48 protein-coding genes, 4 tRNA genes, 3 rRNA genes and 1 pseudogene (1 of these 56 running past the window's edge) are annotated in these 57,671 nt (G+C 42.7%); 8 read left to right on the top strand and 48 right to left on the bottom strand.

Features of this window, described 5'->3' with window-relative positions:
• Positions 1-276: the start of a UDP-glucose--hexose-1-phosphate uridylyltransferase gene (galT, locus tag GPW69_RS01810; RefSeq protein ID WP_044683836.1), read on the bottom strand. The gene continues 1,206 nt to the left of window position 1, outside the view; 276 of the gene's 1,482 nt are visible here — the first part of the coding sequence; the start codon lies at positions 274-276; its stop codon lies beyond the left edge, outside the window.
• A gap of 138 nt (positions 277-414) precedes the next feature.
• Positions 415-1,578 (bottom strand): galactokinase, encoded by a 1,164-nt coding sequence (locus tag GPW69_RS01805; protein ID WP_044683837.1) that lies wholly within the window; start codon positions 1,576-1,578, stop codon positions 415-417.
• Between the two features lie 132 nt (positions 1,579-1,710).
• Here GPW69_RS01805 and GPW69_RS01800 point away from each other — a divergent pair, with 132 nt between their 5' ends.
• The gene (locus GPW69_RS01800; protein ID WP_044683838.1) at positions 1,711-2,709 is read left to right on the top strand and encodes a LacI family DNA-binding transcriptional regulator; all 999 of its coding nucleotides are present in this window, start codon (positions 1,711-1,713) and stop codon (positions 2,707-2,709) included.
• Between the two features lie 244 nt (positions 2,710-2,953).
• On the opposite strand, the gene gatB is transcribed toward GPW69_RS01800, so the two are convergent.
• The 8 genes from gatB to GPW69_RS01760 all read right to left on the bottom strand — a co-directional run bounded on the left by gatB (position 2,954) and on the right by GPW69_RS01760 (position 10,710).
• Positions 2,954-4,393, bottom strand: coding sequence for an Asp-tRNA(Asn)/Glu-tRNA(Gln) amidotransferase subunit GatB (gene gatB / locus GPW69_RS01795; protein ID WP_024407240.1), 1,440 nt, complete (start codon positions 4,391-4,393; stop codon positions 2,954-2,956).
• Positions 4,393-5,859 carry an Asp-tRNA(Asn)/Glu-tRNA(Gln) amidotransferase subunit GatA gene (gene gatA / locus GPW69_RS01790; RefSeq protein WP_044683839.1) on the bottom strand — a complete coding sequence of 489 codons (1,467 nt, stop codon included), beginning with the start codon at positions 5,857-5,859 and terminating at the stop codon, positions 4,393-4,395. The genes gatB and gatA overlap by 1 nt, the downstream gene beginning before the upstream one ends.
• Positions 5,859-6,161: an Asp-tRNA(Asn)/Glu-tRNA(Gln) amidotransferase subunit GatC gene (gatC, locus tag GPW69_RS01785; protein ID WP_024408528.1), complete on the bottom strand. Its 303-nt coding sequence runs from the start codon at positions 6,159-6,161 to the stop codon at positions 5,859-5,861. The genes gatA and gatC overlap by 1 nt, the downstream gene beginning before the upstream one ends.
• Before the next feature lie 217 nt (positions 6,162-6,378).
• Complete coding sequence (locus GPW69_RS01780) at positions 6,379-7,053, bottom strand: hydrolase (RefSeq protein ID WP_012774968.1); 675 nt, start codon at positions 7,051-7,053, stop codon at positions 6,379-6,381.
• Positions 7,054-7,239: 186 nt separating this feature from the next.
• Positions 7,240-7,587 carry a 50S ribosomal protein L19 gene (gene rplS / locus GPW69_RS01775; protein ID WP_027971744.1) on the bottom strand — a complete coding sequence of 116 codons (348 nt, stop codon included), beginning with the start codon at positions 7,585-7,587 and terminating at the stop codon, positions 7,240-7,242.
• Between the two features lie 415 nt (positions 7,588-8,002).
• Positions 8,003-8,554, bottom strand: a complete 552-nt coding sequence (locus tag GPW69_RS01770; RefSeq protein ID WP_074391011.1) for a cysteine hydrolase family protein — start codon at positions 8,552-8,554, stop codon at positions 8,003-8,005.
• A 1-nt stretch (position 8,555) separates the two neighbouring features.
• The gene (codY, locus tag GPW69_RS01765; RefSeq protein WP_023369388.1) at positions 8,556-9,344 is read right to left on the bottom strand and encodes a GTP-sensing pleiotropic transcriptional regulator CodY; all 789 of its coding nucleotides are present in this window, start codon (positions 9,342-9,344) and stop codon (positions 8,556-8,558) included.
• A 151-nt stretch (positions 9,345-9,495) separates the two neighbouring features.
• Positions 9,496-10,710 carry a pyridoxal phosphate-dependent aminotransferase gene (locus GPW69_RS01760; protein WP_014735452.1) on the bottom strand — a complete coding sequence of 405 codons (1,215 nt, stop codon included), beginning with the start codon at positions 10,708-10,710 and terminating at the stop codon, positions 9,496-9,498.
• Between the two features lie 154 nt (positions 10,711-10,864).
• Between GPW69_RS01760 and GPW69_RS01755 the strand changes: the two genes are divergently transcribed.
• Entirely contained in the window at positions 10,865-11,317 is a 453-nt protein-coding gene (locus tag GPW69_RS01755; protein WP_004195772.1) for a universal stress protein, read from the top strand.
• A gap of 15 nt (positions 11,318-11,332) precedes the next feature.
• Here GPW69_RS01755 and GPW69_RS10675 read toward each other — a convergent pair.
• Positions 11,333-12,698, bottom strand: a pseudogene (locus GPW69_RS10675) (Cof-type HAD-IIB family hydrolase).
• Between the two features lie 69 nt (positions 12,699-12,767).
• On the opposite strand from GPW69_RS10675, the gene GPW69_RS01740 reads away from it, so the two are divergent.
• Entirely contained in the window at positions 12,768-13,727 is a 960-nt protein-coding gene (locus GPW69_RS01740) for an asparaginase (RefSeq protein ID WP_044683840.1), read from the top strand.
• Positions 13,728-13,790: 63 nt separating this feature from the next.
• Here GPW69_RS01740 and recG read toward each other — a convergent pair whose 3' ends face one another.
• From recG to GPW69_RS01595, 29 genes are all read right to left on the bottom strand, one after another.
• Positions 13,791-15,809, bottom strand: a complete 2,019-nt coding sequence (recG, locus tag GPW69_RS01735) for an ATP-dependent DNA helicase RecG (RefSeq protein ID WP_074390980.1) — start codon at positions 15,807-15,809, stop codon at positions 13,791-13,793.
• A gap of 117 nt (positions 15,810-15,926) precedes the next feature.
• Positions 15,927-15,998: transfer RNA gene (locus tag GPW69_RS01730), tRNA-Glu, on the bottom strand.
• Positions 15,999-16,020: 22 nt separating this feature from the next.
• Positions 16,021-16,093, bottom strand: a tRNA-Asn gene (locus GPW69_RS01725).
• Positions 16,094-16,097: 4 nt separating this feature from the next.
• A 5S ribosomal RNA gene (gene rrf, locus GPW69_RS01720) occupies positions 16,098-16,213 on the bottom strand.
• Positions 16,214-16,298: 85 nt separating this feature from the next.
• Positions 16,299-19,202 (bottom strand): 23S ribosomal RNA (locus GPW69_RS01715).
• A 165-nt stretch (positions 19,203-19,367) separates the two neighbouring features.
• Positions 19,368-19,440 (bottom strand) — tRNA-Ala (locus GPW69_RS01710).
• Positions 19,441-19,493: 53 nt separating this feature from the next.
• A 16S ribosomal RNA gene (locus tag GPW69_RS01705) occupies positions 19,494-21,042 on the bottom strand.
• The 16S, 23S and 5S rRNA genes sit together here with 3 tRNA genes alongside, the layout of an rRNA operon.
• A gap of 707 nt (positions 21,043-21,749) precedes the next feature.
• Positions 21,750-21,938, bottom strand: a complete 189-nt coding sequence (rpmB, locus tag GPW69_RS01700; protein ID WP_001140948.1) for a 50S ribosomal protein L28 — start codon at positions 21,936-21,938, stop codon at positions 21,750-21,752.
• A gap of 391 nt (positions 21,939-22,329) precedes the next feature.
• Positions 22,330-23,211 (bottom strand): class II fructose-bisphosphate aldolase, encoded by an 882-nt coding sequence (locus GPW69_RS01695; RefSeq protein ID WP_004195761.1) that lies wholly within the window; start codon positions 23,209-23,211, stop codon positions 22,330-22,332.
• A gap of 234 nt (positions 23,212-23,445) precedes the next feature.
• Positions 23,446-23,531: transfer RNA gene (locus tag GPW69_RS01690), tRNA-Leu, on the bottom strand.
• Between the two features lie 291 nt (positions 23,532-23,822).
• Positions 23,823-25,427 carry a CTP synthase gene (locus tag GPW69_RS01685; RefSeq protein ID WP_074391426.1) on the bottom strand — a complete coding sequence of 535 codons (1,605 nt, stop codon included), beginning with the start codon at positions 25,425-25,427 and terminating at the stop codon, positions 23,823-23,825.
• A 192-nt stretch (positions 25,428-25,619) separates the two neighbouring features.
• Entirely contained in the window at positions 25,620-26,201 is a 582-nt protein-coding gene (rpoE, locus tag GPW69_RS01680) for a DNA-directed RNA polymerase subunit delta (RefSeq protein ID WP_014637475.1), read from the bottom strand.
• Between the two features lie 126 nt (positions 26,202-26,327).
• On the bottom strand, positions 26,328-29,483 hold the full coding sequence (locus GPW69_RS01675) for a pneumococcal-type histidine triad protein (protein WP_074391425.1): 3,156 nt from the start codon (positions 29,481-29,483) through the stop codon (positions 26,328-26,330).
• Between the two features lie 33 nt (positions 29,484-29,516).
• The gene (locus tag GPW69_RS01670) at positions 29,517-30,437 is read right to left on the bottom strand and encodes a metal ABC transporter solute-binding protein, Zn/Mn family (RefSeq protein WP_074391424.1); all 921 of its coding nucleotides are present in this window, start codon (positions 30,435-30,437) and stop codon (positions 29,517-29,519) included.
• A gap of 107 nt (positions 30,438-30,544) precedes the next feature.
• Positions 30,545-31,942 carry a glycosyltransferase family 2 protein gene (locus GPW69_RS01665; RefSeq protein ID WP_232051778.1) on the bottom strand — a complete coding sequence of 466 codons (1,398 nt, stop codon included), beginning with the start codon at positions 31,940-31,942 and terminating at the stop codon, positions 30,545-30,547.
• Between the two features lie 138 nt (positions 31,943-32,080).
• Positions 32,081-34,225 (bottom strand): hypothetical protein, encoded by a 2,145-nt coding sequence (locus tag GPW69_RS01660; RefSeq protein ID WP_074391423.1) that lies wholly within the window; start codon positions 34,223-34,225, stop codon positions 32,081-32,083.
• A gap of 8 nt (positions 34,226-34,233) precedes the next feature.
• A complete protein-coding gene (locus tag GPW69_RS01655) occupies positions 34,234-35,676 on the bottom strand; it encodes a CotH kinase family protein (RefSeq protein WP_074391422.1) in 1,443 nt (480 codons plus the stop codon).
• A 5-nt stretch (positions 35,677-35,681) separates the two neighbouring features.
• Positions 35,682-36,359 (bottom strand): DUF4956 domain-containing protein, encoded by a 678-nt coding sequence (locus GPW69_RS01650; RefSeq protein ID WP_074391421.1) that lies wholly within the window; start codon positions 36,357-36,359, stop codon positions 35,682-35,684.
• 12 nt (positions 36,360-36,371) lie between these two features.
• Positions 36,372-37,067, bottom strand: coding sequence for a polyphosphate polymerase domain-containing protein (locus GPW69_RS01645; RefSeq protein WP_044683756.1), 696 nt, complete (start codon positions 37,065-37,067; stop codon positions 36,372-36,374).
• 286 nt (positions 37,068-37,353) lie between these two features.
• Entirely contained in the window at positions 37,354-38,046 is a 693-nt protein-coding gene (locus tag GPW69_RS01640) for a helix-turn-helix transcriptional regulator (protein ID WP_228380697.1), read from the bottom strand.
• A 54-nt stretch (positions 38,047-38,100) separates the two neighbouring features.
• Positions 38,101-39,498, bottom strand: coding sequence for a dipeptidase PepV (gene pepV, locus GPW69_RS01635; protein ID WP_074391420.1), 1,398 nt, complete (start codon positions 39,496-39,498; stop codon positions 38,101-38,103).
• A gap of 64 nt (positions 39,499-39,562) precedes the next feature.
• Complete coding sequence (locus GPW69_RS01630; RefSeq protein ID WP_074391419.1) at positions 39,563-40,699, bottom strand: trans-sulfuration enzyme family protein; 1,137 nt, start codon at positions 40,697-40,699, stop codon at positions 39,563-39,565.
• Between the two features lie 3 nt (positions 40,700-40,702).
• Positions 40,703-41,083, bottom strand: a complete 381-nt coding sequence (locus tag GPW69_RS01625; RefSeq protein WP_024384683.1) for a Rid family detoxifying hydrolase — start codon at positions 41,081-41,083, stop codon at positions 40,703-40,705.
• A gap of 27 nt (positions 41,084-41,110) precedes the next feature.
• Positions 41,111-42,508 carry an APC family permease gene (locus GPW69_RS01620; RefSeq protein ID WP_044691397.1) on the bottom strand — a complete coding sequence of 466 codons (1,398 nt, stop codon included), beginning with the start codon at positions 42,506-42,508 and terminating at the stop codon, positions 41,111-41,113.
• Positions 42,509-42,526: 18 nt separating this feature from the next.
• A complete protein-coding gene (locus tag GPW69_RS01615; protein WP_024384685.1) occupies positions 42,527-43,303 on the bottom strand; it encodes a gamma-glutamyl-gamma-aminobutyrate hydrolase family protein in 777 nt (258 codons plus the stop codon).
• A gap of 178 nt (positions 43,304-43,481) precedes the next feature.
• Positions 43,482-44,765 (bottom strand): trigger factor, encoded by a 1,284-nt coding sequence (tig, locus tag GPW69_RS01610; RefSeq protein WP_074391418.1) that lies wholly within the window; start codon positions 44,763-44,765, stop codon positions 43,482-43,484.
• 106 nt (positions 44,766-44,871) lie between these two features.
• Positions 44,872-45,471 carry a DUF1349 domain-containing protein gene (locus GPW69_RS01605; protein WP_074391417.1) on the bottom strand — a complete coding sequence of 200 codons (600 nt, stop codon included), beginning with the start codon at positions 45,469-45,471 and terminating at the stop codon, positions 44,872-44,874.
• Positions 45,472-45,482: 11 nt separating this feature from the next.
• Positions 45,483-46,370 carry an alpha/beta hydrolase gene (locus tag GPW69_RS01600; RefSeq protein ID WP_024414399.1) on the bottom strand — a complete coding sequence of 296 codons (888 nt, stop codon included), beginning with the start codon at positions 46,368-46,370 and terminating at the stop codon, positions 45,483-45,485.
• A 144-nt stretch (positions 46,371-46,514) separates the two neighbouring features.
• A complete protein-coding gene (locus GPW69_RS01595) occupies positions 46,515-47,534 on the bottom strand; it encodes an alpha/beta hydrolase (protein WP_024406464.1) in 1,020 nt (339 codons plus the stop codon).
• Positions 47,535-47,617: 83 nt separating this feature from the next.
• Between GPW69_RS01595 and GPW69_RS01590 the strand changes: the two genes are divergently transcribed.
• Positions 47,618-48,181: a TetR/AcrR family transcriptional regulator gene (locus tag GPW69_RS01590; protein ID WP_024406463.1), complete on the top strand. Its 564-nt coding sequence runs from the start codon at positions 47,618-47,620 to the stop codon at positions 48,179-48,181.
• A 6-nt stretch (positions 48,182-48,187) separates the two neighbouring features.
• Here GPW69_RS01590 and GPW69_RS01585 read toward each other — a convergent pair whose 3' ends face one another.
• The 7 genes from GPW69_RS01585 to truA form a co-directional block, all read right to left on the bottom strand.
• Entirely contained in the window at positions 48,188-49,024 is an 837-nt protein-coding gene (locus tag GPW69_RS01585) for an alpha/beta fold hydrolase (protein ID WP_024406462.1), read from the bottom strand.
• Between the two features lie 11 nt (positions 49,025-49,035).
• The gene (locus GPW69_RS01580) at positions 49,036-50,037 is read right to left on the bottom strand and encodes an NADP-dependent oxidoreductase (protein WP_024406461.1); all 1,002 of its coding nucleotides are present in this window, start codon (positions 50,035-50,037) and stop codon (positions 49,036-49,038) included.
• 76 nt (positions 50,038-50,113) lie between these two features.
• Positions 50,114-50,542 carry an Rrf2 family transcriptional regulator gene (locus GPW69_RS01575; protein WP_024406460.1) on the bottom strand — a complete coding sequence of 143 codons (429 nt, stop codon included), beginning with the start codon at positions 50,540-50,542 and terminating at the stop codon, positions 50,114-50,116.
• A gap of 108 nt (positions 50,543-50,650) precedes the next feature.
• Positions 50,651-51,214: a TIGR01440 family protein gene (locus GPW69_RS01570; RefSeq protein WP_024406459.1), complete on the bottom strand. Its 564-nt coding sequence runs from the start codon at positions 51,212-51,214 to the stop codon at positions 50,651-50,653.
• Entirely contained in the window at positions 51,195-51,680 is a 486-nt protein-coding gene (locus GPW69_RS01565; protein ID WP_074391416.1) for an ECF transporter S component, read from the bottom strand. Before GPW69_RS01565 ends, GPW69_RS01570 begins: the two co-directional genes overlap by 20 nt.
• Entirely contained in the window at positions 51,670-52,431 is a 762-nt protein-coding gene (locus GPW69_RS01560) for a bifunctional hydroxymethylpyrimidine kinase/phosphomethylpyrimidine kinase (RefSeq protein WP_024414395.1), read from the bottom strand. The genes GPW69_RS01565 and GPW69_RS01560 overlap by 11 nt, the downstream gene beginning before the upstream one ends.
• Positions 52,421-53,170 (bottom strand): tRNA pseudouridine(38-40) synthase TruA, encoded by a 750-nt coding sequence (truA, locus tag GPW69_RS01555; protein WP_024414394.1) that lies wholly within the window; start codon positions 53,168-53,170, stop codon positions 52,421-52,423. The genes GPW69_RS01560 and truA overlap by 11 nt, the downstream gene beginning before the upstream one ends.
• A 166-nt stretch (positions 53,171-53,336) precedes the next feature.
• On the opposite strand from truA, the gene GPW69_RS01550 reads away from it, so the two are divergent.
• The 4 genes from GPW69_RS01550 to GPW69_RS01535 all read left to right on the top strand — a co-directional run bounded on the left by GPW69_RS01550 (position 53,337) and on the right by GPW69_RS01535 (position 56,691).
• Positions 53,337-53,792, top strand: a complete 456-nt coding sequence (locus tag GPW69_RS01550) for a Fur family transcriptional regulator (protein WP_014636557.1) — start codon at positions 53,337-53,339, stop codon at positions 53,790-53,792.
• Positions 53,793-53,955: 163 nt separating this feature from the next.
• The gene (locus tag GPW69_RS01545) at positions 53,956-55,824 is read left to right on the top strand and encodes a heavy metal translocating P-type ATPase (protein ID WP_074391415.1); all 1,869 of its coding nucleotides are present in this window, start codon (positions 53,956-53,958) and stop codon (positions 55,822-55,824) included.
• Between the two features lie 128 nt (positions 55,825-55,952).
• Positions 55,953-56,477, top strand: coding sequence for a hypothetical protein (locus GPW69_RS01540; RefSeq protein WP_024414392.1), 525 nt, complete (start codon positions 55,953-55,955; stop codon positions 56,475-56,477).
• A gap of 1 nt (position 56,478) precedes the next feature.
• Complete coding sequence (locus GPW69_RS01535) at positions 56,479-56,691, top strand: helix-turn-helix domain-containing protein (RefSeq protein WP_024414391.1); 213 nt, start codon at positions 56,479-56,481, stop codon at positions 56,689-56,691.
• 144 nt (positions 56,692-56,835) lie between these two features.
• Here GPW69_RS01535 and GPW69_RS01530 read toward each other — a convergent pair whose 3' ends face one another.
• Positions 56,836-57,507 carry an amino acid ABC transporter permease gene (locus tag GPW69_RS01530; RefSeq protein WP_024414390.1) on the bottom strand — a complete coding sequence of 224 codons (672 nt, stop codon included), beginning with the start codon at positions 57,505-57,507 and terminating at the stop codon, positions 56,836-56,838.
• Positions 57,508-57,671: the final 164 nt, after the last annotated feature.

The raw sequence follows: 57,671 nt of genomic DNA, 5'->3' as shown, positions 1-57,671 counted from the left end.
ATTGACCTGACTCGGACTCGGTGTCATCAAATCCATCAAACAAGCCCCAACCATGTCCTGCTCTTCCAGCAATTCACCCACAAAACCAGTTCGAACTCCATAAGCCAATAGTTCATCTTTTAATTCAATCAAGTCCTCTAAATCTGTTTGAACAGTCAAAACCTGGTCTCCCACCAAAGCCAAGACTCGATTGCGCAGGTAAAGAGCATCCATTTCCTCAAAATCACTGTTGGCAATGACCTGCTCAACAAAACGATCCACCAATCCTGTCATCATTTCTCCAATCTATTATTTACAATAGTCTCTCAGTTTAAGAAAAGGCTAGGAAACAAGCCAATACCACTTCTCAACGTTCGTCGCATCCAGTCGAGCAACTGACATGTAAGTCACTTCTGTCAACCTAATAATGAAAGACTATAAGACGCGAGAGCCTCCAGCAATTTCCGCTACATAGAAGCTTGGTTCATAGCCAACAACCTCTGTATAGGTCTTACCAACATTTTCAGTAAAGGCATCAACCTTATCCTTATGGACAATAGCAATACCACAGCCACCGAAACCAGCTCCCGTCATCCGAGCACCAAGAACACCTTCTTGCTCCCAAGCTGTGTGAGCCAAGGTATCCAATTCCAAACCTGTCACTTCATAATCATGTTCCAAGGAAACATGAGAAGCATTGACCAAACGACCAAAGGTTGCCAAATCTCCTTCTTCCAAGGCCTTACGAGCCTGCAAGGTCCGTTGATTTTCCAAAACAGCATGGCGGGCACGCTTGATACGGTTTTCATCCTTAATCAAATAACTATATTGATCAAAGGTCCACTCATCCAATTCTCCCAGAGTTTGAATATTCAAGACTGCATTCAATTCTTCCACTGCTTTTTCACATTCCGCACGGCGCTCATTGTACTTAGAATCTGCCAGTTCACGACGTTTGTTGGTGTTCATGATGACAATCACATGGTCACCCAAATCCAGTGGCACCAATTCATACTCCAAGCTATTGGTATCCAGATAAATGGCACGCTGGTCTGCTCCCATACCGATAGCAAACTGGTCCATGATACCAGAATTGACACCGATAAAGTGATTTTCCGTTTGTTTCCCAATTTTTACCAAATCAAGGCGAGTCAATTCTAGACCATACAATTCTTCTGCGATGATGCCAATCAAGAGTTCCAGAGAAGCTGATGATGACAAGCCTGAACCATTTGGAATGTTACCGTAAACAAAGACTTCCATACCTGTATCAATGCTATGTCCTGCTTCTTTCAAGAACTTAAGAACACCTTTGGCATAGTTGGTCCAGTTGTCCGCCTTATCAAAGACCAGATTGTTCAAATCAACCTCAATAATACCTACTTCCTCGAAGTTAGCAGAATAGAAACGCAAAAGTTGATCTTCACGTTTGCGAGCAGCCCCGTATGTTCCCAAGGTAATGGCCGCAGGAAAAACATGACCACCGTTATAGTCAGTATGCTCACCAATCAAATTAATACGCCCTGGTGAGAAAAAAGTCGCATCCGCCTCTTGACCAAACACATCGAGAAAGGCTTGCTTGAGTTGTTCTTTATTCATAAGAACCTCCTTGATTTTGTAATCGTTTTCTTTTATTGTACAACTCAACAATTTAAAAGTCAATATTTTTACTAAATTTTTACTAATTTCGTTTTTTATGCTATACTAGAGACAAATAAACAGGAGAAAAACATGGTTACTATCAAAGAAATCGCCGAAAAAGCTCACCTTTCCTCTGCCACCATTTCTCGCGTTCTCAAGGGCGACCTGACCCTATCCGTCAGCCAAGAAACCCGCGACCGCATTTTCAACTTGGCACAGGACCTGGGCTACACCAAACACCTCAAAAAACAAGCACCCCAACAAAAAGGCACCATCGGTATTGTCCAATGGTACACCGAAAGCGAAGAGCTGGCTGACCTCTACTACTATTCCATCCGTGCCAGCATTGAGCAGACCGCCAGCCTTCTGGGCTATCAAATCATCCGCTCCTTCAACGACTTGACCAATCCCCTCCTTCAAGGATTGGACGGCATCATCGCAGTTGGTAAATTTTCTTCTGGGCAAATAGCAGAGCTGACTAACTTGTCTTCCAAGCTGATCTTTGTGGACTCTGATACGCTGACCGAGGGATTCTCCTGCGTCACAACTGACTTTGAACACTCTGTTCAGACAGTTATCGACCACTTCCGTTCACAAGGTCTGACTGATATTGGACTCCTAGTAGGACAGGAAGAAACCACAGACGGACACCAACTGCCAACAGACCCCCGCCTGACTGCCTTCCGGACCTATCTAGACACCTTGGGCATGCTCCAAGAAGACTACATCTACCAAGGAAAGTTCTCCACCCAGTCGGGCTATGAGCTGATGAGCCAGGCTATTGCCGACCTGGGTGACCAGCTGCCCCCAGCCTTCTTCATGGCAAACGACACTCTAGCTGTCGGCGCCCTTCGAGCCCTTCAAGAGCGTCAAATCGCCGTGCCAGAACGGGTCCAGCTCATCACCTTTAACGATACAGCCATCACGCGCCAAGTCTATCCAGCCCTGTCTTCTATCAGTGTCTACACCGAAGAAATGGGCCAAGAAGCCATGCAACTGCTGGACCGTGTCATAACAAGTCCAACGCCCCACCACCCCCGTAAAATCAAACTGGGTACCCAGCTGGTTATACGGGAAAGTTCTTATTAAAAGTGCAAAAGAAAAACCGAGAGTTCTGACGAATTCTCGGTTTTCTTCTATTTTATCCAATACTCAATGAAAATCAAAATCAAACTAGCTCCAAAGGTTCGGAGATAGAGCGAACGTCTTCGGTTCTTACCTGAACAGATAGCCCCCACTTTATTATTTGATGATGACAAGCTGTACAGCTCCACTGGAGCTTTACACTCATCAAATCAAGTCAACAAGGTTTGAGTTTGATTTTCGAAGAGTATTAGTCTAACAACTTAGCCAATTCCTGAGCCAAGAGTTGTTGTGCAACTTGTGGATTAGCTTGTCCCTTGGTTGCTTTCATCAAGAAGCCTGTAAAGGCCTTGTCAGCATTGCGTTTGCCAGACTTGAAGTCAGCTACGGCTGCTTCATTATCCGCAAAGACTTGGTGGATAATCGGAATCAAGACCGCAGGGTCTGAAATCTGTACCAAACCAGCTTTCTCAACGTAAGCCTTAGCAGAGCCACCTTCTTTGGCCAGGTGAACAAAGACTTTCTTGGCAATCTTAGATGAAATAGTTCCATCCGCAATCAAGGCAATCATCTCCACCAAGTTTTCTGGTGTTAAGGCGATTTGCTCAATAGTCTTACCTTCAGCATTGAGGAACTGAGCCACCTCACCCTGCAACCAGTTAGATACTTGTTTAGCATCGCCACCTACTGCCACTGCTGCTTCAAAGAAGTCAGACAGAGCCTTGGTAGACGTCAACTGACCCGCATCATAGGCGGTCAAGCCCAAGTTTTCCACATAGTGAGCGCGGCGAGCCTTTGGAAAGACTGGCAATTCTGCACGCACTTCCTCAATCCAGCTATCATCAATCTCATAAAGTGGTAGATCTGGCTCTGGGAAGTAACGGTAGTCAGCTGACCCTTCTTTGACACGCATGAGAATGGTTTCACCAGTAGATTCATCATAACGACGAGTTTCCTGCTGGATTTGACCACCTGAACGCAAGATTTTCGCCTGACGTTCTACCTCGTGCTGCAAGCCCTTGCGAACATAGTTGAAGGAGTTGAGGTTTTTCAACTCAGTCTTGGTACCAAATTTCTCCTGACCATAGGGACGAAGAGAGATATTAGCATCCACGCGCATAGAACCTTCTTCCATCTTCACATCTGAAATACCAGTGTATTGGATGATTTCCTTGAGGGCTGTCAAGTAGGCATAGGCCTCTTCAGGCGAACGCATATCCGCTTCTGACACAATCTCAATCAAGGGCACGCCCTGGCGGTTGAGGTCCACATAAGAATAACCATCTGTCCCGTGGGTATTCTTACCTGCATCCTCTTCCAAATGCGCACGCTCGATACGAATTTTCTTGGTTGAGCCGTCTTCTAGCTCAATCTCAATCCAACCATTGTAGCCAATCGGCTCGTCAAACTGAGAGATCTGATAGGCTTTAGGGTTATCAGGATAGAAATAGTTCTTGCGGTCAAAGTGCATATCCTTGTGAATGTCCATGTTCAAGGCCAAGGCAGCCTTGATACCAGCATCCACAACGCCCTTATTAAGGACAGGAAGGACACCTGGGAAAGACCAATCAATCACGTTGGTATTAGCATTTGGATCCTCACCAAAATGAGCAGATGAAGGTGAGAAAATTTTCGAGTTGGTATTCAACTCCACATGGACTTCTAGACCAATAATCGTTTCAAAGTTCATTAGTTAGCACCTCCAAAAATCACTGGTTGTTGCTTGTGGTAGTCTGTCGTCGCTTCAAAAGCAGCAGCCACTTGGTAAATGGTTTCTTCTGAATACTTTGGACCAATCAACTGCAAACCGACTGGCAAGCCTTCCACAAAACCAGCAGGAATAGAAAGACCAGGAAGACCAGCCAAGTTTACAGGAATTGTTAACAAGTCCGCCAAGTACATAGCCACAGGGTCATGGTTGAGCGTGTCCAAACCAAAGGCAACTGTCGGAGCTGTTGGACCCAAAATCAAGTCATAGTTGGCAAAGACTTTTTCAAAATCCTGGATAATCAAGGTCCGCACCTGACCAGCCTTCTTGAAGTAGGCATCGTAGTAACCAGATGACAAGCTAAATGTACCTAACATAATACGACGTTTGACTTCCTCACCAAAACCTTGGCTACGGGTCTTCACGTAAATCTCATCCAAATTGGTTGCATCTTCTGCACGGAAACCATAACGGATACCGTCAAAACGTTGCAAGTTAGAAGAAGCCTCTGATGATGCGATAATGTAGTAAACAGCAACCCCATACTTAGAATATGGCAGGCTGACTTCCTCGATAATCGCCCCCAAACTTTCCAAGTGCTTAGCAGCCTTGAGAATGGTTTCCTTGACCTGCGGATCAATCCCTTCGCCCATGTATTCTTTAGGAAGAGCAATTTTCATACCCTTGATGTCCTGACCAATCTTGCTAGTGAAGTCAGCAATTTCATTGATCGTTGATGTTGCATCCTTGACATCATGACCAGAGATGACATTGAGCAACTGGGCATTTTCCTTGACTGTCTGTGAAAACGGACCAATCTGGTCAAGAGATGAACCAAAGGCAATCAAACCAAAACGGGACACCGTTCCATAGGTCGGTTTCATACCAACGATACCATTAAAGGCCGCAGGCTGGCGGATGGAACCACCTGTGTCAGAACCGAGTGACAAACGGACCTGACCAGCAGCAACCGCAGCTGCCGAACCACCTGAAGAACCACCAGGAACTTTTGTCTGGTCCCAAGCATTTTTTGTCGGTTTGAAGGCAGAGTTCTCATTCGAACCACCCATTGCAAACTCATCCATGTTGGTCTTACCAACAACAATCATATCCTTTGCATAGGCCTGAGCAACCGATGTCGCATCGAAAATCGGCTCGTAGTTATAGAGCATTTTTGAAGCAGCAGTTGTCAAAATACCTTTGGTAGAGATATTGTCCTTGACTGCCAAAGGAATCCCTGCCATAACATTGTCCGCATCAATCCCTTTTTCATCAAGGGCCGCAGCCTGCGCCAAGGCCGCATCTTCTGTGATAGTCAAGAAAGCATCCACAGCTCCCTCACGGCTCTTAATGTCTTCCAAAGTTGCCTTGGTCAACTCAACCGCAGAAATCTCCTTTTTGACAAGGAGGTCATGCAATTCATCAATAGTTTTATTGTTAAAAGTCATTAGGCATCTCCTCCCCCGTCTAGAATAGCTGGTACCTTGATAAAGTTATCTTGTGATTCAGGCACATTTTTAAAGAGCTCCTCACGGCTCTCACCTTTTTGGGCAACATCTGCTCGCAAGACATTCTTACGGTCAGCCATAGTGGTCGTTACCGCAACACCTGTCGTATCTACTTCATTGAGCAATTCAACCATATCGACAATCTTGCTCAAACTTGTCGCAAATTCCGCTGTTTCTTGATCCGAAAATTCCAGCTTAGACAGCTTGGCAACGTGACGGACTTCAGCTTCAGAAATCTTCATTCTTACTTTCCTCCTAATGGAAATCTATCTTCTCATTATACCATATTTCCAGCCCCAGACAAAGGTAGAAATGACCTAATATGTTACCTATTTCCCCCTAAAAATCCGCTCTTTAAATTGCGAAGTATTCCTAACCTCACACCGTAAAACGATAAAAAACAGCAAGTTTCATCTAGCAATAAAACTTACTGTTTACTTCACCTATCTTTTTTATGAGCTAATCCTTTGCATGTTTGCGGTATTTTTCCATTTTCCCCTTAAAAAGCTCCCCATTACTTGGAGCTGTATAGGAGACAGCATTGGCTCCAGCTTCGATAACCCGACGAATAGAGTCCTCAGTCGGACCACCAGTCGCAATAATTGGAAAGTCAGGGAAAGCTTCTCGAATCTTCTTCACAACCCTTGGCGTTTCCATACCGCAAGAAACATTTAAAATATCTACTCCTGCTTTAATCCGTGAGGTTAAATCAGACTTTTCAGAAACAACGGTATAAATGATAGGAATATCTACTACCTTATTGATTGCTTCAATTGTTTTTACATCCGTTGGTCCATTTACCACAACAGCGTATGCTCCCTCCGACTCAGACAATAGACTCATATTAGCTGAACGCATACCTGTCGTCAAGCCTCCACCAACACCAGCCAAGACTGGAACTGACGCAACCAACATAATACTTTTGATAATAGCTGGACTGGGCGTAAATGGATAAACAGCCAAAATAGCATCTGCATTGTGATTGGCAATAATCGACACATCCGTTGTAAATAAGACTGAACGAATGCGACGACCATAAATACGAATTCCACTACATTCCTTGATAACTTCTGGCATCTGAACAATATCCTGCCGTAAATCTGACAAAACAGATGGAATAAACTGTTCGCTCATCCGCAACCTCCTCTATACTAGCTACAATAATATATAGTATAACATATTATTTCATGGAAGAGACACAAAAACAATCCATTTTACCACTGCTTTCACAATAAAGTACTTTTCAACAGATTTTTTTAAAAAAAGAGACAGCTTTCGCTGCCTCCCATTTCTCCGACCAAAATAGTCTGTAGGACTATCTTAACGACGGATTTCTTTGATACGTGCTGCTTTACCTTGCAATGCACGTAGGTAGTACAATTTAGCACGACGTACTTTACCGTAACGTACTACTTCAATCTTATCAACACGTGGAGTGTGGATTGGGAATGTACGTTCAACACCTATACCACCAGAGATTTTACGTACAGTGTACATTTCTGAGATGCCTTGACCTTTACGAGAGATAACAACACCCTCGAAAATCTGGATACGTTCGCGGTTACCTTCGACAACCTTAGCGTGAACACGCACAGTGTCACCAGGACGGAATGAAGGGATGTCAGTACGAAGTTGACCTTCTGTCAAACTTTGGATCAATGGATTCATTTTATTCTCCTATCTTTGTCAATCTTAGGTGCTTTTAAACCCAGCGGATAAACTGTATTTTTGTGCGTCCATTACACACAAACTATATTATACACCAAGTAATCACCTATGTAAAGCATTTTGATAAATTTATCATGGTCAATCACACCGCTTCTTTTATAGTCTTTTAGTTTACTTTTAGTACTAGGCAACGAGCTGCAGACAGTACTGGAGTACGGCAAAGCGAGTTAACGAAGTAATAAAAGAAAAACTAAATGACTATATCAGAATCAGACTGACGACGTAGTTGTAGATGGAACTGAAGTTCATCAAGCTAAGTCAACAAGGTCTGAGTTTGATTTTCGAAGAGTGTTGATGATACAGATTCCTGTTGGAGAAAAACGAAAAACCAGTCCACAGACTGGCCACTATACTATTAGTCAATGATTGTCGCACCAAGTACATGACGCAAATGGTTGAGAGCAAACTGATGATTCTCCTCCGTCAATGCAGCAATGGCTGATGAGATCACCTCAATACGATACCCCTTATTATAAGCATCAATAGCTGTATGAAGAACACAAATATCAGACAAAACACCCGTCAAGACAACCGTATCTACACCACGTTCTCTTAGTCGAACATCCAAATCCGTACCAGAAAAAGTAGAATAATGACGTTTATCCATCCAACGAACACGCGCATGCCCTTTATGTTTTTGATAAAAATCTGCTAAAGGACCATACAAGTCACGCCCTTGCGTCCCAATGATATTATGACTTGGGAAAAGCTGAGCTTCAGGATGAAATTCATCCTCCTCCTCATGACCATCAATCGCAAAGAAAATATAGTCTCCATTTTCAAAAGCTTCTTGCGTAACCTGAGCAATTCGTTCAGAAATAGCCTGAGCTGATTTTCCAGCAGTCAACTTTCCTTCGTCTGCCACAAAATCTATTGTATAATCAATCGAAATCAATGCTTTTGTCATTTTAGTAGTCACGTTTCTTAATTTCATCAAAAATAGCTGGGATGAGAACTTTCAAATAAGTCCCCTTCATTCCCAAAGAACGACTTTCAATAATCCCTGCACTCTCCAACTTACGCAGTGCATTCACAATCACCGAGCGTGTAATGCCGATACGATCTGCAATCACAGAAGCAGTCAATTGCCCCTCATTGCCATCCAATTCACCCAAAATAGCTGCAACTGCCTTCATTTCTGAGTAAGATAGCGTATTTACCGCCATATTAACTGCCGCACGACGACGGATATTCTTCTCGTCTTCTTCCCGTTGGAAATTAAGTAACTGAATACCAACTACTGTTGCCGCAATCTCCACCAAAATCAAATCATCATCGTGAAACTGCTCATCATTCCGCCAAATAATAAGCGAACCAAAACGAATCCCCGTCACATGGATAGGCGCTATCGTTGTCAGACCATTTGGATAGGTCGAACGTGATTCGACAGGGATGGCAGTCAACTCGCTCTCGACAGGCAAATTAACCTGCGTATCGTAAACCTGCGCAACTGCTTTTACATATCCTTCTGGGAATTGTTTATTTTGGAAAAATTCTTCCACACGATCATTGTTCGTCTCATAGTTCATGTGGTATCCCAAAACCTCACCTTCACTATTAATGATGCACGAGTTGCAGTCAATAATAGCTGATAAATGCTCAGCAATGGCATTGTAAGGCAATTCTTCTGCCAATTGCTCTTCGGAACGCTTCAAAATAGAAGTAATATTCCGTGTCTTCTCTAATAATGTTGTCATATTTTCCTCTTTACTCTGTAATTGCTTTCAGTATAGCAAAAAATACATAAAATTTCAACAATTATCAGAATATTTACCGTTGTTAGAAAAATACAAACAATTTCATTCAAGTAAAAAGAAAAGGCTGATTAACATTCAGCCCTAAATTCCATTATCTACGATATTGCCGCAAGAATCGTGACATTTTTTCTTGAATTTCTGCCAACTCATCCACACGTGGTAAATACACAATACGGAAATGATCTGGATCCTTCCAGTTAAAACCTCGACCATGGACCAAAAGTACTTTTTCTTGCTTGAGGAAATCCAATACAAATTGTTCATCATCATCAACTCTGTACATCTCACGATCAATTTTTGGGAAGACATACAGACCAGCCTTAGGTTTTACAGCAGAAAGTCCTGGAATATCATTAATCGCCTTAGTAATAAACTCCCTTTGTTCATATAAGCGTCCGCCAGGCATCAAGAGTTCATCAACCGATTGGTAACCTCCCAAAGAAGTTTGAACAACCTGTTGAGCCAAAACGTTTGAACACAAACGCATATTGGACAACATATTCAAGCCTTCAATGTAACCTTTTACATGCTTTTTCGGACCAGATAAGACCATCCAACCGACTCGGAAACCACAAATACGATGCGATTTAGACAGTCCATTCATCGTCACAACAAATAAATCTGGAGCCAGTGTCGCAATAGGGATATGAACAGCTCCATCAAAGACCATACGATCATAAATCTCATCAGAGAAAATAATCAATTCGTGTCTACGAGCAATATCAATGATTCCTTCTAAAATTTCTTTCGGATAGAGAGCACCAGTTGGATTATTTGGATTGATAAGGACAATTGCCTTGGTTCGAGAAGTCACCTTGGACTCCATGTCTGCCAAATCTGGATACCATTCAGCTGCTTCATCACAAACATAGTGAACAGCTTTACCACCAGCCAAACTAACTGCAGCAGTCCAGAGAGGATAGTCTGGCATTGGCACCAACACCTCATCACCATTATCTAGCAAACCTTGCATAGACATAACAATCAGCTCACTCACGCCGTTTCCAAGATAAATATCTTCAATATCAACATTTGGAAATTTCTTTAGCTGACAATACTGCATGATAGCCTTACGTGCAGAAAAAATTCCCTTACTGTTCGAATATCCCTCAGATTTACGGGCGTTATGAATCAAGTCACGAATAACTTCATCTGGAGCAGTAAAACCAAATTCTGCAGGATTCCCCGTATTCAAACGTAAAATCTGCTCTCCATTGGCACGCATGCGCATGGCCTCTTCCAAAACAGGCCCACGAATATCATATGCTACATCATCCAATTTTGTTGACTTGTTAAATTGCTTCATGTCGTCACCTCGACTTTCTATCTTTTCTATTGTACTGTAAAAGCTAAAAAAGTACAAGAATCCTTTACATTTTCTCTCAAAAGGCTTATAATAAAAATGTAAGGAACTACTCTACCTATTTCGGGACAAAGCTCTTCTGAAAGGAGTGATTATTATGACACAATCTTACAAAACAATACTCGTCGCTGTAGACGGCTCTAAAGGAGCAGAATTAGCTCTTCATAAAGCCATTCATGTCGCACTACGCAACCAAGCACGTCTGATTATCGCCCATGTGATTGATACACGTGCTCTCCACAATGTTGTTGCATTTGACGCCTCTGTCTATGAATCTTTAGAAAGAGAGGCGGAGCTCCTCCTCGAAGAATACAAACAAGAAGCCCTCAACGCTGGTCTGACCGATGTACAGATTCGCATTGAATTCGGTAACCCAAAAACCCTACTGGCTATCGATATTCCAAAGGAAACCGGTGCGGATCTTATGTTACTTGGAGCAACTGGTCTAAATGCCTTTGAACGTCTCCTAATCGGATCCTCATCCGAATATATCATGCGCCACGCAACTATCGATTTACTCATTGTTCGCGATGGAGAAAAAAGTTTATAAACCAAAAGACTTGATTTACGAATCAAGTCTTTTCATCTGTCTTTTCAGCTCTTCCTGAATCTTTTCCTCCGGCGCAAACCGTTCTTCCCAATCATCAGGTTTTAAAATTTTATGGGTAATTGGATCAAAATGAGCCTTCCCATCTGGAAATGTTTTCCCCATATTTGCAGTATGGACTATCTGAAAAATTGGTTCTGGATCAACCCCCATCAAAACAAACGAACCATATGTAAAATAAAGAATATCCAGCAAAGCATCTACCTGATCCTGCATCGAAACCCCGAAACTTCTCTTGCCAGATACCTTAGCAGCAGCAGTATCTAAATCCTGATGAAGTTGTTGAATAAAATCATGAAACTCAACTTCAGATTCTGAAGCTGCATGTAGAAATTCTACCAACTCCTCCACTTTAAAACCAGCACGATGCAAAGCCGTCTGTCCATCATACACACTGGGAAGTTCTTGGGTTTCACCATCCATTAAAAAATGAAAATCCTTTACCCTATTAAAATTATCGTCCTTGCTCTGAAACATCTTATCCCTCAATCACACCAAAATGAATTAATGCCTTATAAATCCCATCACGATTATTTGTATCTGTAACAAAGGAAGCTGCTTGTTTAACCTTTTTCGTCCCATTTCCCATCGCTACCGAGTGCTGAATTTCATTCAACATTTCAAAATCATTATTAGAATCTCCGAATACCATAACTTCATCTAACTCAAAACCATATCGTTCTGCAACCTTTACAATACCCGATAATTTTGAATTTCCCTTACTGATAATATCAGTCGCATAGGGACTCGAACGCGTAAAAGACAAGTTCGGAAAGAGCACCTCCAATGATTGCGTCTCCCTTTCCGTCGTCAGCAACATCAGCTGATAGATTGGTTGAAAGAGAAAACCTTTCAAATTCGTTTCCTGTTGAGGACTAATCCAACGTACCAAGCGATTGAAAACAAAGTTTATGATTCCAGCCCAGGACTCCGGAATCATACGCGTCACACGATATGCAAAATTTCCTGTTCCAGCACTCATAATCTTACTACCAAATATGCCTTTAGCAGTTCCAAAAGACAAATCCTTATGGTGAGTTTGCGCATACTCCATAATTTGTTCAATTTGCTTTGGCTCTAAACTCTGACTATAAATAACTTCTTCTCTTGAAAAAATATATTGACCGTTATAAGCAATGGCCAAATCTAGCCCTAAACTAGCCATATACTGCAAAACAAAACGAGGGTCACGTCCTGTAGCTAGACCAACTAAAATCCCCTTCTCTTTCAAAGCATTAATGGCGAGAATAGTTGAACTACTAACCATACGATTGTCGGTCAATAAGGTACCATCAATATCGAAAAATACAGCCTTTATCGTCAACCAACTCACCTACTTTCTAAGAATTATGTTACAATTAGTATATCACACTTTGAAAGAAACTGAAAATTTATGAAAAAAATTCTAGTATTGCATACAGGTGGAACCATTTCTATGCAAGCCAATCATCAGGGTGAAGTTACATCGAGTAAAATCAATCCAATGACCCAAATTGATAGCCCACTAGAAGAAATTCAAGTGACATCCTTGGATTTTCTCAATGTTCCAAGTCCACACATTCGCTTAGAACACATGATGGCTCTATACCAAAAAATCAAAGAAGAACAAATGAACTTCGATGGTTTTGTCATTACACATGGCACAGATACTTTAGAAGAAACTGCCTATTTCCTTGATACAATGGCTATTCCAGAAAAACCAATTGTATTGACCGGAGCTATGCGTTCCTCAAATGAACTAGGTAGCGACGGAATTTATAACTACCGAACAGCCCTACGTGTGGCTGCTGATGATAAATCCGCAGATAAAGGCGTTCTAGTGGTCATGAACGATGAAATTCATGCTGCTAAATATGTTACAAAAACGCATACCACCAATGTCTCAACCTTTCAAACACCAACCCATGGACCACTGGGCTTAGTCACCAAACGAGAGATTCTCTATTTTAAAACTGCTGAACCACGTGTTCGATTTGACTTGTCAACAGTCACAGGAACGGTCCCAATCATAAAAGCTTATGCAGATATGGACTCCATCCTCCTTGATTCTCTCACTGCAAGCTCAATTTCCGGCTTAGTCATTGAAGCACTCGGCGCCGGAAATCTTCCGCCTACCATCCTTCCAGCCATTAAGAAACTCCTTGATCAAAAGATACCCATTATTCTGGTATCTCGCTGTTTTAACGGAATTGCTGAGCCTGTCTATGCCTACCAAGGAGGTGGCATCCAACTGGAGCAAGACGGCATTCTATTTGTTAAAGAATTGAATGCTCAAAAAGCCCGACTCAAACTCCTTATCGCTCTCAATGCAGGCTTGGAAGAGCAAAGCTTGGCAGATTACATCCAAGGTTAATCGCTGACGAACTATACAATATGTCAAAAGACCAGCACATGTGTGTTGGCCTTTTTTATATGACTAATCCAATTCCTCTCCATCTTTCAAATTAGCAAGTAAAATCGACCAATTAGGGTCCTCCTGCCAATTTTCCACACTAACAATCTGACTAGCAACTCGTCTTGCTTCCTCTAAAATTGGATAGTCCTCAATAATATTTGCAACCTGAAATTCTGGCAAACCTGATTGACGAGTTCCAAATATTTCTCCAGACCCACGCATTTTCAAGTCAGCTTCAGCCAAAATAAAACCATCTGTCGTCTCTGTCATAATTTTCATGCGTTCCTTACCAGACTCTGTTTTAGGATTAGCAACTAACACTGCATAAGACTGCTTATGACCACGTCCTACACGCCCTCTCAACTGATGTAATTGGCTTAAACCAAAACGATCTGCATCCATAATAACCATCACCGTTGCATTGGGCACATTGACTCCGACTTCAATAACAGTGGTAGAAACCAAAATATTCGTTTTTCGCTCCTTAAAAGCCTGCATGATGGCATCTTTCTCGTCATTTTTCATCTTACCGTGTAACAAATCCACTGTAACTTGCTCTCCAAAATGCGCCTGTAAATCAGATTGCAGATCTACAGCATTCTTTAAATCTAGAGCCTCAGATTCTTCAATCAGCGGAGAGATAAAATAAACCTGGGCACCCACTTCTAACTCCCGCTCCAGCCAATCTAAGACCGTGGGCAGCTGTTGATGTTTGACCCAGCGAGTGATAATTGGCTTCCGACCAGCAGGTAACTGATTAATAATCGATACATCCATATCTCCAAAAGCTGTAATAGCTAACGTCCGAGGAATAGGTGTAGCAGTCATCATAAGCACATCCGGATTATCACCCTTCTCACGAAACAGACGGCGCTGTTTAACACCAAAACGATGTTGCTCATCCGTCACAACCAAACCAAGCTTATGGTACGTCACACTTTCCTGGATAAGAGCATGAGTTCCTACAATGATGTCTACCTGACCACTAGAAATCGCCTCTAAAGCAGCACGACGCTCCGCAACCTTCATTCCCCCTGTCAAAAGAGCAATAGAAAGTTCTGGAAAAAGCTGGCGCAAACTCTCAAAGTGTTGCTCCGCCAAAATTTCTGTCGGGACCATCATTGCAGCCTGCATCCCCGCAGTCACAGCAGCAAACATAGCCAATCCAGCAACTACTGTCTTCCCTGAACCAACATCCCCTTGTAGCAAACGATTCATGTGCCCATAGGACTTCATATCTGATAGTATTTCAGCCAAAGCCCCAGACTGAGCATCCGTTAAGACAAACGGCAATTGTCTTATCTGCATAGCCAATCTATCAGCATCATAAGCAATCTTCAAACCATTCGAAATATCACGATTGTTGGCTTTAAGCATTTGCAACTGTAATTGAAAATAAAATAATTCCTCAAACTTCATACGTCGCAAAGCTTGTCTATACTCTTCTAAATTTGTCGGAAAATGCATCGCAAAAACCGCCTCTCGGCGATTCATTAACCGATAGCGCTCTCGTAAAACTGATGGTAAATTCTCCTCTAATAAATGCAAATATCCCTGATCAATAGCTGTTTTAATAGCCTTAACCAAATTTACTTGCGAAATCCCCTGCGCCACATGATAGACAGGCTGTAGCTCATCTGATACTTGAGCCAAAACTTTCATTCCTGTCAAACTTGCCTTAGCCTTATCCCACTTTCCCCAAACTGCAATATCCTGCCCCAAAACAATCTTATCTGCTAAATAAGGCTGATTAAAAAACGAAACTGCTAAGACAACCTCACCCTGTTTCATTGAAAAACGGAGTCTATTTCTTTTGTAACCATAATACTGTACATTAGCTGGAGATACCACCTCCCCAACTACCACTGCCTTCTCACCATCCTGCAAATCATAAATAGACTTACTCTCAAAATCTTCATATCTAAATGGATAGTAAGTTAACAGATCATTAATATTCTGAATGTTAATTTTTAAAAATTTTTCAGCCGATTTTGGACCAATCCCTGGCAAAACCGATAATTCATCACATAATCTTTTCATGTCTCTATTATATCAACAAACAATGAATAGACAAAGCAACAAGAAAAGAAAAAGGAGCCAAATTAAAGCCCATTCACCTCAAAAAACAAAAAAAGAGACCTAAGCAGCCTCCCAATATAGTCCGTACGGGATTCGAACCCGTGTTACCGCCGTGAAAAGGCGGTGTCTTAACCCCTTGACCAACGGACCATATACTAAAGATTTCTCTTTACTCCGCCAACAGGGCTCGAACCTGTGACATCATGATTAACAGTCATGCGCTCTACCAACTGAGCTATGGCGGAATATGCTAAGCGACTACCGTATCTAACAGGGGGCAACCCCCAACTACTTCAGGCGTTCTAGGGCTTAACTGCTGTGTTCGGCATGGGTACAGGTGTATCTCCTAGGCTATCGTCACTTAACTGTTGAGTCTTGTCAACTCAAAATTGAATATCTATATTCTAACAAGTTTTACCAACGCTGTCAATATTGACTCTAGTTTATTTTTTGGATAAGTCCTCGAGCGATTAGTATTGGTCCGCTACATGTGTCGCCACACTTCCACTTCCAACCTATCTACCTGATCATCTCTCAGGGCTCTTACTAACATAAAGTTATGGGAAATCTCATCTTGAGGTGGGTTTCACACTTAGATGCTTTCAGCGTTTATCCCGTCCCTACATAGCTACCCAGCGATGCCTTTGGCAAGACAACTGGTACACCAGCGGTAAGTCCACTCTGGTCCTCTCGTACTAGGAGCAGATCCTCTCAAATTTCCTACGCCCGCGACGGATAGGGACCGAACTGTCTCACGACGTTCTGAACCCAGCTCGCGTGCCGCTTTAATGGGCGAACAGCCCAACCCTTGGGACCGACTACAGCCCCAGGATGCGACGAGCCGACATCGAGGTGCCAAACCTCCCCGTCGATGTGAACTCTTGGGGGAGATAAGCCTGTTATCCCCAGGGTAGCTTTTATCCGTTGAGCGATGGCCCTTCCATACGGAACCACCGGATCACTAAGCCCGACTTTCGTCCCTGCTCGAGTTGTAGCTCTCGCAGTCAAGCTCCCTTATACCTTTACACTCTGCGAATGATTTCCAACCATTCTGAGGGAACCTTTGGGCGCCTCCGTTACCTTTTAGGAGGCGACCGCCCCAGTCAAACTGCCCGTCAGACACTGTCTCCGATAGGGATAACCTATCCGGGTTAGAGTAGCCATAACACAAGGGTAGTATCCCAACAGCGCCTCCGTCGAAACTGGCGTCCCGACTTCATAGGCTCCTACCTATCCTGTACATGTGGTACAGATACTCAATATCAAACTGCAGTAAAGCTCCATGGGGTCTTTCCGTCCTGTCGCGGGTAACCTGCATCTTCACAGGTACTAAAATTTCACCGAGTCTCTCGTTGAGACAGTGCCCAAATCATTACGCCTTTCGTGCGGGTCGGAACTTACCCGACAAGGAATTTCGCTACCTTAGGACCGTTATAGTTACGGCCGCCGTTTACTGGGGCTTCAATTCAGATCTTCGCTTACGCTAAACCCTCCTCTTAACCTTCCAGCACCGGGCAGGCGTCACCCCCTATACATCATCTTACGATTTAGCAGAGAGCTGTGTTTTTGATAAACAGTTGCTTGGGCCTATTCACTGCGGCTGACCTTAAGTCAGCACCCCTTCTCCCGAAGTTACGGGGTCATTTTGCCGAGTTCCTTAACGAGAGTTCTCTCGCTCACCTGAGGCTACTCGCCTCGACTACCTGTGTCGGTTTGCGGTACGGGTAGAGTATGATACATCGCTAGAAGCTTTTCTCGGCAGTGTGACGTCACTAACTTCGCTACTTAACTTCGCTCCCCATCACAGCTCAATGTTATAGATACAAGCATTTGACTCATATCACACCTCACTGCTTAGACGGGCACTTCCAATCGCCCGCTTTAGTTAGCCTACTGCGTCCCTCCATCACTTCATACTCTAGTACAGGAATATCAACCTGTTGTCCATCGGATACACCCTTCGGTCTCTCCTTAGGTCCCGACTAACCCAGGGCGGACGAGCCTTCCCCTGGAAACCTTAGTCTTACGGTGGATGGGATTCTCACCCATCTTTCGCTACTCATACCGGCATTCTCACTTCTATGCGTTCCAGCACTCCTCACGGTATACCTTCTTCACACATAGAACGCTCTCCTACCATAACACCTAAGTGTTATCCACAGCTTCGGTAAATTGTTTTAGCCCCGGTACATTTTCGGCGCAGGGTCACTCGACTAGTGAGCTATTACGCACTCTTTGAATGAATAGCTGCTTCTAAGCTAACATCCTAGTTGTCTGTGCAACCCCACATCCTTTTCCACTTAACAATTATTTTGGGACCTTAGCTGGTGGTCTGGGCTGTTTCCCTTTCGACTACGGATCTTAGCACTCGCAGTCTGACTGCCGACCATAAATCATTGGCATTCGGAGTTTATCTGAAATCAGTAAACCGAGATGGCCCCCTCATCCAAACAGTGCTCTACCTCCAAGATTCTCAAATGTCGACGCTAGCCCTAAAGCTATTTCGGAGAGAACCAGCTATCTCCAAGTTCGTTTGGAATTTCTCCGCTACCCACAAGTCATCCAAGCACTTTTCAACGTGCCCTGGTTCGGTCCTCCAGTGCGTCTTACCGCACCTTCAACCTGCTCATGGGTAGGTCACATGGTTTCGGGTCTACGACATAATACTAATCCGCCCTATTAAGACTCGGTTTCCCTACGGCTCCGTCTCTTCAACTTAACCTCGCATCATATCGTAACTCGCCGGTTCATTCTACAAAAGGCACGCTCTCACCCATTAACGGGCTCGAACTTGTTGTAGGCACACGGTTTCAGGTTCTATTTCACTCCCCTTCCGGGGTACTTTTCACCTTTCCCTCACGGTACTGGTTCACTATCGGTCACTAGAGAGTATTTAGGGTTGGGAGATGGTCCTCCCGGATTCCGACGAGATTTCGCGTGTCTCGCCGTACTCAGGATACTGCTAGGTATAAAGAATATTTCAAATACGAGGCTATTACTCTCTTTGGCCTACCTTCCCAGGTAGTTCTTCTATACTCTTTAAGTCCACTTTGCAGTCCTACAACCCCGAGGAGTAAACTCCTCGGTTTGCCCTCCTGCCGTTTCGCTCGCCGCTACTAAGGCAATCGCTTTTGCTTTCTCTTCCTGCAGCTACTTAGATGTTTCAGTTCACTGCGTCTTCCTCTTCACTACCTTAACAGTAGTGAGTGACAGGCATTACCTGCCGGGTTCCCCCATTCGGACATCCCTGGATCATTGCTTACTTACAGCTCCCCAAGGCATTTCGTCGTTAGTCACGTCCTTCATCGGCTTCTAGTGCCAAGGCATCCACCGTGCGCCCTTATTAACTTAACCTTATTAACCTAATTTTTTCAAAAATTAGAAAACTCATTAAATATTTACAGCGTTTTCGGTTTATTTTCTTGTTACTATTTCTATACGTACTGTTACATACGTTTAGGAATGTTTGATAGATATTCAATTTTCAATGGACAAAATCTTAACAACTTCCGTTGTTAATGGAGCCTAGCGGGATCGAACCGCTGACCTCCTGCGTGCAAAGCAGGCGCTCTCCCAGCTGAGCTAAGGCCCCACAAGACCTCTCAAAATTAAAGAAGACTAACGTACAGGTTTCCATTTCCTTAGAAAGGAGGTGATCCAGCCGCACCTTCCGATACGGCTACCTTGTTACGACTTCACCCCAATCATCTATCCCACCTTAGGCGGCTGGCTCCTAAAAGGTTACCTCACCGATTTCGGGTGTTACAAACTCTCGTGGTGTGACGGGCGGTGTGTACAAGGCCCGGGAACGTATTCACCGCGGCGTGCTGATCCGCGATTACTAGCGATTCCGACTTCATGTAGGCGAGTTGCAGCCTACAATCCGAACTGAGACTGGCTTTAAGAGATTAGCTTGCCGTCACCGACTTGCGACTCGTTGTACCAGCCATTGTAGCACGTGTGTAGCCCAGGTCATAAGGGGCATGATGATTTGACGTCATCCCCACCTTCCTCCGGTTTATTACCGGCAGTCTCGCTAGAGTGCCCAACTGAATGATGGCAACTAACAATAGGGGTTGCGCTCGTTGCGGGACTTAACCCAACATCTCACGACACGAGCTGACGACAACCATGCACCACCTGTCACCAGTGTTCCGAAGAAAAATCCTATCTCTAGGACGGTCACTGGGATGTCAAGACCTGGTAAGGTTCTTCGCGTTGCTTCGAATTAAACCACATGCTCCACCGCTTGTGCGGGCCCCCGTCAATTCCTTTGAGTTTCAACCTTGCGGTCGTACTCCCCAGGCGGAGTGCTTAATGCGTTAGCTGCGGCACTGAGTCCCGGAAAGGACCCAACACCTAGCACTCATCGTTTACGGCGTGGACTACCAGGGTATCTAATCCTGTTCGCTCCCCACGCTTTCGAGCCTCAGCGTCAGTTACAGACCAGAGAGCCGCTTTCGCCACCGGTGTTCCTCCATATATCTACGCATTTCACCGCTACACATGGAATTCCACTCTCCCCTTCTGCACTCAAGTTTGACAGTTTCCAAAGCGTACTATGGTTAAGCCACAGCCTTTTACTTCAGACTTATCAAACCGCCTGCGCTCGCTTTACGCCCAATAAATCCGGACAACGCTCGGGACCTACGTATTACCGCGGCTGCTGGCACGTAGTTAGCCGTCCCTTTCTGGTAAGATACCGTCACTGTGTGAACTTTCCACTCTCACACACGTTCTTCTCTTACAACAGAGCTTTACGATCCGAAAACCTTCTTCACTCACGCGGCGTTGCTCGGTCAGGGTTGCCCCCATTGCCGAAGATTCCCTACTGCTGCCTCCCGTAGGAGTCTGGGCCGTGTCTCAGTCCCAGTGTGGCCGATCACCCTCTCAGGTCGGCTATGTATCGATGCCTTGGTGAGCCGTTACCTCACCAACTAGCTAATACAACGCAGGTCCATCTCATAGTGAAGCAATTGCTCCTTTCAAGCATCTACCATGCGGTAAATACTGTTATGCGGTATTAGCTATCGTTTCCAATAGTTATCCCCCGCTATGAGGCAGGTTACCTACGCGTTACTCACCCGTTCGCAACTCATCCGTCTAGTGCAAGCACCAGACCTCAGCGTTCTACTTGCATGTATTAGGCACGCCGCCAGCGTTCGTCCTGAGCCAGGATCAAACTCTCATAAAAAGTTTTGATTCAAACTCAAGCTATCACTAGCTTTCCGTTTTATTGTTTTGTTTTGTCATTGACGATTTATCCTTAGATAAATCACCCTGCACGTTTGGTTCGTCTTCTTTAATTTTCAAAGGTCTTGTTCGTTGTCGCGCTCTCGCGACAACTATCTAAGTTTATCATTTCTTAGAAACTTTGTCAACACTTTTTTGAAACTTTTTTTCGTTTCGCTGTTAACCAGTTCCTCAAGAGACAACTCAATTATTCTATCATCTTCTACTGAACTTGTCAACACTTTTTCGAAACTTTTTTTCATTCCGCTACTGACTAGTCCCTCAAGAGACAACTCAATTATTCTATCACGACTTATACACATTGTCAACCGGTTTTTGGAGATTTTTTTTGGATTTTTTAAACACTCTCTATTCTTCCAGTTCGTGATTCTCTTCTTGTAGAGCCCGTACGGATATGCTCTCTCGTACAACTCCTAATGTCAATCCAAGTTTAAATGTTCGATCTTGGAAAAATCTCCCACATCAATACACAGTTCATTTTTGACACGTTCCTTCTTTGTTAACCTTTCAACAACAATGTGAAGAGCTATATAGTTGATATTCTTTCCTGTTTATTATGTAGTGACCGAATTTGCTCCTCATCGACTTTATATCTAGACTATTTTTTCAAAAAACAAAAGTCGCTAGATTTTTCTAACGACTTTGTTATTATACGCGTTCAACTTTGCCTGATTTTAGTGCACGTGCTGAAGCCCAAACTTTTTTAGGTTTACCATCAATCAAAACAGTTACTTTTTGAAGGTTTGGTTTAACTGCGCGTTTAGTTTGGTTCATAGCGTGTGAACGGTTGTTACCTGATACAGTCTTACGACCAGTGAAATAACATACTTTAGCCATTGTATCTTCCTCCTCATTTGATCAAATATATCGGATGTGCTAGCACCACATACCATACTATTCTAACAGAAAAGATTGGACTTGGCAAGAATTATTTTCACTTTCTTTTTTTAAAATATCTATACTCATAGGTAAATATTTTAATACTACAGTTTGCGCACCATCCATAATTCTTCGTTCTCTAAGCTATTACAGTCATGAAAACTTTGGAGCGGTTTATATTTTAATTGTTCTCTGCTCACTTCTATCGTAGATTTCTTCATAGCGAAGAACTAGATCAAACTCAATCAACTACATAATAAAAAGGATTCTCGAAAGAAAATCCTTTTTTGCTTAATCTAAGAAACTTATGCTTTGTTTGCTTGAAATCTGAGATTTCTTCGCAGTTACATTAAGCTTTGTTCGCTGAACCGAATACGTCGATACGCTCTTCAACAGATGCTTGGATAGCTTTCACGCCGTCTGCCAAGAATTTACGTGGGTCAAAGAGTTTTTTCTTATCGTATTCTGCTTCATTTGCTTCATAAGCTGCTGCAAACTTACGAGTTGCGTTTGCAAATGCGATTTGGCACTCAGTGTTTACGTTAACTTTAGCAACACCCAATTTGATTGCTTCTTGGATTTGTGCATCTGGAATACCTGAACCACCGTGCAATACGATTGGGAAACCTGGTACAGCTTCAGTCAATTTACGCAAGTGGTCAAGGTCAAGACCTTCCCAGTTTGCTGGGTATGGACCGTGGATGTTACCGATACCTGCTGCCAAGAAGTCAATACCAGTTGCAACCATTGCTACTGCGTCTTCAATTGGAGCCAATTCACCAGTACCTACGATACCATCTTCTTCACCACCGATAGTACCAACTTCAGCTTCAACTGAGATACCTTTAGCGTGCGCCAATTCTACAACTTCTTTTGCTTTTGCAAGGTTTTCTTCTACTGGAAGGTGTGAACCGTCAAACATGATAGAAGTGTAACCAACTTCGATACACTCAAGTGCATCTTCGTAGTGACCGTGGTCAAGGTGAATAGCAACTGGAACTGTAATGTTCATTGATTCAATCAAGTTTGCAATCAAGTTACGAGCTACTTTGTAACCACCCATGTACTTAGCCGCACCCATAGAAGTTTGGATAAGAACTGGAGCTTGTTTTGCTTCTGCTGCACGCAAGATAGCTTGAGTCCACTCAAGGTTGTTTGTGTTAAATCCACCAACTGCATAACCGTTGTCACGCGCTGCTTGGACAAATTTTTCTGCTGAAACTAATGGCATTTCGATAGCCTCCTAATATTTTTTGAGGTTGCACCTCATACTCTTCTATTCTATCATTTTTATTTTGAAAATGCTAGTTGAAACCGTCTAGTTTTGAGAAAACTTTCACATATCTTTTCATGAAAGCCATAATAATGCCTGTTTCGTATCATTCTTGTAATTTATGAACTAGCATATATCGTGCTCTGCACTTATCTGGACAAAGCAAAAGGACTAGCCTTAGCTAGTCCACTATGCGGAGAGTGGGACTTGAACCCACACGACCTAAAGCGGTCACAGGATCCTTAGTCCTGCGCGTCTGCCAATTCCGCCATCCCCGCTTAACACAGGAACTAGTATATCATTAGGAACTATCCTTGTCAACACTTTTTTTGAATTTTATTTTTTTATTTTTACTTTTTTTGCCAAAACGTCTGCCAAAACGTATTGATTTAGCTGATTCTTTTGCAACACTCTACTATATAATGATATTGCTTAAAACCGCCTAGACAATGATGCCATATGGGGGTGATATTTCGCATTTTCTTCTATAAATACTGACATCTTTTTCGTTATATAAAAAAATATAAAAGAAGATTGAATAATCCAATCTTCTTCTATAGTGGTTATACTTATTTTTCATTCTCTATAGCTGCTGAAACAAAGGCTGTATACAAACCTTCAGGGCGATTAGGACGAGATTGTAGTTCTGGATGATATTGGCAGGCAACGAAGAATTTATTTTCTGGAATTTCAACAATTTCTACCAAACGGTTGTCTGGTGACACGCCTGAGAAAACAAAACCTGCTTTTTCAAATTGTTCACGGAATTCATTGTTAAACTCATAACGATGACGATGGCGACGTTGTACAACTTCTTGATTATCATAAGCAGCTGCAGCCTTGGAGCCACGTTTGAGCTTGCTTGGATAAAGACCTAAACGGAGAGTTCCTCCTAAATCTTCTACTCCAATTTGATCACGCATGATGTCAATAATTGGATATTTGGTTTCTGGGTCTAATTCAAAGCTGTTAGCACCATCTAAACCGAGAACGTGACGAGCAAATTCTACACAGGTCAGCTGCATTCCCAAGCAGACCCCTAGCATTGGCACGTCATTCTCACGAGCATAACGAATGGCTTGTATTTTCCCTTCGGTACCACGTTGTCCAAAGCCACCAGGAACGATAATTCCTTGTGCTTGTCCTAGACGTTCAGCTACGTTTTCTGCTGTCAAATCATTTGCATTGACCCAATCCAATTCGATAGCAGCATCATTTGCATATCCTGAGTGTTTTAGAGCTTCAACTACAGAAATATAGGCATCTTGTAATTCTACATACTTACCAACTAAAGCGATTTTTACTTTTTTCTGGAGATTAAGAACCTTATCTACCATTGCTGTCCACTCTGTCATATCTGCTGGAGGTACGTCGAGTTTCAAGTGATCGCAAACAATTTGATCCATGTTCTGCGCTTGCATATTTAATGGGATTTGGTAAAGATGTTCGACATCCAAGGACTCAATAACTGCTTCTGGAGCGACATCACAGAATTGTGCCAGTTTATTTTTAATTCCTTGTCCAGCAGGCTGCTCTGTCCGAATTACCAACATGTTTGGCTGAATACCTAGACCACGCAACTCTTTTACAGAATGTTGTGTTGGCTTGGTTTTCATTTCGCCTGCTGCTTTGAGATAAGGCAAGAGTGTTGTATGGATATACATAACATTGTCTGAACCGACATCTGCCTTCATCTGACGAAGCGCTTCAAGGAATGGCAAGCTTTCAATATCACCTACTGTACCACCCACTTCCGTGATGATGACATCTGCATCTGTAGTACGAGCTGCACGCTTGATTTTGTCTTTCAAAGCATCTGTAATGTGCGGAATAACTTGAACTGTCGCCCCTAAATATTCCCCTTTACGCTCTTTACGGAGGACTTCGCTATAAATTTTACCTGTTGTAACATTTGAATATTTGTTCAGGTTAATATCGATGAAACGCTCATAGTGCCCAAGGTCCAAGTCGGTTTCTGCACCGTCATCCGTCACAAAAACTTCACCGTGTTGATACGGACTCATTGTTCCCGGGTCAATGTTGATGTATGGATCAAATTTTTGGATTGTTACCTTGAGACCTCGGTTCTTCAATAAACGACCTAGACTGGCTGCTACAATCCCTTTGCCGATAGAGGAAACAACACCACCTGTTACAAAAATATACTTTGTCATGCAAACTCCTTTTCTACGATTCAGGCTAATAGGAAGCGATTTGTGGGGATACTTCCTGTTAACTTGAAGAAAAAACAAAAATAGCTCCCTATCGCTAGGGAGCTCCGACCTCAAAAGAGGTGCCCGATAATATCTTATCGTAATTTGGTAGTCTTGTCAAATTATTTTTAAGAACCTATGGGGATATAATTCTTATTCGTCGACGACCTCTTCATCTGAATACTCGTCGTCATCTTCACCTAAATCAACATCCTCTTCATCCAATTCGTCATCTGGGATAATTTCGTTGATTTCTGAATCATAGGACTCAACTTCATCTTTTTCGTCATCTGGATTTTCATCATCGTATTCTGATGATGCACTACCCGGATAGTTGTCCTCATCCTCTGGATCGTCATGTCCGTAGTCAATCGCATCCTCATCACCGTCCATGAAGGCATTGACACGTTTCTTCTTGCGTTTTGGTGCATCTTCATCATCTTCTTCAAGAGTGATCACTTCTTCGTCAATCTCATCGATTGCGTACCAAGAACGTAAGCCCCATTTGTTTTCGCCAAGTGGAATGAAGCTTCCATCCACATTCAAATCAGAATAGAAGGTTGGGAGGGCTGCGCGAATCTCGCTGTTTGATTTTTCAAGGTAGTTTTGAATTTCATTGACCAAGTCGTTGAAATACATTTCGTTGTCACGTCCACGTTCTTCCAAAATAGCACGGGCTACTTCAATCATGGAAAGTTCGCTTTTTTCTTGTCCTGCAAATACGTTAAGTTCCAAGGCTGTTCTCCTTTTTTGTCTTTCCTTTCTATTTTACGCTAAAAAAGGCAAATAGTCAAAGATAATCTTTATCGTTTTTCTGTAAAAAAATACCTGCAGAGCTCAGCGCTACAGGTATTTTGTTTACTATACTTGTTCTTCTAAACTTGGAAGGGAAATGGTCCGTTTGACCCCATCCTTATCTACAAGTCGAACAACTTTGCTTGTTGCATCATATTCGAAAGCTTCAAAAGAAACTTTGTAACGGTCTGAGAGTGTGACCAGACTTTGTTCAAAGGTTTTGAAGTCCATGCCAAACTCTTCTGCTCTTCGTTTTAATTCTTCTGTAAACTCGTCAATTTCCTCAGTTTCTTCAGAAATAATTTCTTCATCACTTTCTTCCGTCTCTGTTTCTTCTGTTGATTCAGATGGTGTACTTGGTGTAATTACTCCCCAGCCATCGTCTGAAACAGGGCGTTCTTGTGGATTAGTCATGTAGTATTTAACCGTTGCTAGGAAATCTTCTAGACTATACCCTTCAGGACTTCTTGCACTGCCTTGGTCAAACCATTTAAAGGATACATAGTGATAGTGATCTTGATGCGGAATCACTAGAGTCCCGTTGCGTACTTCGGTCGCATAGCCAGCATTGTAGGTCAGTGCTTCGAAAGGAACGACTTTCTTCGCTTCAACTCGGTTGTAAATTTCCTCTGCTGTTTCTTTGGCAACTTGTGGCTGTTCTGGCGTTGTTGTCTCGCCTGCACTTGTCCCTGTTTCAGTTGGTGCAGGTGTTGACGGTGAACTAGAATTAGATTTCTCACGTTGAGCTACCATAGCCTCTGCTGGGATCAGCTCGCTTAAGTAATTCAAATCACTCTTGTTAATCCGACGGTAACCATCTGTAATCACACGTGGGATGCGATAGTTATCCGTACCTATTTTCACTTTTGGATCTAATAGGTCTGCCGGGTCAAAAATATAGCCGTCTTTTGTTGTATATTTTCCTGCTGCCTTAGCTTCTGCCAATTCTTCTGCCGAGTGAACAATTTGCCAATTTTTCAAACCTGCACGTTTCTCAATTGGTGTGACATTTTTCGCCAATTCTTCAGCGTCTCTTTTATCAAGAAGAGTTTGTACAGCTTCCAATTCTTCTTTAGATAAATCTTTCTTGGAAATTGAACGCAGAGAACCACCTGTCGCTCTTGGTAGACTGAACGCTTGACTAAAGACAAAACTTGCTGGATCTAGTACGTCTTCCGCCGAGAAGATATAGCCATCATTTGTTGCAAATTTCCCTTTTGCACGTGCATCCATGACTTCTTCTGCGGTGTGAATGATTTGCCAATTTTTCAAGCCTAAGCGGTTTGCTTTAGGTGTTGCATTTAGAATTGGGGGAACAAGATCCGTTGCTTCTCCATCACCATGTCCACTTGTAGTCCAAGCAGATGGACGAATTTCAGGATGTTGCATGATATAGCGGATCGTTGCAATTTGTTCCTTACTCAACCATGTGTAAGGTAGGACGTGGATGTGATCAATGTGTGGAATAATAAAGGATTGTCCAGTATCATAGGTCGCATTCGCTCCCTTCATCGGAATTTGATCCATACCGACCAACATGGCTGGCGTAAGATCTCCTTCTGCAAGCGGTGCAATATCAAAGATATACTGCTTATCTTTTTCTGCCAAGGTCAACTCAGCAAAAGAGATTTTCATCAAATCTAGTTCGTCACGACCATACGTATACGTTTTTCCACCTACTTCCATTTCATAAACAACTTTTCCAGCCAATTTACGTTTAGCCGTTACTTGTTTGTATTCAAATGCAGGGCGGTTTTCTTCTTGAATTGGTTTTACAGGTGTTGAATCATTCCCTTGACTTGGTGTTGTGGGTTTAGCATCGTTTCCTACTTGTTCAGATGTTTTCGGTGGCACTTGTTTGCCTGCCTTCTCATTAACCCACTCCTCTACTTGCTTGATTTCAAAATCTTCGAGTTCGCCAAAACCAACATAATGGAAATGATCTCCATGACTAGCTATCAACCCTTGATCATCAACTGAGGTAATAGAGGATTTGCTAAAGATGTATCCATCACTTGTAAAATATGCCTTACCATCTAACCCTTTTCCATAAGCAGGAATTTGACGTCCCATATAGGAAACTACTTTCCCTGTTGACTGCTTCGGTTGTGTTGGTAATACTGGTTGTGTAGGCGATACCGGTTGCGTTGTAACCGTGCCGATTGGTGTTACTGGACGATTTGGTTGTGTCGGTGTGTGTTGGGAGTGACTTGCTTGTGCACCAGGAGAAACACCTGCTCCATTTACACCGATCATTCGAGAAATCTTCTCTTCTAGAGGAGACATCTGGCTGTATGGGATAAAGTGGTAATGGTCGCCGTGTGGAACGATGACACCTGCTGCGGTTTTCTTCGTAATCGTTCTTGGGTCAAATACCAATCCATCTGCTTCTACATGGCGTTGAGATAGCGGCGTTGCATCCAATTGAGCCAATAAACTAGCCAAATCCTGACCTTGCCCCGCACTAATTGTTGTCTGTTGTGCTCTATTGTTTCTATCGCCATATTGACTACCACTAGCCGAGCTCGCACTTCCTTTTTGATTCCAGTAATCTTGTGCAGCCTTCAATTCGGCAGCTGATAAATCTTTTTTAGGAATAAAGTGGAAATGGTCGCCGTGTGGAACGATAAAACCATCTCCCGTGTCTTCAATAACATCTGTCGGATTAAAGACATAGCCATCGTCTGTTCTGTAGCGGCCGTCTTTACTATTTCCTGCTGCCTGATTCTTACTGTCAGCAGAAGAGATTCCTTTTTGCCGCTCCACTTCTTCTTTGCTACGAACATTTTTGCGTTTGCTAGGGTCTTTTAGATAGAGATAGTATTTCCCATCGACTTTTATGACGTAGCCATCCTGGACTTCATTGATAATGTGACTATCTTGTAAAACATAGTTTGGGTCCTTCATGACCAACTCTTCACTAAAAATCGCATCAAAAGGGACTTTACCATTATAGTAGTGGAAATGGTCGCCGTGTGATGTCACATAGCCTTGATCAGTAATTTTAACGACTATCTGCTCAGCGTCAATATTTTCCTTGGCAGAAACTTGATCAGGCGTTAATTGTTCAGCAACGGTAGTTTGTACACTTTGACTATCTTCAATATAGGACACACGATTTTTTTGTTCTTCCATCGCTTGGAAACGTCCAAGCTGATAGCTACAGAGACTCATCCCTAAAACAAGGGCAGCTACGGAGCCAACAACTGCTTTTTTCTTCATTTTTTCTCCTTTCGGTCGATAGAATTCGGCCTTTTATTTTAACTCTTGAGCTAATGTTTCTAAGACTTGCTCTAGATTTTCTAGATAGGTTAAATTATTTTCTGGATCTGCTTCAAGAGGATCCAACACTTTTAAATCCACACCTGTCGAACTCGCCAATGCCTTGGCAAGCTTATCCGAGGCACCTTTTTCTGTAAAAATTGTTTGCACACTGTAGGTGTCAACAAATTCTTTAATTTCTGCCAACTGTCTAGGGCTTGGTTCCTCCTCTGAAACTCCTGCGATTCCCAACTGCTTCAACCCGAAGCGTTGCGCAGTGTAAGAGAAGGCTGTGTGTTGAGTGACAAATGTTTTTGAAGTGGCTTTTGAAAAGATTGGGCTATACTTGTCTGCCAACTTTTGCGCCTTTTCCTCCAAGGTTGCGGCATTTTGACGATAATAATCCGCATTCTTAGGATCACTTTCTGCTAAAAGTTCACCGATCGCAACAGCTTCCTGACTAACCAAAACTGGATCCAGCCATGTGTGGGGGTCATATAAACTAGCTTCATCAATCCCTTGACCAGCTTCCATGTCTTCTAACCCTGGAACCTTTGTCAGCGGTAAATTAGTCGAAGCCTCCAAAACCTTGACAGATGAACCTTGCAAATTGGGTTCCAAACGTCCTGCCCAGGATTCCAAAATTCGCGAATGATAGATAAAAACATCTGCATCGTATATGGCCTTTATGTCCGCAGCCGATGGTTCATAAGAGTGTATGCCCTGTCTTGAGCCAATCATTCGAACATCATTTTTGCTCCCAGACACTTCCTTAACCAGTGAATAAATTGGGTAAAATGAGGTGACTATTTTCATTCCTGGCTGCACTTGACTCGCTTCCTTCTGAGCCGAGCAAGCTGCTAAAACAAAACCGAATAAGGCAACAAAACAGCCCCTTATCACTTTCTTTAACATAACTACCTCCTTTGTTAACCAGTTAACTATATCACAAGAACATTAACCAGTCAAGCATTTTTTTAAAAAAATAAGACTTTCTTTTTATAAGCCAGTCTTACCTTTACTTAAACGAATTGTTTCACTCGTTTGATCTCTCCCCATTCACGCTTTCTCTTTTTATATCCAATAAAACTTGTCAGACGGACAATATTCAATACCCAATGCAAGAAAAAGTATCTGAACAAGGTTGCTAGGAAGGCTTTGCACAAATCCATAGGTCCAATAAATAAATCTTGCGAGTAGACGCGTTGCAAAAATGATGCAAAGGTGATTAGTGAGCAAAAAGCACTATAGAGGAAAAAGAGCGATATGAAAAATGAGATGTTTAGTTGATGATAAATCAATGAAAGTAGAATCACGAAACAACCGAAAGTCTCTATAAACGGAGCTAAAAATTCAAATAGCATATAGTAAGCATAGGAAAAATATCCCACCGCCCCAAAACGAACTCGCGATAGCATTTTTCGGTATTTTTTTAGACATTGATAGAGCCCCAAGAACCAGCGACGGCGTTGTTTGCATAAATCACCGATAGAGCTCGGTGCTTGACTCCAACAAATGGCGCTGGTTTCATAGCAGATTCGATAAGGAATATTGTTATTTCTACAGAAATAGTGCAATTTCATGACTAGCTCCATATCTTCTCCCAGTGTCTGCCTATCATAACCCCCAACTGCTATGACATACTCCTTGTAAAATAACCCAAAGGCACCTGATATGATGAGATTGGATTGCAAATAGTCCAATAAAATTCTACTCCCTAAAAAAGAACAGTCATATTCGATAGCTTGTAAACATGGGAGCACCGACCACGGCAACTGGTAATGGCTGACCTCTCCGTCAGTTATTCGTACCCCTTGTGAAACTTGGACGACTCCACCAACAGATATGACATTCTCCCATTTCTGCATGGGACGGACGAGGTTTTTCAGAGAGTTTCTTTGTAACATCGAATCTGCGTCGATACACAAAAAATATTCGTGCTTGGCTGCGTTGATACCGAGGTTAAGAACATCCCCTTTGCCTCCATTTTCTTTTTCAATCAATGTCAGACAAACAGAACCAAACTCTTGTTCTGAGATTCTGTGATAAGGACGACAAGAAAGCTTGTAGTCAATTTTTCGTTGACTGTCCTTCATCTGAAAATACTCGCGAACCAGCTGTGCTGTTTGATCTTTAGAACCGTCATCTAATACAATGATTTCATAGACAGGATAGTCCAATTTCAATAAGGATTCTATGGTGGAAATAATGGTAACTTCCTCGTTGTAAGCTGGGACCAATATAGATATTGGTGGATAATTGCCCTCACGCTCCTCTAGCTTCCTCCGTCGCTTTCTATAGCGCTCATGGAGATGAATACCTCCTGTCACTACAGAAAGCAACAAAAAGCTTGCGTACAACACCAAGTAAGTCAAAAATAAGAAGCGTGAAATTGTTAAAAAAATGCTTAACCAAGTCATCCCTGTCCCCTTCTAATCAGCGCTTGCGCTCGACCATTTGTGGTTTCTTATAAAAAAGTCTACGTTTGATAATATAAGCCATATTAAAGATTAAAATAGCAATGCAAATAATAATATAAAAGTACAAGACATTGTGTATCATTTTTCTTCCTCTTTCCAATAGTCTTTTAGCATGGTGTATGAAGTTTTTAGAACTCCTTCTACGGTAGGTCTATTCCATTTTTCCAAGCGATAGTTTTCCATCCGAATATACTCCCCTTTTTTCCACTCACCTAAACCAAGCTGGATAGAATCAATCGCTATCTCCGAAACACCATAATGTTGATAATAGTCATCGTGTATCCTTCCTTGTGAGGGATTTGAAAAATTCAACAATTGCCACGGAATCCGAATTTCTATAACCTTCTCTCCAAAGTAAATATCCGCCTGCGAATCAAACTCTTTTGCTCCCCTCTGACTGTTTCCAGAACGTAGCCGTCCCGTTTCATAAAGCGGATTCCATTTATCTTCTCGTTCGGCTTTTTCCAAGTCTTCAAAAATCCGATTGTGTTTCAATACAAGCGATGCCGTTGTAAAGTGCGATGAATCTTTTTTAGGAATGTCAACAAATGGGTCACTTCCGCTTGTTTGTTTGAGATAGTTAGCTCGAACCGCATCATATCTCTCCTGAACCAATAAACGGCTGTTGCTTTCCCCATCTATAGCTAGGAGAAAATCTGCTCTCCCTAAGAAGTGTACTCTTTCATCCTTCCATTCCATACTGCCGGTCTTCGGTGTAATATCAATAGGAATCAGCCACCGATTTGCACCATCGGTCTTTACGGCAGTCTTTTGAATAGCTAAATATAAATAACTTTCATCCCCATCAACAAGTAATTTATTCCCGTTATTTTCAGTAATAGCTTGCTTTTTCCACTCCTCAAGCGAGCCATCAAGACTGTGATTCTTTACTCGATTTTCAAACGCCATCAAGCCGAAGCCTTGATTATTTGATTGAGCATCTCCCCATTGGAAACGGCTGTGCCGGTCTGTTGTAAAAGCTGTATTCCAAGTACGAGCACCCCAATCATCTTGCCAGGACTCAATGATTCCTCCTACAGCGCCTGTCTTTAAAAATGCTCGAAAATCCCTAATCAACATTTCTCCCTGCTGTGTTTCTGTTAGGGGTCCTTCTATATCTCCTTGATTCAGGGCTGTAATGGCTCTAGAAGTCGAATAACCATAGCCAGAAATCAAGACAGGAACTTGATGATAGCGCGTTAAGAGACCGACATAATTTTCTGGGTAGTTTTCTTTTTTTATTTTTGTAACATCTTCTATCGAAAGACTTGGATTTTCCCCAAGGTAATCAAGTGCTTTGGGGTGATAGTCCAATAATTGATAGGAAGCAAATACGCCTGTTCTTAGGCGATCGCTTACCGATAGATTTTCAACGTTCAATTGAGCATATTTTGAAGCTTGCGCTGCGAAGGGTTTTCGATAGATAAATGGGTCTGTTAGGGTCGAACTGGCAAAACTCACCAAGTGTTGCCAGCCATATTTTTTAGTCTCATAAACAACCATTTCATCCAATACTTCAGCTAACATCGCCTCAAAAGCCGTGGCAGTCTGACCCGTACTGATATACTCTCCCTTATAAGAAGTCTGCTTCACTTGATGATTGGTATAAGCGACTGTCGAACCATTCCATTGGTCACCAACGATAAAACCAAGCACCCATTTGGAAACATCTTTCCGATAGTAATGACTCCCCAAGTCAGTATTCCAGACTTTTCTTCGACCATGGATGACATCAACGGCATCTTTTACATCCTCCAATAGTCGTCCTCGATATTGGGGATGGTAGGCATCAATAGCTGTATTATCTCGAACATCATCCACTCGAACCCCTTGCAAAAGATAAAGCGGCTTATCTGACTGACGATTGTGCTTATCCAAGGCAACATAAAAATCAACATCCATAATCGTTTTTACACGAATAGTATTGGCTCCCATGTCTGAGATGCTCTTCATCCATGACAGGTAACGTTTCTCTCCAATAGCAAAATCATTTTGATGGTAGCCAGCTATGCCACTATCTATTGTTACCCCTTTGACAATAAATGGATGCTCTCCCCCTTTTGTTTTCCGTACCAATTCCTGATTGCGAACCTGGAAAGTATAGTTAATAGTCTCTTCCGAGTACACCTTAGGGATATACAAACTCCCATCAAAATAATACAAATAATAACCAACCGTCAATATGCAAACCAGTATACTGACAACTATCAAATACTTTTTCATAGCCCCTCCTAATAATCGACTAGCGTATTTGTATTTTTGGATGGAGCACAGTATTGATACAAGGTTTCAATATGCTCATCCAACCACTTCCCACGATCTTCAATAAAGGCTTTTACAACATGCACAGCTTCTTCGTAACTTGCTTGATTACGTTCATAGGGCTGGAGATAGTTATGTTCATCCATTTTTTGCAACTGAAAGACGTAGCCCCATTTATCATTATTTCTTTGAATGGCTGGTCCTAAAAATTGAACTGTCTTATCAATATGATCGTGAAGACGTTTGGTACTGAGCAGATTTTTGCGTAATTGATGGTACTTATGAACGACTAAATCGATAAACTCCCTATCCTTGATCATCATGCTAAACCACGGAACCTCCAGCATCGAGAAACCTGCTCGATCGTATTCTACATCGCTGTGGTTATCAAATGCGTTGTTAAAATCCCATACAGCAATCTTCATTTTATCTCGCAAATCCTTGTAGAGATAGGTGGAGAATATTCCTGCATCCGTATTACGGAAGAATTCATTAATAACGAAATAGGTCGCAAAAGCATTCTTATCTACGTAGTGCCCGTACTGTTTTAAATCGTAGGAGTATAGGATTCTCTCAATCTTACTAATATCCTGCTGGATAAAGTCTTTTTGAGCCTCTGTTATTTTTCGGACATTTGGATAGCGAATATCTAGCGATGACTGATCTGCTTGATAGGTATAGCCAACATAGTTATCGACTGGATTTTTTGACTTATGCGGTCGGTCCCAAACAGCAATATATGATGTTTTCAAGGAGCGTTTGTCACTTTTTTCAATAGGGATTCTATGCACTCCCTGTTCTATACTCTCAACAATTAAATACAAACCTTGGTACTCTCCGTTAATCATCACTTCACTATAACGGACATTGGGAGCATACTCCATCAATTCGCCAGCTAGGTTATAGGATATATAATTTCTCAGCAGACTCCTATCCAAAAATGGACCGTGCAAGACCCACTCGGACTCCTTTGGCATTCCCGCAACCGTGTACTCTACATCCTCTCCTTTTTTATCGACAAAACGTAGTTTAATTGATTTCTTATCAAAATGCCGAGAGGAATTGCCACGATACGCTATTTCCGCCAACGTTTCAACACGCGCCCCATCCCCGACACGGTTTACTTCATCTAATTTATCGTACAGCCGAACAGTTCCTCGTACAGATTGTTGTCTTGTTCCACCTTCATTTTCTCCTCTTTCTAGAGGAATTACCTTCCCATCCAGAGTGTCAATTTCAATAATCGGTAGGTGACTGGCCAAGTGCTCAACTGGACTCACTGGTTGGGCAGATAGAGAAACTTTATGATGGTAAAATCGTTCTTTATGCTGTTTCAGGTCTAGCATCCGTAGACTAAAAATACCAAGCAGCAACCCGATAAAAACTAAATGATACAGTATTTTTTGTTTCATAGATATTATCCATTGATGTCATCACTTTGAGTCACGACATTAAAATAGTCTACCTCCCCCAACTGATAGACTTGTTCAACTAAGCTATTATCTGCTGAATAGTATTTGTCATAAACACGCCGATTGACCTCAAAAATCAGCTCCAACATATCTGCTTTTGTATTTTTTACACGTTGAACAACATGTCCGTTAAAATACTGGAAGAAGAGTCCTTCCAAAGGAACTTCTAACTCTCGATTAGCTCGTACAATTAATAACATCCGATTTTCATTTTTAACCCTTCCCCAGATGAGAAGCAGCAAGAAAATCACACTACTTCCAATCATTGCAACTATATAATCTCCAACACCACAACAGATTCCAACTACAATCGTCCAAAAAATATAGGTTGTATCGCGAGAATCCTTCACTGCTGTCCTAAAACGAACCACCGAAAGCGCACCAACCATCCCCAAGGACAGTGCCACGTTATTCCCAATAACAGTCATAACAGTCGCAGTCAGTACCGTCAGTGTCATGAGCGATATGTTAAACTTTTTACTATAGGTCGTTCCAGCATGCGTATAGGCATAAGAAATGTAGATGACTCCTCCTAAAATAGCTGCCACCACAATATGCATAATCATATCTTGGATTGTCAATGTTCCATGTTGTTCTAAAATATTTCGTAATAAATCTTTCATCTATCTTCCCTCTTAAAATCTATAATGTTTACTGATCATTCTTCCCATACAATATTTACTAGCACTCAATTCACTGCCATCCACCTCTGCCAACAAATCTTTGATATGCGACAATAGAAATCCATTGTACTTTACTTCTAAAATAACCAGATGAGGATCCAACAAACTGTATTGCAGCAGATGGTTATTAAAGATGTCGTAGGATGCTTCTGTCCCACGCACTTGAAAATCAAACGTGATTCGAATATCGTTTTCAGGAGAAATAAAAGCTTTCCGACGGTATTCAATAATCGTCTTAGGTTTGTAACAGTACTGGTTCATACGGCAATAAAGTTCCGTCGCCAATTTATCTGGATAGGTCAATAACACTGAAGTGTTCCCTTCAATTAATGACATCGCATCACTTTTTGTCATCAAAAGAGAACGTTTCCGCTGATTATCTCCCTGCTTCTGCTTCAACTCTAATTTGGCATTTTGCGAACCATTTCCATAATTCCTTAAACGAATCTTCCGACGATTTTCAAGACCATCTTCTTTTTCCTGCCAATCAACATCCTCTAAAGAATCAAAATAGAGGGAACGTACGCAGTAGCCATCTTCTTTTCCATAGCTATCCACTTTTAGTATTTTTTCTAACTTTCCGCTCAAATAATAATACATTTCTAACGGAAGTAGATACTTCTTCTCCTTCCGCAACACTTCATTAATCAAGCCATGTCACTCCATTCCTTTTGCCATTTTCTATAATAAAAAATACAATTGTATAGTTGTTTTATGATTATAGTATAGTTCTTTGCTATTTTCTTGACAACCCTTCTACTCAAAAAAACATATAAACTACAGGGATGTGTATTTTGTCTATGTTACGTTACCTCTGCTTCAACATCCCTCCCTCTCCTAGCACTCACTTCCTCAAAACAAAAAAACCCGATCAAAATCGAGTTTTACAAACAAGTTGTTTCAATATAGCCTATCATCCTAGATGACCATCGTTTTAATTATCAACGAAGCCATTTGCTTCATTTTTTATAATTTGAATGTATTTATAAATACTTACTTCTGACATTTTGAAAGCTGTAGCCACCTGTGGAATAGCATCTTTGAAATCAAAGAAACCTTTTTGATACAAGGAGCGTACAACTGCTATTTTTTCTGTTCTTGATAGTTTGAATCGCTCAACATCTTTCCCATGTGTTTCTTGTTCAATCGCAGCCTCAATCATACTACCAGCAGTTGTATAGAAATTTTCAACGATATTTGGTTCTTCATGTTCTACTTGCTCATTAGCCAGTTCTTCATTGACATCTTCCAAGGCCGACTCGAACAAGCGCTTCAAGGTTAGCATCTTCGATTTATCAGCATTGACACAAATCATGCCGAGCAACTCACCAGTATCATCTTTTATAAAAAAACTAGAGGAGTACAATTCCTTCCCACCCAAAGTTTTTGTACGATAATTTACCAGATAATCCTTTTCCTTATACACCTTCGACTGGAGTACATCCAACACAAAATCCGTTGCCGGAGCACCAATATCACGGCCGGATAAATTATTTTTTATATAAATCAACGAGTGATCTAGCCCCTGCGAAAAGTCTTGTAGCACAACCTCGGTCTTCTTCCCCAAAATTTGAGCCAAAAAATCAACCAAGGGAATATAGTGATTTAATTTTGAATTCATACTCATATCCAGACTCCTTATACATTACTTGTATCACACCAGACTGAAAATCGCAAATTTTTAACACGAACACGCCAAATTATAGATTGTTTCCGAATAAATGACCACAATTCGCAGTAAATCTTCCACTTCCATGTATTCATTCGCCTGATGCATGGTATCTTCCCTATCTGGAAATAGCGCACCGAATGCAACTCCTTCTTCCATCAGACGAGCATAGGTAGCTCCTCCAATAACCAGCGGAGCTTCTTGTCCACCTGTTTGGTCTCGATAAACTTCTTGCAGACATTGAACCAGCTCAGATGACGGAGAAACAAAATGTGGGCTCAACTTCTCATATCCAGCCACTTGGAAACATTCTCCCAGTTTTGATGCCACCAAAGTCTGAATCCTAGAGAATTCAATCCCTTTTGGATAACGGCAATCACACGAAATCAGCCCTCCAGCTTCTTCGGTGTAAGATACCAGACCAACATTGACTGTCAATTTACCCATCTCTGGATCCTGATAAGCAATTCCGAAACTTTCCCCAAATGAATCTTCGTGGCAGTCAGCCAATAATGATAGAAAATCTTGTTGATTTGTAGAAACTCGTGAATAAGTATCCAAAAAACGAGCCAGGTGGGTTGCTGCATTTTCCCCTAAAAATGGTTTGCTACCATGAGCGGATTGCCCAAATAATGTCAGGGTAACATTCTTCTCCTGTCTGCATACTTCACCAGCAATTCCAGAATAGTCATTTATAAAACGATAAAATGCTTGGGATATTTTTCCAGGCTCCTCTGCTTCAAGTACTGCAACCGCCTTGTCAGGAACCATATTCACCTGCACACCGGCATGAAATTCTTTCAGATAAAAATCAGGACGATTCACACTACCGGTCGTGATTTGCAAAATACTTGTCCCCTTTTCACCATGTATAACAGGGAAATAGGCATCAGGAACCCAGCCAACCTTGGGAAAACTACGGTATTTTTGATAAGCCTTCATACATTTCCATTCGCTTTCTTCATCACTTCCAATGATAAAACGAACGGTCTTCTTTGGATGTATTCCTAACCGTTGCAGTATTTTTATTGCAAAGATGGCGCAGACCAACGGCCCCTTGTCGTCCAATACTCCTCGACCGTACAATCTTCCTTCTCGCAAAGTCGGTACAAAGGGATCTGACAACCACCCTTCCCCAACGGCAACAACATCAACATGCCCCATAATCCCAATAACTTCATCGGAGTTTCCCCAGTCTGCTTGAACAACCAGATTATCGATTATCTCTGTTTTCAGCCCTGTCTCATTCAATAATGTTTCGACCGCATATAGGGCACGTTTGGGACCTGGTCCGACCGGACACTCCTCGCTCGCTAGACTATCGTCTCGAACAGAGTTAATACTCACCAAGTCACAAATATCTTGCAACAACTCCTCTTCATACTTCTTTATTTCATTTAACCAATTCATACTAACCTCTTATCTAAAAATAAAAGAACCAGATGGGAAATTCCCTATACTGGTCCTTTATACCTTAAGCAAGTGCTTGTTCAAAATCTGCCAGTAAATCTTCGACATCTTCAATACCGCAAGATAGGCGTAGAAGACTATCACTAATCCCTTGTTCAGCTCTTTCTTCTTCACTCAAACAAGCATGGGACATGGTTGCTGGATGCGATAAAATGGACTCTACACCACCTAGACTAACTGCTAAAATCGGTATCTTAATCATCTTAGTAAAGGCTAACATATCCTCTTTTGAGTAAAATTCAAAGGAAAGTACCGCACCGCCATTTTCAGCCTGTCGCATCTGTACAGAATGATTTGGATGATTGACCAGACCTGGATAATGAACTTTTTTTACTTTTGGATGAGAAACTAAATAGTCTGCAATTGTCTGCGCATTGTGTACAGATTGCTTCATCCGAAGCCCCATTGTTTTCATACCACGCAAAATCAACCAGGCATCCTCAACACCAACAATTCCTCCAAAATTTTTTTGGAATAGTTTCAGCTTATGATAATATTCTTCGTTGTTCGTTGCAATCAGTCCAGCAACAACATCGCTATGGCCATTGATAAATTTCGTTACACTTTCAACAACAATGTCCACACCTAGCTCCAACGGCCTCTGATACAAGGCTGTCATGAAGGTATTGTCAATAACGGAAATCAAGCCATTTTCTTTAGCCACTTCAACCAAGGCACGAATATCTACTACCTTTAATAAAGGATTTGAAGGAGTTTCTATATAGAGCATCTTGGTCTGGTCCGTTATCACCTTACGAACCCGGTCCAAATCAGCCATATCTACGAAACTTGTTGAAATGCCATATTGTGGCAAGATCTTCGTAGCAAATTGACACGTTCCACCATACACCTCAATAGGAAAGATGACATGGTCCCCAGCTTCCAATAACATCAAAACATTTGATATTGCAGCCATACCCGATGCAAATGCTATCGCAAAGGTGGCTTGTTCTAAGCAAGCTAAGCCACTTTCTAACGCATCCGTTGTCGGGTTCGAAAAGCGTGTGTATAAATACTTTTGATGGTCACAATACAATTCTGAATTATGAAAAGTTGAGGTTTGATAGATAGGAATCGAGGCCGCCCCTGTATATTCATCTACCACTGGATAACCATGTAACAACCTTGTATTGTCTTTCATTCCCTATACCTCCGCAATTGCTTCAATCTCTACAAGTGCTCCAAAAGGCAAGCGGCCTACTTCAAAAGCCGTTCTAGCAGGGTAGTCCCCATCAAAGAAAGTTTGATAGACAGCATTGAAACTTGCAAAATCCTCTATATTGTCTAAATAGACTGTTGTCTTGATAATATTTTTCATGGAAGATCCATTATCTTCTAAAATAGCTTGCACATTCCGCAACGACTGCGCAACTTGCCATTCGATTGATTCTGGCTGATCAATTTTGCCTGTTTCAACATTAATTGGTAGTTGTCCTGATGTAAAAATCAAATTTCCTACCTTACTAGCTGCAGAATAACTTCCTACCGCAGCTGGAATTTTTTCACTTGAAATACGTTCTACCATATTCGATTCCCCTCTTTGATTCCCCTTTTAGTTAGTCGCTGTAGCAACTTTTGTTTGATTATTTTTCCAAATCATCAGCACAATCGGCAAGATAACATAGCCGATAACCATAGCTGTGATTGCAAATACATTGGCTACGACCTCACCATTTTCCAAGGTGATGGTAAATTGTTGAGCCCAGCTAAATTTATAAAGCAATAATAATGTAAAGGCTAGTGCAAGACCTGGAATGAAGACATCAACAACTGGATTTTTCTTAACATCTTGCAATGCTTCTCCCCGTTCTTTGCCCAAATAGAAAATGATAACCGCCAATGGTACGATGATAAATTGAATAAAACGTGAAATTGAGCTAAGGACAATGATACTGCTCATATTGAAACCGAAGGCCATCGGTAATAAAATAGCAATCCCAATCGTGATAAGGAATGAAGTCAGTGGGAAGCCATTTTCAGTACGTTTTGTAAAGGCACTTGGAATTTGTCCCTGCAAGGCCATCGCTTCCAAAATACGAGGCGTGTGGAAGGAAGCTGCCACATTGATACCAAACATAGAAACTAAAGCACCTATTACAATCATACTACGAATAATATTATTGTCAAATACTTCTGCCAAGGCTACAACTTCCGTAGTAGAAACAATCGCTTCTGGGTTAATCATCATAGCAACCCCAACAATACCAATATAAATAGCTGCCACAATAGCAATCGCCAACGGGATCGCTCGTGGTAAGTTTTTCTCTGGCGCTTCCATATCCTCAGAACCACTCGCTACACTTTCAAAACCAGTAAAGGCATAGAAAGCTGCAATAATCGCCATACAGTAAGCACCCATGTCTAGATTGGAACCCAAAGGTTCGCCTGCACTGTTCATAATGGAACTAATCGTACCGAATTGGTTAACATTGCCAAATAAGACAATAGCCAAGCCAACAACGATTGTCGTCACCAATGCGCCAACTTTTCCGATAGTAGAAAGGTTATTGATGACTTCAAAAATTCTTGTACCGAATATATTTACAAGCAAGAGTACCGCCATCAAACAGATAAATCCGAGAGTGATATAGGTCATATTTGTATTATCCAACCCAAATATACCAAGGACAGTTTTTACTACCGCAGTCCCCATAACACCCCAGGCAATACTTGCTGCAATATAGCGAGTAATTCCGACATAAAAACCAACATTATCTCCGAATGCTGCCTTGGCATAGGCATAGGCTGCACCACCTTTAGAAACGTACTTAGCCGCTGCTGCAAAAGTAATCGCAAGTACTGAAGCAAATACCGCTGCCAGTAAATAGACCAGCAAGGCTTGTTGCCCCGTAGAAGCAACTACCGTACCTGGTGATAGGAAAATTCCCGTCCCGATAACGGAATTAATAGTCAGCAATACGATGGAATAAAAACCTAATTTCTTTTTCATGACCTTTTCCTCCTACTCTCAAACGGCCATTTCATATAAAATCTTTTCACTTGACATACCTTGCGCTGCTTCAACCAAGGCTTTAAAGAGACGACACATACCCGCATCGCAATGGTGTAACATTTCAGGATGCCACTGCACACCAATCATAAAAGGATAGTCAGTGCTTTCAATCGCTTCAATCACACCATCTCTTGCTCTCGCTACAACTCTGAAACCATCTCCCACCTTACGAATCACTTGATGATGGAAAGAGTTCACCATCACTTTTTTCTCTCCCAGCACGTGATAAAGTACAGAATCTTCTTCAATCTCGATGGAGTGAGTTGCTAAGTCTGGATGATGGGCTTGCCAATGCTTGATTGTCACACCTTCCGCATAGGATAAATCTTGCCAAAGGCTACCACCGTGTGACACATTGATGATTTGACATCCACGACAAATCCCTAAGATTGGAATTCGCTTTTCTTTAGCTTTTTGTAAAAGTTGACTATCGAACCAATCGCGCAATGGGAAAATATCCCCTAATTTCTGATCTGGTTCTTCATCATAATTCAAAGGATTGACATCGTGCCCCCCTGAAAGAATTAATCCATCAATACTACCAATATAGCCATCAATGACTGTCTCATCTTGACTAATCGGAATAATGAGCGGAATCCCTCCGCTGCGTATAACAGAGTTTACATAATCTTCATTTACATACGCTCTATGATAACCAGGAAACATCCCTCCTGAATCAACGATAATACTCGCTGAAATCCCAATAATCGGCTTAGAACACTTTGATTCCATAGCCATCCTCCTTGTTTTATAAAATATTATATTTTTTTATAATCAAATTATAATACAAAAAGAAAACGATTACAATACTTTTTTATAAAAAAATATATTTTTTTATAAAAAAGTATCATATCGCATTAAAAAGATGATTAAACAAAAAAACCCGACCAAAGTCGAGTTTTCCAAATAATTATTTTACAGTTGCAGTGCTTGTGATCACTTCTACAGCTTTCTTCACAGCGATGTCGTGTTTAAGCATTTCTGGTGAAAGCAAGCTACGAACTTGTGCTACTTCCATCTTGTAAGTTGCTGCCAAGTCTTCGATTTCTTTGTTGATTTCTTCTTCAGTTGCTTCGAAACCTTCTGCTTTAGCTACTGCTTCAACAACCAAGTTTGTCTTCGTACGTTTTTCAGCATCTGCTTCGTATTGTTTATGAAGGTCTTCACGAGTTGTACCAGTGATTTGGAAGTACATATCTGGTGAGATACCTTGTTGTTGCATACCACCCAAGAATTCGTTGATTGCACGATGAACTTCTTCGTGAATCATTTCTTCTGGCAATTCAACAATTTCAGCGTTTTCAACTGCCAATTCAAGAGCTGCTGATTCAACTGCATCATCAAATGCAATTTCTTTTGCTGTTTCTAATTCTTTACGGTATTTCGCTTTCAACTCATCAAGTGTTTCAACTTCTTCGTCAATATCTTTAGCTAATTCATCGTCCAAAGCTGGAACTTCTTTTGCTTTTACTTCATGGATTTTTGTTACGAAGAGCGCTGGTTTACCTGCAAGGTCAGCTGCTTGATAATCTTCTGGGAAAGTAACTTCAACATTTACTTCTTCACCAGCTGCATGACCTACCAATTGTGCTTCAAATCCTGGGATGAATTGACCTGAACCAAGTCCAAGTGAGAAGTTTTCACCTTTTCCACCGTTAAATTCAACTCCATCAACAGAACCAACAAAGTCGATGACAACAGTGTCACCTTCTTCAGCAGCACCTTCTTTGACAACCAATTCTGCCAAGTTATTGCGTTCGCGTTCGATTTTCGCATCTACTTCTTCATCAGATACTTCTTTAGTTGCTTCTACTGAAACTGTCAAGTTTTTGTAGTCACCCAATTTTACTTCAGGTTTTGTCACAACTTCAGCATTAATAGTCCAGTCTTGACCTTTTTCCATTGACACTACATCAATTTTTGGTTGTGCAACGACTTCAAGACCAGCTTCAGTAACTGCTGCTTCATAAGCTGCTGGTAAAAGAGCGTTAACTACATCTTGGTAAAGTGCTTCTTCACCAAATTTTTGGTTGAAAACGGCACGTGGCAAGTGACCTTTACGGAAACCTGGAAGATTGATATCTTTCTTAACTTTGTTGAAAACGCGGTCCAATTCTGGTTTAATCGCATCTTGACCGATTGTGAAAGTCAATACACCGCGGTTTGTTTCTTTTGCTTCAAATGATACAGACATTCTGTCATTCTCCTTAAAATTTTATTGCATACTCTTCATTATAACACAATTAGCAAGGATTTCAACGATTTTATAACGGACTTTTGGGAAATGGCAGAGCCGGGAGCTAATCTGGTTGTTGTCCGTCATGGGCCAGCCACTTGCAGTCTGTCAAGCTCATTTCGGAGAAGACCGCTTCAAAAGAAGAATCTTCTGGCGAGCAGGCATAAATACCGAAATGGATTTTACCACTGCCTTCATGTAAGTGGCAAATCCGCATCTGCTCAAAATGGACACCGTCTTTAGAGTTTTCGATGCAGAAATCGCTACCCCGTCGGCTCAAGCGGTAATAGATAGACTTGACAGAAGCAGGTATTTCCTTAGTTGCCCAGTCTGAAAAGCCGTGATTGGTCACAACGCTACCCAGGTGCTGAAACTCCTCGTTTTCATACTCAATCGAGCCCTTAATCCAGTTTTCCGAATCCTGATAGACCACGACACCACACTGGTCAAAGCGGGTATGACTATTGGAAAAATCTGTCTTAACCGTAAAGGAGAAATACTCTTCCTCCGTATCCATCAAGAGCAAGGGAGCATTATCATTGACAAAATGGTAATAGGTCTTCTGCCACAAGTCCGTATGGGCTTGGGTTGTGATTCTGATTTCCTTATTTGAAATCTGGTAGTTTTCTGGCTCTCGTACCCAGTAAAAATCTTTTGTGTTCATTTGATTTCCTTTCACTTTTGACTGTCTAGCCAGTCACCGATTGCTGCTTCTGCCTGTCTTGCCAAGTTTTCCTGCTCTGCATTGACCACCTGAGACATATCCGTCGTCGCCCCTGTCAAACCTTCGGGGTTGTTGGACTCGATGAAACTATGCACTGCTTCTGGATAGTCGATGACATCCACTGTGCGACCTGCTTCTATCATGTCTTCCATAAAGGGCTTGGCCTTTTGGGAAATGGGGTCCTGACCTGCCAAGACAAAAAGCGTTGGCGGGAAATCTTCCCATTGATTGGCCACAGAAAGTCCCGTCGTCCAGGGATAAGCCATGATCAAGCCTGCCAAGTCAAACTGTTCCTTGACCAATAATTCGCTGGCAAGGGCGGCATGGTTAGCACCTGCTGAGTAGCCAATTATGGAAAACTGAGTCGGATCCACTCCGTAAGCAGCCTTTTCCATGGTGAAATACAAGATCGTATCTTTGATTTCCTCTGCTCCGTAGGAAATGGGTTGAACATCCGCCTTGGTATAATTAACCGTTACAATGACAGCCTGCCATTGATCCGCCAGCCGCTGACTTTGCGTGTCTAGTACATCTGCATCTCCACTGACAAAACCACCACCGTGGACATTGACCACCAAGGGAAGCGGAGTTTGGCCAGCCTCACTTGGACGGTAAAGGTTGACACGGACAGGCTCTTTTCCAGGTCGGTCAATCACCAACCGTTCCCCTATCAGCTGACTGTCTTCCTTCACCAAGACTGCTCGGTGGGCTTGATTGCTTGCACGATAGGACTGCAAAAAGACGGTAAAACCGACCAGCAAGAGCAGACAGAACGTAGTCCAGAGGGACAAGAGGATCAATTGGATTTTCCTTTTTTTAGGTAATTCTTTAAACTTCATCTTATCCCACCATTACCTGTATCAAGGACCCCAGGGTCAGCCAAAAATAGAGTAAGAATAACAAGGGTAAGATTACCGCTGCTATTCGTAAGCCAATAATAACATTACGCCACTTGGGTGGCAGGTCGTGTAAGTTTCTTTTTTTCATTCTTTCGTTCGTTCTTCTAAAAAGATCATCATACGGTCAAAGGCTTCTGCAGAGACAGGGTCCGTCCGCAAATTCGACACAAAGCCATGCGGTTTTTCCAGTCCCTTCTCTGCTAAGGGATCGACCAACTCATGAACCACATCCACCCGTTTCAAAGCCTGTTGAAGCGTGATTAGGTCGGTACGATATTCACTACCCAAAAGGAAACTTACTGGATAATCCTTGGTCACATGGAAAATCGGGTTGTAAGCATTGATTTCTTCCTGACTGAGATAAATGGTCCCCGCCACATAGTTGCCCACCAGCATCTTGGCACCCAGAGAAAGCTTGGGATAATCCAAAGGGGCATCATCAATGACCAAAGCCTTGACCTGTTCTTTTGCGATGCTTGGCTTGAAGTCCAATAGCTGAGCATAGTCTGAATTGGCTAAGACACTGCCATATTGGGCAACCATAATTGCACCTGCTGATGAGCCCATTAGAACGACATTGTCCATGTTCAAATGGTATTCTGCAGCGTGTTCCTTTATATAGGCAATCGCCTGATTCATCTGAATGAGGGGCGTTGGAAAGTGGTAATCTGGCACCAAAGCGTAGTCCACATTTACTACATTATACCCTTTTGCCACTATATCATCAATCAAATAAGTCGCTTCACTGGCTGCCAGCGGGTCACCCATATTTTTACTACCTGCAAAGAAGCCACCACCATGAAAATAAAAAAGCGTTGGACGATCAGCGTCTAGATTTGAGTCTGGATAGATAATATCTAAAAAGCTATTGGGATATTCCTTGCTATAGGCAATCTCACTTTTCAGATAGTGACCATTTTCTTTCGGACCGTCAATAGCTTCATAAAGAGGACTGTAGGAGTTGGGTGAACTCTCCTGATAAATGAGAGATTGAATCATTCCAACTACTAGCTGTGGGTGGTTGGTAACTGTCACATAAGCAACCAGGCCCAAACCTGCTACAATTCCAAGTAACCACAAGAGGTATTTTTTTATCTTTTTCATACACAATTCCTTTCTTTTTACATCAGACTTGTGAAAAAACTAGGAGTATTATACAATGAATAGAAGAGTGAGACAAGTGTCTCATGCAAAATAAGACAGAAAGCGAAAAATGTCTCATGAAAGAATACTATGTAGAAAACCAGCTGAGCCAGACCCTGATTCAACTTTTACAAGAAAAAGACCTCCACAACCTGACGGTCAAGGAGGTTTGCTTGAAAGCCCAAATCGGACGAGCATCCTTTTATCGTTACTATTCTTCGCTAGAAGATGTTCTCTCCCAGCAATCCCGCCGACTCATGCAGGAGTGGGGACGAGAGTTTGAAGCCAACCCGCAGTCAACACCTGATAGGGTCTTTCAAAGCCTCTTCCAGCATTTTCAAGAGTACAAGGAATTTTACAGCATCCTCTACCGCTACCAGCTAACTCAGGTCATCGTGGATACTATAAAGGAAAAGATTGAATTAACAGCTGACCTGCCTAATGATGTCGCATACGGTAAATCCTTTTTCGCCTATGCCATTTTCGGCTGGATCAATGAGTGGATCTCACGTGGTATGCCAGAAAATCCCACCCAACTCAATCAACTCTTTCAAGAGCAAGCTGGGGTGATTTTGGGGACTTTGCAGGCCTTGTATCGTCAAGAGTAGTTGGTACTATTCCTCCAAAAAGTCTATCAAGGCTGTTGAAAAGGCCTCTGCATTTTGGAAGATAGATCCGTGACCCGCATTTGGATAGATGATGAGTTGGCTGTTTTTGATTTTCTCATGCATGATATAAGAGTTCTCAGTCGGAACTTGCATATCCTTGTCACCGTTGACGATCAGCGTTGGTTGCGTGATAAAGGTCATATCATCTTGAGGATCTCTCCCCCAACGTTTGATAGCCTTCAGCTGGGTTAAAAATCCTGGGACATTCATGTCATTGTCTGCATACTCAGCTTTTCTTTCTCCCATACGACCCAGAACTTTTTCAGCTTCCAGTCGGCCTGCTTCATCATGATTGTAGAAGATGTAGCGTTTGGGATCCACACGCTCGAGACCTGCCTTCAGCATATAGCGGAAGGTTTTTCCTGTCACCTTATCGACTTCAACACCGCCACGAGGTCCTGTTCCTGCTAGAATCAAACGGTTAACCATTTGGCTATCAAGGCGAACGATTTCTTGGGCGATAAAACCACCCATAGAAAGACCGAGCAGGTTAATTTTCGTATGCCCCAAGGCCTTGATAATAGCATGAGCCTGCTCTGCCATTCCCGGAATCGTAGAAGCTACCTTGCCTTGACTGGCTCCGACGCCAGGCAGGTCAAGAACAATGACATGCTCTTTTTCAGCTAGTAAGTCTAGCAATTTTGGATCCCAGTTGTCCAAGGTTGCGGCCAAATGGACCAACATGACCAAGGGCAGTTTAGACTTGCCCTTACCTAGTTCACGATAGGCAATCTGATTGCCAGCGACAGTAATGTATTGATTTTTAGTTGTGATATAAGACATAAGTACTCCTACTATTTAAAACTAAGGACAGTTTTTCCACGTGAGCGACCGTTGGCGACCTTGTCCAAGGCTGCGTTGACTTCTTCAAATGGGTAAACAGCGTCGATAGACGGTTTAATTTCTGACTTGCTGAAAATATCTGCCACTTCTTGTAGCTGTTGCCCATTGCTTTCTACGAAGATGAAATGGTAGTGTACGCCATAGCTTTCAGCCATTTTATCAAACTTGCGACCAACCAAGCCAAGCAGGACTTGCTTCCATTTTGGTAGGTTCATGCGTTTGGCAAATTCACCGTTTGGCATGGCACGGAGGGAAACCAGCTGACCACCTTTTTTCATGATTGACATCTGTTTCTCAGTTTCTGCACCGCCAAGTGTGTCCAAGACATAGTCAACATTTTTAACTGTTTTAGTGTAATCTTCTGTCTTGTAGTCGATAAACTGGTCAGCACCCAACGCCAATACCCGCTCTGCATTTGCACCATCACCGTTGGTAATGACGGTCAAGCCCTTGGCTTTGGCAATGGGAATGGCCATCCCGCCGACACCACCTGTCCCGCCTGAGATGAAAATGGTCTTGCCAGCCTCTGCACCCATGAGGTCCAGTGCCTGCATAATGGTCAAGGCAGTCAGGGGAACAGCCGCCGCTTCCACATCCGTCAGATAGGCAGGAACTTTGGCAAGGGCTGTAGCCTCAACCGCTACATACTCGGCAAAGGCACCGATATTGTCGAGAGGAAGACGACCAAAGACACGGTCACCAACTGCAAAATTTGTCACGCTGGATCCGACTTCCTCGACCAAACCAACGACCTCATTGCCCGCTGTTTGTGGCAATTTATAAGGTACAATCATTTTAACCTCTCCACGAGAAATCATGTTATCTAGAGGATTGACACCTGCCGCTGTCACTTTGACAAGGACTTGATTGGGTTTGATTTGAGGTTTAGCAATGTCAGTTATGTTAAGTACGATATTGTTTTTGTTATAAGATGTATGTTGTGCTGCTTTCATGGTTTACTCCTTTTATTCGTAGACTTGTATCTAATACAAGTCTAAGTTGTACTAAATAGAAACTGACTTGTGGAAGTCAGTTGGATTTTTTTGCCTCTTGATACAAGTTAGCAATGACCTGGGCCAAGCTTTCTTGGGATAATCTATCCTGCAAATCCTGCTCAATGGTCGCAAAGATTGGCTGGACAGCTCCTGCAATGTGCCGACCAACTGGGCAGGCTTGATTAGCATGTTGGTGCTGTTGAAAGAGCTGGATATGCGTGACTTCCTGGGTAGCATAGTAGATGTCCAGAAGGCTGATGTCCGCCGGACTCTTGCTCAACTCATAGCCAGCCTTGCCCTGCTGGGACTGGATGATGCCTGCATTCTTCAAGAGAGCGATGACCTTGCGGATATAACTGGCATTGGTACCGACGCTGGTTGCCAAGGCCTGCGACGTCATGACGTCACTACTCTCGCTAATCATGGTCAAGATATGCAAAGCTACTGAAAATTTGGTATCCATGGAAATCCTCCTTTTGAACTTGTATCAACCACAAGAACAAGTTTAGCAAAAAGAAATCCACTTGGCAAGGATTTTGTTTTCAAAAAAATCACAACCGCTTGGCTGTGATTAATTTTTCCGTATCTGATCTTCCAGATAAGCCGCACGGGCTCCGCCGATCAGTTTGGGACGGCTGGCAAGAGCAGTGACATGGGCCTGGCCGATCTCACGCAAGCTCGGTCTAATCGGCACTTGGACGTGCTTGATATGCATACCGATAGCTGTATCGCCGATGTCCACACCCGCCTGAGCAGTGATAAATTCCACTTCGACTGGATCCTTCATATACTTGAAGGCTGCCAACTGTCCAGAGCCACCTGCATGAAGGGTGGGCAGGACATTGACCATTTCCAAATCTTTCTGGATAGCCAATTCCCGCTCCACTACCAAGGCACGATTGAGGTGCTCACAGCCTTGGACAGCTAGGTAAATGCCTTTTGGAGTCAAAATATCCAGAATGGTTTCGACAACGGCTTCTCCAACTTCCAGACTGGAATTTTTGCCAATATGCCCACCAATGACCTCACTAGAAGACAAACCTAGTACAAAAATCTGACCCTTTTGAAGATTGCTGAGTTCTAAAATCTCTTCGACAACTTGCTTAGTTTGGTCTTTAATTTCCTTTAATGACATGATTTACTGCACCAATTCTTTCTATTGCCTGAGCCAAGATGTAACCAACTACCAAACCAACTGTGTTTTGCAAGATATTGCTTAGAACACTTTCAATGGCTTTCAGGTCATTAAAATAAAGTCGAGAAGCTAGATAATATCCTCCAACCATGCTAATACTCGCTAGAGCAAGCCCAAGATAACGACTTTTCCCTTTCCAGCCTGCAAAATAGCCCTGAGCACCGTGGAAAAGCAAACTAAAGAAAGCCCACTGGGGATAGCCCAGCAAGAAGTCAATCAGAAGCCCTGACAGTCCGCCGACAATGGATCCTTCTTTCTTGCCCAGGTAAAAGGCTGTAAAGAAAACACCAACATCTAACAACGTGACAAAGCCCGTTGGTGTCGGTACGTGGACAAAAGCCAGAGTCAAGGTCAAAGCCGTTAGAATGGCCAGCAATACAAGTTCTTGCGTCTTTTTATTTCTCATACTGAATCACCCCATATTGATCTGATTTTAAGATGGCTGCATGGACAAAGTCCTTGGATAATTTGACTGCCTCCAAAGAGTCCTGACCCAGCAAAAGCTGACTGGCAATGCTGGACGCAAAGGTACAGCCCGCCCCCACATTGTTTTCTGAAAGCAGGGGCGACTTAAGCACCACCACTTCCTGTCCGTCATAGTAAACATCGACAGCCTGTGAACCTCCCAAGCGGTTCCCCCCCTTGATAACCACCGACTTGGCACCCAAGTCATAAAGTGCCACCGCCGCCTGCTCCATCTCTTCCACCGTTTGGATGTCTTTTTGGAGCAATAGCTGAGCTTCTGCCAGATTTGGCGTGATGATGCTGACATAGGGAAGGAATTTCAAGAGTTCATCCCTCAGCTGGCTGACCTCGGTATCATGCGTTTCCTTGCAGACCAAGACCGGATCCAAAACCACTGGAATATCCTGATGGGCCTTGATAAATTCCAAGGCCTGCTCTGCTATTTCCACCGTCGGAAGCAAGCCGATCTTAATAGCTGAAAAGGGCACATCCTTCAAACTAGCCAACTGCTGGGCAAACACCGCACCGTCTGTCGGAATGACCTCGAACCCTTTTTCCGTCATAGCTGTCAAGCAGGTAACCGCCACAAAACCATGCAGGCCATGGACTGTGTAAGTGGTCAGGTCTGCATGGAGACCGCCACCGCTGAAAATATCATTGCCCGAAAGCGCCAAAATATACTTAGTCTTCATAGATAATCTCCTTTAGATAGAGGCCGTTGCCTACCGCAGTTGGACCTGCCAAACCACGATCCTTTTCCGCCAAAATCCGCTTAATCTGCCCCACAGGCATCCGACCATTGCCAATTTTCAGCAGGGTCCCCACCATATTTCGCACCTGCTTGTACAAAAAGCCATTGCCTGAAAAGGTAAAAATCAAGAACTGGCGCCGCTGGTCGTACTCCATGGTCGCCGCCGTGATGGTCCGCACCTTGTCCTCGACTGAAGTCCCCGATGCTGTAAAGCCTGTGAAATCATGAGTCCCCACTAGGTCCTGAATAGCTTCTTCTATCAAGCCCAAATCCAAATCATAGGGATAGAAAGTCGCATAGTGGCGCATCATAGGATTCTTGGGCCGGCCAATGTCCACCAAAAACTCATAGGTCTTGCTGTGCTTGGCATAGCGGCAATGAAAATCATCCGCCACCTGCTCCACCTGGACCACATCAATGTCCTCAGGGGTTTGGGTATCTAGGGCAAAGCGGAGCTTCTCAGTATCTCGACTGCCAGCCAAGTCAAAGTGTATCACCTGACCATAAGCGTGTACACCTGCATCTGTCCGACCTGCACCATGAACAGTTACTGGCTGGCCACTATTCAATCTTACTAACGTTTTTTCGATTTCTTCCTGAACTGTACGAGCATGGGGCTGGCGCTGAAAACCAGAAAAATCATGTCCGTCGTAGGAAATAATTGCCTTATATCTTGTCATGTTTTGATTGTAGCACAGGAAAAGTATGTAAACAAGTCATGAGACATCAAACTGTCCTATGACAGATTTCCTGTCTCAAAATTGACACAACCTCCCAAATACACTATAATGAAACTGAATATTGTATCTTAGAATTTTTATAAAATAGTAACGAAAGGAGGAAACTATGGAACTCCATTCTCACCTCAATGCAGAAAACCAAACTGCTTTTGAACACGTCATCCAACATCTAAAAGAAAAGGGTGTACGCATTACCGAAACTAGAAAAGCAGTCGTTGCCTACATTATCGAAAGCGATGACCACCCTAGTGCTGAAATGATTTATCAAGATTTACTCCCTAACTACCCCAACATGAGCCTGGCGACTGTTTACAACAACCTCAAACTTCTATTGGAAGAAGGGTTCGTGACTGAATTGAAACGGACCAATGATAATACAACTTATTATGACTTTATGGGGCATGAGCACCTCAATGTTATTTGTGAAGTCTGTGGAAAAATCACTGATTTCATGGATGTAGAAATCCCGAGCTTGAAGAAGGAAGCTCATACCCAAACTGGTTACAAAATTACAAAAGAGGTGCTATCCATCTACGGCATTTGTCCTGATTGCCAAGGCTAAAAGATGAATATCAAAGCGGCTTTTTGTCGCTTTTTTTATTTCCCTTTGAATTATCAGAATATTCTTATTTAGAATTGTTATAAATAACTTGACTTTCTTTTTTATAATCGTTATAATTAACTTAGTTAAATGATAATAATTATAAATAAGGAAACAGAAAACTATGACACTCGTATCCAACCTCAAACAACACCGCCACATCATCACAACCGCTCTCTGCTTGGTGCTCATTCTAATGGGTATCCTTCTGCTTCAGACTGGACAGGGATGGACTCCTATCTTCTTCATTTCAGCCTTTGTCATCGGTGGCTACCAGTCTGCCAAGGAAGGCATTTCTGAGCTCATTTTCGATAAGCACCTGTCTGTTGACCTCCTTATGATTTTGGCTGCTATCGGCTCTGGTCTAATCGGCTACTGGATGGAGGGGGCTCTACTCATCTTTATCTTCTCCCTTTCTTCTACTCTGGAAGAATTAGCCATGGAAAAAAGCAAAAATGCCATCGCAGCTCTGATGAACATGACCCCTCCAACGGCTCGCAAAATCGAGGAAAATGGTGACATCACTGTCTTAGACACCGCAGCCATCCGCATCGGTGACCTCCTACAAGTTCGCAAGGGCGACACGGTCCCACTGGATGCAACCCTCATCAGCCCACAATCCATCTTTGACGAATCCATGATTACAGGCGAGCCACTCCCTGCGGAAAAAGTAGCTGGTGCTGCTGTTATCGGCGGCACTATCAACCAAGGTCCAACGGTGACCGTTCAAGTTACAGCTGAAAAAGGCGATGCCCTCTTCGATAAAATCGTTCAAATGGTCGAAAATGCCCAAGAATCCAAATCAAAAACGGCGACTTTCATTGAAAATATGGAAGATACCTATGTGAAAGTTGTCTTGGTGGTGGTACCGCTCTTTATCCTCTTTGCTCATTTTGCTCTGGGTTGGGACTGGTTGACTGCCTTCTACCGTGGCATGATTCTCTTGACCATTGCTTCTCCATGTGCTCTTGTGGCATCTTCTTCACCGGCGACACTTTCTGCCATCAGCCGTGCGGCTCGCAAGGGCATGATTATCAAAGGAGGCGACATTGCGGATAAGATCGCCAATCTAGAGGCCATCGTCTTTGACAAGACTGGTACCTTAACCATTGGCAAACCTGAAGTTGTGGGAGCAACCTACCTTGGCGATGAAAAACTTATCAAGCAGGTTGTTCAGGCAGTTGAAAAACAATCGAGTCACCCGATCGCTCAAGCTCTCATGACCTATACGGCTGACAGCTCCGCTATTGCCCTCCAAAGCCTAGAAGACGTGACCGGAAAAGGCTTGGTGGCGGGCTATGAGGGCGACAGCTGGAAAATCGGTAAGGCGGGCTTTGTGGTGGATAGTTTGGTGAGTCCCTTGTCTGCTGACTTGCTGGCACAGATCGATGAGGCAGAAAGCACTGGGAAAACCCTGGTCTATGTCAGTCAAAATGATCTGCTGACGGCGATTTTCATGGTGGAAGATAGTTTGAAGCCAGAGAGCAAACAGCTGATTGCCCAGTTGAAAGAGATGGGCGTGACGCCAATTCTCCTGACGGGCGACCAAGAAAAGACGGCTCGTTATGTGGCGAGTCAGGTCGGTATTGACCGTGTGATTGCCAACTGTCTGCCGACGGACAAGGCTGCTGTTATCCAAGAACTGCAAACCGAGTTTTCGTCTGTCGGTATGGTAGGCGACGGTATCAACGATGCTCCTGCCCTTGCTCAAGCCAATGTCAGCTACGCTATGGGAAGCGGAACGGACATCGCTATGGAGTCAGCCGACATCGTGCTCATGGAAGACCTGACACGGATTCCTTACTCCATTCACCTCTCTAAGAAAATGCGGGGCATCATCAAGCAGAACATCATCTTTGCCCTTTCTGTTATTGCCCTTCTTATCATTTCTAACCTCTTCCAGTCTATCAACCTACCGCTCGGTGTGGTCGGCCACGAAGGATCAACGATTTTGGTGATTTTGAATGGGTTGAGATTACTGTATTTTAAATAGCTTCAAACCGCCAGTTGCTTGGCGGTTTTCTTGTTATTCTAAAAAAACGCTTGCATTTTAACAATTATTGTTTTATAATAATCACGAAGATAATATTATCATAAAACAATAATAATCGGAGGTTTACTATGAAAAACAATCTACTCAAAACAGCAGGATTGGTTGCTGCATGTGTTCGCTTTTTCTTCTATTTTTTGATTGCTTGCTATATCTTTTTCACATTGGCTGGTCTTGGAGGCGACTCCTTTGTGCTAGGCTCTTGGGAGTATACCTTTAACAAACCCATTGACCAGATTGGTATCTGGCTCATCCTTTTATCAAGTGGATTAATCTTACTCGTCTTGGCGGCACTCAGTCATATTGCCTACTTGATTCAAAAGTTATGTAAATTGCTTTTGGAAGAAGATTATTTCGCTTCAGCGAGTCTGAAACTGTATCAGAAACTCTTCATCAGTTTGCTGGTCTTGACAGCTGGTCAATTCGGACTAACCAGCTTGATTGCCCTGACAAATGCTGCTGGCCCAAACAACTTCCTCAATCTGCGTTGGTCAGATTTTACCCTCAATGCTCTCTTTATCTTCCTGACTTATTTTGTCTGGACCTTAGTACAAAAGGGGCAACAACTTGAAACCGAGAACAGCGAGTTTATCTGATATGGAAATGATTCGCGTAAACTTAGACAAGGTCCTCAAAGACCGACAAATGACTTCCAAGGACTTGGCGGAGCAAGTCGGCATCACCGAAGCCAACCTATCCATTCTCAAGACAGGCAAGGCAAAAGGCATTCGTTTCAACACCCTGATGAGCATCTGCCGAATCCTAGACTGCCAACCAGGAGATATTTTGGAATATGTGAGTGAGGGGTAGATACATAAAAAGAGATGAAGCAAAAAGGCTTTAATATAAAAAAATAGCTTAGAACCGCGCCATTCGAGACGTTAATTCTAAGCTATTTTTGATTGTTCAAATTTTAATCGAAAGGCTAAAGTTTTAGTCTTACCCATCCTGTTTTTAATAAGTCGCCAAGCGTTTTTCTAGTTGTAATTGACCAAATGCATAAAGGGTACAGATAGCCCAATAAATAAGGGCTACACAGATGTAAACGGTCATGTAGTCCGACTTGGCTCCGCCGACTATTTTTGCCTTATTGAAAATCTCTGGTACAGTAATCATGGCTGTCAGAGAGGTACTTTTGACCATGTCTAAGAGGACGTTGCTAAGGGGTGGAAGGGCAATGCGAAAGGCTTGGGGAATGATGATTTTTCGGTAAATCACATTGGTCCGCAAACCCAGGGAACGCGCCGCTTCCCATTGCCCCTTATCAATGGCTGAAAGAGATGCACGAATAATTTCAGAAATGTAGGCACTGGACATGGAGGTAAAGGCGATGATAGAGGCTGTTATGGCATCTAACTGCAAGCCCATAAAGGGCAGACCAAAATAGATGAAGAAAAGAAGAACCATGAGGGGAATGCCACGCATGAGAGAAATATGGGCCATAGCCAACCAACGCAAGGGTCCAAACTTAGACATCCGCATGAGGGCTACAAAAAATCCACAGAAAGTCCCCAAGGCAAAACCAATTAGGGATAGGGATAGAGTGTAGGGAAGTCCCTCCAAAATCTGTGGAATAGCCTCTCTTGCAATAGCTGCATTAAAAACTGCCTGCCAGTTAATATCCATATCTTCTCCTCTTTCCTAAAAACCAGATAGACCTTGCCAGTCTGGGACTGACAAAGTCTATACAAGATGCATTTATCGTCATTTAGTTTTTCTTTTATTACTTCGTTAACTCACCTTGCCTGATTGAAACAGTCTGGGGGACTGTTTCAAGTCAATGCCAAGAA

This window comes from Streptococcus suis, assembly GCF_902702775.1.
Lineage (GTDB): Bacteria > Bacillota > Bacilli > Lactobacillales > Streptococcaceae > Streptococcus > Streptococcus hashimotonensis.
This window is presented reverse-complemented; position numbering and strand designations above follow the sequence as displayed.

Coding starts and splice junctions, on each gene's coding strand:
- GPW69_RS01685 (WP_074391426.1), bottom strand. CDS start 25,427: ATGACAAAGTATATTTTTGTAACAGGTGGTGTTGTTTCCTCTATCGGC.
- GPW69_RS01560 (WP_024414395.1), bottom strand. CDS start 52,431: ATGAAGACTAAGTATATTTTGGCGCTTTCGGGCAATGATATTTTCAGC.
- codY (WP_023369388.1), bottom strand. CDS start 9,344: ATGACAACATTATTAGAGAAGACACGGAATATTACTTCTATTTTGAAG.
- GPW69_RS01625 (WP_024384683.1), bottom strand. CDS start 41,083: ATGGTAGAACGTATTTCAAGTGAAAAAATTCCAGCTGCGGTAGGAAGT.
- GPW69_RS01570 (WP_024406459.1), bottom strand. CDS start 51,214: ATGTCATTAAAGGAAATTAAAGACCAAACTAAGCAAGTTGTCGAAGAG.
- GPW69_RS01660 (WP_074391423.1), bottom strand. CDS start 34,225: ATGAAAAAGTATTTGATAGTTGTCAGTATACTGGTTTGCATATTGACG.
- rplS (WP_027971744.1), bottom strand. CDS start 7,587: ATGAATCCATTGATCCAAAGTTTGACAGAAGGTCAACTTCGTACTGAC.
- GPW69_RS01650 (WP_074391421.1), bottom strand. CDS start 36,359: ATGAAAGATTTATTACGAAATATTTTAGAACAACATGGAACATTGACA.
- GPW69_RS01770 (WP_074391011.1), bottom strand. CDS start 8,554: ATGACAAAAGCATTGATTTCGATTGATTATACAATAGATTTTGTGGCA.
- GPW69_RS01670 (WP_074391424.1), bottom strand. CDS start 30,437: ATGTTAAAGAAAGTGATAAGGGGCTGTTTTGTTGCCTTATTCGGTTTT.
- GPW69_RS01545 (WP_074391415.1), top strand. CDS start 53,956: ATGACACTCGTATCCAACCTCAAACAACACCGCCACATCATCACAACC.
- GPW69_RS01580 (WP_024406461.1), bottom strand. CDS start 50,037: ATGAAAGCAGCACAACATACATCTTATAACAAAAACAATATCGTACTT.
- recG (WP_074390980.1), bottom strand. CDS start 15,809: ATGAAAAGATTATGTGATGAATTATCGGTTTTGCCAGGGATTGGTCCA.
- GPW69_RS01755 (WP_004195772.1), top strand. CDS start 10,865: ATGACACAATCTTACAAAACAATACTCGTCGCTGTAGACGGCTCTAAA.
- GPW69_RS01615 (WP_024384685.1), bottom strand. CDS start 43,303: ATGGAATCAAAGTGTTCTAAGCCGATTATTGGGATTTCAGCGAGTATT.
- GPW69_RS01780 (WP_012774968.1), bottom strand. CDS start 7,053: ATGAGCGAACAGTTTATTCCATCTGTTTTGTCAGATTTACGGCAGGAT.
- GPW69_RS01740 (WP_044683840.1), top strand. CDS start 12,768: ATGAAAAAAATTCTAGTATTGCATACAGGTGGAACCATTTCTATGCAA.
- GPW69_RS01600 (WP_024414399.1), bottom strand. CDS start 46,370: ATGAAGTTTAAAGAATTACCTAAAAAAAGGAAAATCCAATTGATCCTC.
- GPW69_RS01695 (WP_004195761.1), bottom strand. CDS start 23,211: ATGCCATTAGTTTCAGCAGAAAAATTTGTCCAAGCAGCGCGTGACAAC.
- GPW69_RS01655 (WP_074391422.1), bottom strand. CDS start 35,676: ATGAAACAAAAAATACTGTATCATTTAGTTTTTATCGGGTTGCTGCTT.
- GPW69_RS01620 (WP_044691397.1), bottom strand. CDS start 42,508: ATGAAAAAGAAATTAGGTTTTTATTCCATCGTATTGCTGACTATTAAT.
- GPW69_RS01535 (WP_024414391.1), top strand. CDS start 56,479: ATGGAAATGATTCGCGTAAACTTAGACAAGGTCCTCAAAGACCGACAA.
- tig (WP_074391418.1), bottom strand. CDS start 44,765: ATGTCTGTATCATTTGAAGCAAAAGAAACAAACCGCGGTGTATTGACT.
- GPW69_RS01760 (WP_014735452.1), bottom strand. CDS start 10,710: ATGAAGCAATTTAACAAGTCAACAAAATTGGATGATGTAGCATATGAT.
- GPW69_RS01575 (WP_024406460.1), bottom strand. CDS start 50,542: ATGGATACCAAATTTTCAGTAGCTTTGCATATCTTGACCATGATTAGC.
- gatC (WP_024408528.1), bottom strand. CDS start 6,161: ATGAAGATTTCTGAAGCTGAAGTCCGTCACGTTGCCAAGCTGTCTAAG.
- truA (WP_024414394.1), bottom strand. CDS start 53,170: ATGACAAGATATAAGGCAATTATTTCCTACGACGGACATGATTTTTCT.
- GPW69_RS01590 (WP_024406463.1), top strand. CDS start 47,618: ATGCAAAATAAGACAGAAAGCGAAAAATGTCTCATGAAAGAATACTAT.
- GPW69_RS01630 (WP_074391419.1), bottom strand. CDS start 40,699: ATGAAAGACAATACAAGGTTGTTACATGGTTATCCAGTGGTAGATGAA.
- GPW69_RS01675 (WP_074391425.1), bottom strand. CDS start 29,483: ATGAAGAAAAAAGCAGTTGTTGGCTCCGTAGCTGCCCTTGTTTTAGGG.
- GPW69_RS01640 (WP_228380697.1), bottom strand. CDS start 38,046: ATGAGTATGAATTCAAAATTAAATCACTATATTCCCTTGGTTGATTTT.
- gatB (WP_024407240.1), bottom strand. CDS start 4,393: ATGAACTTTGAAACGATTATTGGTCTAGAAGTCCATGTGGAGTTGAAT.
- GPW69_RS01565 (WP_074391416.1), bottom strand. CDS start 51,680: ATGAGAAATAAAAAGACGCAAGAACTTGTATTGCTGGCCATTCTAACG.
- GPW69_RS01665 (WP_232051778.1), bottom strand. CDS start 31,942: ATGACTTGGTTAAGCATTTTTTTAACAATTTCACGCTTCTTATTTTTG.
- pepV (WP_074391420.1), bottom strand. CDS start 39,498: ATGAATTGGTTAAATGAAATAAAGAAGTATGAAGAGGAGTTGTTGCAA.
- GPW69_RS01550 (WP_014636557.1), top strand. CDS start 53,337: ATGGAACTCCATTCTCACCTCAATGCAGAAAACCAAACTGCTTTTGAA.
- GPW69_RS01605 (WP_074391417.1), bottom strand. CDS start 45,471: ATGAACACAAAAGATTTTTACTGGGTACGAGAGCCAGAAAACTACCAG.
- GPW69_RS01585 (WP_024406462.1), bottom strand. CDS start 49,024: ATGTCTTATATCACAACTAAAAATCAATACATTACTGTCGCTGGCAAT.
- gatA (WP_044683839.1), bottom strand. CDS start 5,859: ATGACTTTTAACAATAAAACTATTGATGAATTGCATGACCTCCTTGTC.
- GPW69_RS01540 (WP_024414392.1), top strand. CDS start 55,953: ATGAAAAACAATCTACTCAAAACAGCAGGATTGGTTGCTGCATGTGTT.
- GPW69_RS01530 (WP_024414390.1), bottom strand. CDS start 57,507: ATGGATATTAACTGGCAGGCAGTTTTTAATGCAGCTATTGCAAGAGAG.
- GPW69_RS01595 (WP_024406464.1), bottom strand. CDS start 47,534: ATGAAAAAGATAAAAAAATACCTCTTGTGGTTACTTGGAATTGTAGCA.
- GPW69_RS01805 (WP_044683837.1), bottom strand. CDS start 1,578: ATGAATAAAGAACAACTCAAGCAAGCCTTTCTCGATGTGTTTGGTCAA.
- GPW69_RS01800 (WP_044683838.1), top strand. CDS start 1,711: ATGGTTACTATCAAAGAAATCGCCGAAAAAGCTCACCTTTCCTCTGCC.
- rpmB (WP_001140948.1), bottom strand. CDS start 21,938: ATGGCTAAAGTATGTTATTTCACTGGTCGTAAGACTGTATCAGGTAAC.